The sequence below is a fragment of the Arenibacter troitsensis genome (assembly GCF_900177645.1).
In the GTDB taxonomy this organism is placed as follows: Bacteria; Bacteroidota; Bacteroidia; order Flavobacteriales; family Flavobacteriaceae; genus Arenibacter; species Arenibacter troitsensis.
The window spans coordinates 1-57,671 of sequence record NZ_FXAO01000009.1 but is presented as its reverse complement, the minus strand read 5'-3'; the positions used below and the strand labels follow the sequence as shown (position 1 = coordinate 57,671).

General features: G+C 38.4%; 44 protein-coding genes (1 of these 44 running past the window's edge). 14 read left to right on the top strand and 30 right to left on the bottom strand.

What is annotated here, in order from left to right; all coding sequences use genetic code 11:
* Positions 1-490 carry the 5' portion of an AraC family transcriptional regulator gene (locus B9Y87_RS18205; protein ID WP_085500400.1) on the bottom strand. Its footprint begins 383 nt before the window's first position, so the window shows 490 of its 873 coding nt (coding positions 1-490); it begins with the start codon at positions 488-490; the stop codon falls past the left edge of the window.
* Between the two features lie 195 nt (positions 491-685).
* On the opposite strand from B9Y87_RS18205, the gene B9Y87_RS18200 reads away from it, so the two are divergent.
* Positions 686-940 (top strand): DUF983 domain-containing protein, encoded by a 255-nt coding sequence (locus tag B9Y87_RS18200; RefSeq protein ID WP_245808753.1) that lies wholly within the window; start codon positions 686-688, stop codon positions 938-940.
* A gap of 268 nt (positions 941-1,208) precedes the next feature.
* Here the strand turns inward: B9Y87_RS18200 and B9Y87_RS18195 are convergent, their stop codons facing one another.
* The 6 genes from B9Y87_RS18195 to B9Y87_RS18165 form a co-directional block, all read right to left on the bottom strand.
* Positions 1,209-3,548, bottom strand: coding sequence for a TonB-dependent receptor (locus B9Y87_RS18195; protein WP_085500398.1), 2,340 nt, complete (start codon positions 3,546-3,548; stop codon positions 1,209-1,211).
* Between the two features lie 139 nt (positions 3,549-3,687).
* A complete protein-coding gene (locus B9Y87_RS18190; RefSeq protein ID WP_085500397.1) occupies positions 3,688-4,776 on the bottom strand; it encodes a helix-turn-helix domain-containing protein in 1,089 nt (362 codons plus the stop codon).
* Between the two features lie 197 nt (positions 4,777-4,973).
* Positions 4,974-5,468: a VOC family protein gene (locus B9Y87_RS18185; RefSeq protein ID WP_085500396.1), complete on the bottom strand. Its 495-nt coding sequence runs from the start codon at positions 5,466-5,468 to the stop codon at positions 4,974-4,976.
* A gap of 75 nt (positions 5,469-5,543) precedes the next feature.
* Positions 5,544-6,359 carry an AraC family transcriptional regulator gene (locus tag B9Y87_RS18180; protein ID WP_085500395.1) on the bottom strand — a complete coding sequence of 272 codons (816 nt, stop codon included), beginning with the start codon at positions 6,357-6,359 and terminating at the stop codon, positions 5,544-5,546.
* Positions 6,360-6,505: 146 nt separating this feature from the next.
* On the bottom strand, positions 6,506-7,060 hold the full coding sequence (locus tag B9Y87_RS18175) for a class I SAM-dependent methyltransferase (protein WP_317045138.1): 555 nt from the start codon (positions 7,058-7,060) through the stop codon (positions 6,506-6,508).
* Positions 7,061-7,383: 323 nt separating this feature from the next.
* Positions 7,384-8,385: an NAD(P)/FAD-dependent oxidoreductase gene (locus B9Y87_RS18165; protein WP_085500392.1), complete on the bottom strand. Its 1,002-nt coding sequence runs from the start codon at positions 8,383-8,385 to the stop codon at positions 7,384-7,386.
* A 91-nt stretch (positions 8,386-8,476) separates the two neighbouring features.
* Between B9Y87_RS18165 and B9Y87_RS18160 the strand changes: the two genes are divergently transcribed.
* A complete protein-coding gene (locus tag B9Y87_RS18160) occupies positions 8,477-8,866 on the top strand; it encodes a Fur family transcriptional regulator (RefSeq protein ID WP_085500391.1) in 390 nt (129 codons plus the stop codon).
* 37 nt (positions 8,867-8,903) lie between these two features.
* Here the strand turns inward: B9Y87_RS18160 and B9Y87_RS18155 are convergent, their stop codons facing one another.
* From B9Y87_RS18155 to B9Y87_RS18120, 7 genes are all read right to left on the bottom strand, one after another.
* Positions 8,904-9,644: an SDR family NAD(P)-dependent oxidoreductase gene (locus B9Y87_RS18155; RefSeq protein ID WP_085500390.1), complete on the bottom strand. Its 741-nt coding sequence runs from the start codon at positions 9,642-9,644 to the stop codon at positions 8,904-8,906.
* 76 nt (positions 9,645-9,720) lie between these two features.
* A complete protein-coding gene (locus tag B9Y87_RS18150) occupies positions 9,721-10,287 on the bottom strand; it encodes a Crp/Fnr family transcriptional regulator (RefSeq protein WP_085500389.1) in 567 nt (188 codons plus the stop codon).
* Positions 10,288-10,422: 135 nt separating this feature from the next.
* Positions 10,423-11,346, bottom strand: a complete 924-nt coding sequence (locus B9Y87_RS18145) for an MBL fold metallo-hydrolase (protein WP_085500388.1) — start codon at positions 11,344-11,346, stop codon at positions 10,423-10,425.
* A gap of 100 nt (positions 11,347-11,446) precedes the next feature.
* Positions 11,447-12,304: an alpha/beta fold hydrolase gene (locus tag B9Y87_RS18140; protein ID WP_085500387.1), complete on the bottom strand. Its 858-nt coding sequence runs from the start codon at positions 12,302-12,304 to the stop codon at positions 11,447-11,449.
* 174 nt (positions 12,305-12,478) lie between these two features.
* Positions 12,479-13,042 carry a TetR/AcrR family transcriptional regulator gene (locus tag B9Y87_RS18135; RefSeq protein ID WP_085500386.1) on the bottom strand — a complete coding sequence of 188 codons (564 nt, stop codon included), beginning with the start codon at positions 13,040-13,042 and terminating at the stop codon, positions 12,479-12,481.
* Between the two features lie 442 nt (positions 13,043-13,484).
* Entirely contained in the window at positions 13,485-13,979 is a 495-nt protein-coding gene (locus tag B9Y87_RS18125) for an SRPBCC family protein (RefSeq protein ID WP_085500385.1), read from the bottom strand.
* A gap of 83 nt (positions 13,980-14,062) precedes the next feature.
* Positions 14,063-14,494, bottom strand: coding sequence for an SRPBCC domain-containing protein (locus B9Y87_RS18120; protein WP_085500384.1), 432 nt, complete (start codon positions 14,492-14,494; stop codon positions 14,063-14,065).
* A gap of 127 nt (positions 14,495-14,621) precedes the next feature.
* On the opposite strand from B9Y87_RS18120, the gene B9Y87_RS18115 reads away from it, so the two are divergent.
* Positions 14,622-15,611, top strand: a complete 990-nt coding sequence (locus tag B9Y87_RS18115) for a GlxA family transcriptional regulator (protein ID WP_085500383.1) — start codon at positions 14,622-14,624, stop codon at positions 15,609-15,611.
* Between the two features lie 232 nt (positions 15,612-15,843).
* Here B9Y87_RS18115 and B9Y87_RS18110 read toward each other — a convergent pair whose 3' ends face one another.
* Positions 15,844-16,461 carry a YceI family protein gene (locus tag B9Y87_RS18110; RefSeq protein ID WP_085500486.1) on the bottom strand — a complete coding sequence of 206 codons (618 nt, stop codon included), beginning with the start codon at positions 16,459-16,461 and terminating at the stop codon, positions 15,844-15,846.
* 373 nt (positions 16,462-16,834) lie between these two features.
* Here B9Y87_RS18110 and B9Y87_RS18105 point away from each other — a divergent pair, with 373 nt between their 5' ends.
* Positions 16,835-17,527: a LytR/AlgR family response regulator transcription factor gene (locus B9Y87_RS18105; RefSeq protein WP_085500382.1), complete on the top strand. Its 693-nt coding sequence runs from the start codon at positions 16,835-16,837 to the stop codon at positions 17,525-17,527.
* A gap of 250 nt (positions 17,528-17,777) precedes the next feature.
* Here the strand turns inward: B9Y87_RS18105 and B9Y87_RS18100 are convergent, their stop codons facing one another.
* From B9Y87_RS18100 to B9Y87_RS18090, 3 genes are read right to left on the bottom strand one after another with little or no spacing between them, the layout of a single operon-like run.
* A complete protein-coding gene (locus B9Y87_RS18100; protein WP_085500381.1) occupies positions 17,778-18,161 on the bottom strand; it encodes a DoxX family protein in 384 nt (127 codons plus the stop codon).
* 5 nt (positions 18,162-18,166) lie between these two features.
* Entirely contained in the window at positions 18,167-19,132 is a 966-nt protein-coding gene (locus B9Y87_RS22395) for an SRPBCC domain-containing protein (protein ID WP_085500380.1), read from the bottom strand.
* Positions 19,122-19,454, bottom strand: coding sequence for a metalloregulator ArsR/SmtB family transcription factor (locus tag B9Y87_RS18090; RefSeq protein ID WP_085500379.1), 333 nt, complete (start codon positions 19,452-19,454; stop codon positions 19,122-19,124). The genes B9Y87_RS22395 and B9Y87_RS18090 overlap by 11 nt, the downstream gene beginning before the upstream one ends.
* 396 nt (positions 19,455-19,850) lie before the next feature.
* Between B9Y87_RS18090 and ppsA the strand changes: the two genes are divergently transcribed.
* Both ppsA and B9Y87_RS22015 read left to right on the top strand, forming a co-directional pair.
* Positions 19,851-22,280 (top strand): phosphoenolpyruvate synthase, encoded by a 2,430-nt coding sequence (gene ppsA, locus B9Y87_RS18085; protein WP_085500485.1) that lies wholly within the window; start codon positions 19,851-19,853, stop codon positions 22,278-22,280.
* Between the two features lie 3 nt (positions 22,281-22,283).
* Entirely contained in the window at positions 22,284-22,439 is a 156-nt protein-coding gene (locus B9Y87_RS22015) for a hypothetical protein (RefSeq protein WP_176225669.1), read from the top strand.
* 126 nt (positions 22,440-22,565) lie between these two features.
* Here B9Y87_RS22015 and B9Y87_RS18080 read toward each other — a convergent pair whose 3' ends face one another.
* On the bottom strand, positions 22,566-23,522 hold the full coding sequence (locus B9Y87_RS18080; RefSeq protein WP_085500378.1) for a helix-turn-helix transcriptional regulator: 957 nt from the start codon (positions 23,520-23,522) through the stop codon (positions 22,566-22,568).
* A gap of 323 nt (positions 23,523-23,845) precedes the next feature.
* Between B9Y87_RS18080 and B9Y87_RS18075 the strand changes: the two genes are divergently transcribed.
* A complete protein-coding gene (locus tag B9Y87_RS18075; RefSeq protein ID WP_085500377.1) occupies positions 23,846-24,334 on the top strand; it encodes a DinB family protein in 489 nt (162 codons plus the stop codon).
* A 12-nt stretch (positions 24,335-24,346) separates the two neighbouring features.
* Complete coding sequence (locus tag B9Y87_RS18070; protein ID WP_085500376.1) at positions 24,347-24,565, top strand: hypothetical protein; 219 nt, start codon at positions 24,347-24,349, stop codon at positions 24,563-24,565.
* Positions 24,566-24,698: 133 nt separating this feature from the next.
* Here the strand turns inward: B9Y87_RS18070 and B9Y87_RS18065 are convergent, their stop codons facing one another.
* From B9Y87_RS18065 to B9Y87_RS18055, 3 genes are all read right to left on the bottom strand, one after another.
* On the bottom strand, positions 24,699-26,378 hold the full coding sequence (locus tag B9Y87_RS18065) for a sulfatase family protein (protein ID WP_085500375.1): 1,680 nt from the start codon (positions 26,376-26,378) through the stop codon (positions 24,699-24,701).
* Positions 26,379-26,664: 286 nt separating this feature from the next.
* On the bottom strand, positions 26,665-27,663 hold the full coding sequence (locus B9Y87_RS18060) for a PorP/SprF family type IX secretion system membrane protein (protein WP_085500374.1): 999 nt from the start codon (positions 27,661-27,663) through the stop codon (positions 26,665-26,667).
* 2 nt (positions 27,664-27,665) lie between these two features.
* A complete protein-coding gene (locus B9Y87_RS18055; RefSeq protein ID WP_085500373.1) occupies positions 27,666-35,198 on the bottom strand; it encodes a T9SS type B sorting domain-containing protein in 7,533 nt (2,510 codons plus the stop codon).
* A gap of 489 nt (positions 35,199-35,687) precedes the next feature.
* Here B9Y87_RS18055 and B9Y87_RS18050 point away from each other — a divergent pair, with 489 nt between their 5' ends.
* Positions 35,688-37,340 carry an ArnT family glycosyltransferase gene (locus B9Y87_RS18050; protein ID WP_085500372.1) on the top strand — a complete coding sequence of 551 codons (1,653 nt, stop codon included), beginning with the start codon at positions 35,688-35,690 and terminating at the stop codon, positions 37,338-37,340.
* Between the two features lie 56 nt (positions 37,341-37,396).
* Here B9Y87_RS18050 and B9Y87_RS18045 read toward each other — a convergent pair whose 3' ends face one another.
* The 6 genes from B9Y87_RS18045 to cobA all read right to left on the bottom strand — a co-directional run bounded on the left by B9Y87_RS18045 (position 37,397) and on the right by cobA (position 47,432).
* Entirely contained in the window at positions 37,397-38,833 is a 1,437-nt protein-coding gene (locus tag B9Y87_RS18045) for a rubredoxin (protein ID WP_085500371.1), read from the bottom strand.
* 11 nt (positions 38,834-38,844) lie between these two features.
* A complete protein-coding gene (locus B9Y87_RS18040; protein ID WP_085500370.1) occupies positions 38,845-42,378 on the bottom strand; it encodes a nitrate reductase in 3,534 nt (1,177 codons plus the stop codon).
* A 208-nt stretch (positions 42,379-42,586) separates the two neighbouring features.
* A complete protein-coding gene (locus B9Y87_RS18035) occupies positions 42,587-43,258 on the bottom strand; it encodes a response regulator transcription factor (RefSeq protein WP_085500369.1) in 672 nt (223 codons plus the stop codon).
* Positions 43,259-43,531: 273 nt separating this feature from the next.
* Positions 43,532-44,815 carry an alginate export family protein gene (locus tag B9Y87_RS18030; RefSeq protein ID WP_085500368.1) on the bottom strand — a complete coding sequence of 428 codons (1,284 nt, stop codon included), beginning with the start codon at positions 44,813-44,815 and terminating at the stop codon, positions 43,532-43,534.
* Between the two features lie 224 nt (positions 44,816-45,039).
* Positions 45,040-46,458 carry an MFS transporter gene (locus B9Y87_RS18025; protein WP_085500484.1) on the bottom strand — a complete coding sequence of 473 codons (1,419 nt, stop codon included), beginning with the start codon at positions 46,456-46,458 and terminating at the stop codon, positions 45,040-45,042.
* 206 nt (positions 46,459-46,664) lie between these two features.
* The gene (cobA, locus tag B9Y87_RS18020) at positions 46,665-47,432 is read right to left on the bottom strand and encodes a uroporphyrinogen-III C-methyltransferase (protein WP_085500367.1); all 768 of its coding nucleotides are present in this window, start codon (positions 47,430-47,432) and stop codon (positions 46,665-46,667) included.
* 126 nt (positions 47,433-47,558) lie between these two features.
* Here cobA and nirB point away from each other — a divergent pair, with 126 nt between their 5' ends.
* From nirB to B9Y87_RS17995, 5 genes are all read left to right on the top strand, one after another.
* Entirely contained in the window at positions 47,559-50,075 is a 2,517-nt protein-coding gene (nirB, locus tag B9Y87_RS18015) for a nitrite reductase large subunit NirB (protein ID WP_085500366.1), read from the top strand.
* Between the two features lie 91 nt (positions 50,076-50,166).
* Entirely contained in the window at positions 50,167-50,544 is a 378-nt protein-coding gene (gene nirD, locus B9Y87_RS18010; RefSeq protein ID WP_085500365.1) for a nitrite reductase small subunit NirD, read from the top strand.
* A gap of 24 nt (positions 50,545-50,568) precedes the next feature.
* Complete coding sequence (locus B9Y87_RS18005) at positions 50,569-51,156, top strand: DUF4202 domain-containing protein (protein WP_085500364.1); 588 nt, start codon at positions 50,569-50,571, stop codon at positions 51,154-51,156.
* Positions 51,157-51,186: 30 nt separating this feature from the next.
* Positions 51,187-53,034: a sensor histidine kinase gene (locus B9Y87_RS18000; RefSeq protein ID WP_085500363.1), complete on the top strand. Its 1,848-nt coding sequence runs from the start codon at positions 51,187-51,189 to the stop codon at positions 53,032-53,034.
* A gap of 103 nt (positions 53,035-53,137) precedes the next feature.
* The gene (locus B9Y87_RS17995) at positions 53,138-53,512 is read left to right on the top strand and encodes a DUF7009 family protein (protein ID WP_085500362.1); all 375 of its coding nucleotides are present in this window, start codon (positions 53,138-53,140) and stop codon (positions 53,510-53,512) included.
* A gap of 140 nt (positions 53,513-53,652) precedes the next feature.
* Here the strand turns inward: B9Y87_RS17995 and B9Y87_RS17990 are convergent, their stop codons facing one another.
* Positions 53,653-55,116 carry a potassium/proton antiporter gene (locus B9Y87_RS17990; protein ID WP_085500361.1) on the bottom strand — a complete coding sequence of 488 codons (1,464 nt, stop codon included), beginning with the start codon at positions 55,114-55,116 and terminating at the stop codon, positions 53,653-53,655.
* A gap of 175 nt (positions 55,117-55,291) precedes the next feature.
* The coding region (locus B9Y87_RS17985) for a DUF7133 domain-containing protein (protein WP_176225668.1) at positions 55,292-57,671 on the bottom strand (2,380 nt) is incomplete at its 5' end.

Below are 57,671 nucleotides of genomic sequence, written 5' to 3'. Positions count from 1 at the left end.
AAATATTGTTTAGCGAATTTAATATTTTCAACTCTCTAAATAGGTTAGTTTGGTGATATTCGGTATATGCTTCCTTAAAATTAAGATGTAGTGTTTTCAATTTTTTGGATTTTAGTTCCAGTACAGGAGGGTTCTGATAGGAATAATAAAAAGGGAACATATGTAGCTTATATTCCAAAAACTTTAGTTCATAAAATTCTTGGGAATGAAAAATGATGAATCCTTGAGGTTGTGTCTCAAATTTCCAATAATGTGTTTGCCCTGGTTTTAAAAAGAAAACTTTGCCAGGATTTATTTTATAAGTGTTAAAGTCAATTTCATGTGTACCTGTGCCTTCCGTAAAGAGTACACATAGATAGAAATTGTGGCTATGGGGTTTGTTGATTAAATTTTTGTTGCGCCGTAAGTGATCAGAAAAGGAATTAATGTACACCCCATTAAGGGGTGCGGATTCTTTAAACTGACTAATATCCAGAACAGGTATTTTCATAGTTTATGTCCTAAAAGTACAAATTTAGGCGAATATAATGTATGAATAAAAGACATTTAACGTGTTAATTTTGAAGTCTAAAATCAATATATTTTGGGTAAGGTTATTAATGCTTTGAATTGTAAATGTCCGAATTGTAAAGAAGGAAAGATCTTCAGAGACGGGGGGAATATTATATTATTGCATATTCCTGAAATGAACCACAGATGTCCAGTATGTTCTTATAAATTTGAAAGGGAAACCGGATTCTTTTTTGGTGCTATGTTTGTGAGTTATGCACTTGCTGCCGCGGAAATGATAACCAGCCTTGTAGTGTTTTGGTATTTTATTGATTTTTCACCGTTAAGTGTTTTTGCCATAATTGTTGTTATAGCATTTCTGTTAAGTACTATTAATTTTAAATTGTCTAGGTCTTTCTGGATTTACTTGTTTTACAAAAATAAGGTATGAAAATCGCTGATTATGTCATAGGGTTTTGACCTTTTTTAATTCTTTCCAATATTGGATATTTGTTTTGTGCAGAGGGATTTTTTTCCAGAATATTCTCGATACAAAGAAGGTATAGGTCAGGTGTAACCCATAATAAATCATTGTACTAAGATTTGTTTTGCGGGTTAATATTTATCTTGGAATTAAAATTGCATACGGTGGGAAGATTTTTGAATATAGCCGAGAACTAGCTATTAATTTTATTCTGAGTTGTACGCTACCTTTATATTTAGAATGATATTTTGTAGCTAATATTCGGTATCATTAATGCTTCCCTGAATTCCTCCACTTTATTGGTCTTAATATTGTATCTATGACCTTGAAAGTCTTTGTAGTTTGTTGCATTAAGTATTTTTAAAGATAATTTTTGTGTGGATTTCTTTTTATACCATTCATAATTGATCGTAAAATGGGATATGATAGATGTCTTTGATTGCTCGGTAAAAGGGGTAGTTTCATTGTAAATAACATCTTGCTCCATAAATGAAGCAGTTGGATCAATTTTTGAATATCTGTCACCGCCTTGAAGGCTTAATTTTAAATTTATTCCAAGTAAACTTTGTTTTTTCTTACCAATTCTAAATTCTTTTCCAACTAGCGTATTAAGGAGGTAATTTTTATTAAATCTGGTATTGTACCAAACATTAGTGTCTGTTTTATATTCTGAATTGAATATAGAACCGGAGAACAAATAATAAAATCCATTATCTACATATTGCTCTAAAGTTAGATCGAGCCCATAATTTTTACCTTTTCCATTATTTTCATAGGTATCATTGATAAACCAATCATTTTGTAAATTAATAAGTGATTCAGTACTGTTTTCTATTACAGGAATATTAAATAGATATTGAAAATAGGGTTCTATTTTTAAATGCAATTTTTCATTAATATTCCAATCATAAGCCATTACGAAATGATGTGCTTTTGAAAAATCTAAATTTCTGTTGGCTTGGTTGGACCTGGAATTGCCAGTATTTGCAAGGTAAATGTTTAACGGTTCCATTCTACTGTGTAATCCATATCCAAAACTTATTTCATTATTATCGTTCAGTTGATAATTCAGTCCTAAACGTGGTTCAAGAGCAAAGCTGTTATTCAATGTAAACAGTTGAGAATTTAGGCCAATATTTAGTTGCCATTTTTTTAATGAAATAGAGGAACTTGAAAATGCCGATACTAAAGAGCTAAAGCCATCTTCGTCGACTAATGAATTTAGACCAATTTCAGGTTCTCCTTGATTTTCTTTCAGATTTAGGTCATATCCTAAACTCCTTACCATGATCCCTGTTTTATTAGTGTGTGTTGAGTTGAATTTTTTATTTATGAAAGACTTGAAAGTAATATTGTAGTTTTTATTGTTTATTTCATTCTCAGGTTGTAATTGTGAGGTATCGTCTAACCTATCTGTTTTTAAATCGATTCCATTGGCAGATATTGATAATGTAGAGTTCAAGTATGCTGAATTTTCAAAAACAAGCCTGTGATTTAGACCAACAGCTCCCATATACTGTTTTACATCTTGCTTTTCAATATCCTGATAATAAATTTGTTTGTCAGTTTCAGTTTCCGGTTTTGACCCGGACTTGTCTATTAATCCAATTCCCCAAACAGAGAATATTCCAGCTTTTGTAGTAGGTAGCGTTAATTTAAAAGATAAATCTTGATAATTTGTGCCATCAGCATCATCTGGCAACAATGATGAAACAAGACCTAATGTTGAATATCTATAATTTACGAGATAAGAAGCGTTGTTTTTTTTGCTTAAAGGTCCTTCCGATGCAAAGTCCATTCCAATGGCTCCAATTTCAAAACTATGTTCAAATTCTGTGCTATTACCATTTCGCATTCTTATATCGAAAACCCCGGACAATGCGTTATTGTATTCAGCAGGAAAAGCTCCTGTGAAAAAATCGGAATTGGCTAGCAAATTGCTGCTCAAAGCCGTTAATCCGCCACCACCAAAAGATCCTAAATCAGCAAAATGATTTGGGTTGGAAACTTCCACCCCTTCAATTTTCCATTGTAAATATTTTGGGGCATTCCCTCTAATTACAATGGCATTGTTGCCAACACTACTAGCTACCCCAGGAAAGGAAGAAGCTAAACGTGCAGGGTCATCAAATCCTCCTGCATACCTATTGGCTTCTTCTACACTCAGCATACGTGTACTCACTGAAGCCATTTCATTAAGAGGTTTAGCTTTAACAAGCTTTGGTTTAAGAACAACTTCACTTAGAGCGAATGCGCTTTCAGTTAGGGCTATGGTTAAAACAACTTCTTTAGCAGAAGTAACTATAACTTCAGGCACTATAATAGGTTCATAACCTAAGTAAGAAATCTGTAAATCATATCTGCCAATAGGAACATTATTAAGAATAAAATTACCATCCATATCAGAGGTGGTACCTATAATCGGATCAGTACCGATTATTGTTATTGTAGCAAAAGGTATAGTTTCTTTGGATGAATTATCGATTACTGAACCTTTAATATTTTGTGTTATATCTTGTGCGTTTATAATTGATAATGAAAGCGAAAATACTAGTAGTAAGATATTTCTAGTCATAATTAAATTGTAGTTAAAGTTAGCTACAAAATTAGATTAGAATGTTCGTGCCTATGTTCGAAGTTATATAACTGAACTTGTTTTTAAAACTTTGTAAGTACTTGAAAATAAAGGTATAAAAAAATGTTGGAGTTCGATTTTATAAAGCTGCACCATTTTTTTTAAACTCTGAAGGAGTTTGTCCGCTAATCTTTTTGAAGGTGGTATTAAACGAAGTTTTTGAATTAAAGCCCGATTCAAATGCAATGCCAAGTATGGTCAAATGTTCATTTTCCTTATCCAAAAGCAATTCTTTTACTCTTTGAACTCTATACCTATTAACAAACCAAAAAAAACTTTCTTCGAACGCAGCATTAATTAAATAGGAAAGCTGATGCGGTGTAAAATTCATTAATTCAGCTAATTGTGCAAGAGATAATTCAGAATCTAAATAAGGTTTCTGATCATCCATTAGTTTTATAAGATGCTCTTTTTGAGATTTTAATTCGTCATCAGTAATTAATTTTCTCTTATTTGTTTCTGTTTGTTCTTCAGATGAAATAATAAGGTTACGTTCATTTTCATCCAATAAGAAAATCTCTTTTTGTTTAAGTGAATTGTATGCAATAAAGTATACAATTGATAACGATACAATATTTGCAAATAAGTTTAAATCTGCTTCAACGAATAATAAATTATAGATGCCAATAAAAGCAACTAGGGTGAAAATTGCAAGAATGATTAACTCCAACCATTTGAGATCGATTTGAAACGTATTTGATGAAAACAATCGAATTCTTTGTTTGTGCTTTTGGATTTTGATATAAGACAAGACTATAAAATAAAAAGCCTGAATAATTACCAAGGCAATTAAGACTAATGATAGGTTAGCGTTGTCGCTATAAAATTGGTTAACCATTAAAACAATAAGTAGTATTATTGGGAAAAGAAAATGAATAAAATCCTTTCTTCCATATCTGAAATTTGGGTTAGCGTAATACGCTATACTATAATAAAATACAACGGGAGTTAAAAATTGAAAAAAACGAATAGGTAGCCAAAATAGGTTACTCTGAATATCTAAACGTATCAAAACAAGAATCTCTTCGAGCCAAAAAGAAGACCAAAAAAATAGAACTAGTCCAAACCAAAAATTCGCCTTCTTATTGACATTTACTGGGTTCGCTATTAATAAAAATGAGAGTAATAAAAGAGAACCGAATAATAAAATTACGACAAGAGTATTCATTAAATTGTGTTAGGTGGTTTTTTATTTTTAAGTTGATTCCAATTCCCCTATTTGGTTTAGGTTTTACACAACGGTACCGTATAAAGTAGTAGCGGCTTAAACGTGTAGCAATATACCTAATTAAACACAAAAACGGATCGAGTTTGCACCCGAACCGCTATTGCTTTTATTTATTGTAGGGGTTCCCTTTTCTTCTCCTAATTTGGAGAATTTAGTCCAAGTTTATTTCCTTCTGTATCCGTGAACAAAGCAAAAAATCCATTTCCATCTGCGTGAGAGGTTTTTGGAATGATGATTTTTCCACCATTTTCATCAACCTTGTCAAGAATATGTTGAAGATTGTCACCGCCATTTAGATAAATGGTTACTCCATCTGCCGAAGGTCTGTACCCTTCGCTGTTCACTATAACTCCTGTAACCATTTGTCCATCATAAGGGAATATTCCCATATCCATTCCTGGCATTTCCATTTTTTCAATTTTAATGTCCAAAATTGTTTGATAAAAATTGATTGCTCGGGAAATATCCGTTGCAGGAATTTCAAAAAGTGAAATAAAACTTTTCATATTCTTGTCTTTATCGATTGTTGTATATTTATTTACGTTTGGTTCGGTAGCAGAAGTCCCTTTATTTTTACAGGATACACCTCCAAAAGTCAAAGCAATAATTGAGATAAGTATAAGGTCTTTCATTTTCCGTTTGTTGTTGACGGAACAAAAATAGCAGTAGAAAATCCTTTGAAATTGTAAAAATGCGACACCCTTATGCTATTTGTAAAAAAGGGCGGAAAGAGCTAAATTTTCGTGCCTGATAAACTCTTTAGGGTTTATTCCAGTAAATTCCTTAAAGTCCTTTATGAAGTGTGCTTGGTCAAAATATTCACTTTCATAGGCAATATCGGTAAGGTTTTCTGATTTTTGGTCAAGCAACATTTTTAAAGCGGTTTGTAATCGAATTACCTTTCCCAATTGTTTAGGGCTTATCCCAATTTGCCTTTTGAAGTTTCTTTCGAGTTGTCTTCGCTTGGACAAGTCGTCTTTAAGGATTGAATTTATCGAAGCACTTCCGTTTGATAATAGAAGGGAATCAACGGTGTTTATTACAATTTTATTAATCGTTTTTTCGTCATTAAGCTTATCCAAAAGAAATTTTTCAATAATACTTATTCGTTCTTCCGTATTATTCGCATTGATTATTTTTTGCTCCAAATCATCTGCGTTTTCTAGTGCAAAAAGTTGGTTTATGGGTGTTTCCTTATTTGCCAAATTGCTAATTGGTTCAGAAACAAAGTTTGCAAATCCATAAGGATAAAATCGGACAGCGAATGTTTTAACAAACCCTGTTGGCTCAATGTAAAAAGGTTCAATGGTTTGTCCGAGTACCATAGCACGAGGCTGAAGTATAAATTCATTTTCGGAAGTGTATCTTTTTATGTCATCTCCGAGAATAAACGCCATTTCAATACAGCCATCAGGTACTATTCGTTGTTTTTGTGAATCAGACTGTTTAGGCACTTCCAAAGTCCAATAACAACTAACAAGTGATTTTAAGTCAATCTGTGGTTCGTATGTTTGGTAGTCCATTATATTTGTCTAGGTCGTTTTTTTTATAGTGAAGTACAAAGGTCTTGTATATGATTAGTTGCAGACATTTCCAACGGAAATTGTCCGCCTTTACCGAAGATAGTTAATTGCGAGGATTTCCACATGGGAAATCGGCCAGCAATTCATTATACCTCCTGTTGAGGGTGGTAATTTTTTTTCTTTTTGCATTTGATCAGATACATTGGTTGGTTTTCATTTACTTCTGTAATTTCAAAAAGCCCATACTTGTTAAATTCCGTATGAACTGATGCTTGGTCGTAGTAAAATATTTTTGCTCCTTTATGAATTTCGTAACGGTCTTTACTTATCAATTCACCCTTTCCAAATTGAGGAGTTTTTTTGGTTATGGCGGTAAAAACCATAAATCCATTTTCTGTCAATTGGTTGTAGCAGTCTTGTATCAGTTTTTCTCTTTCTTGGCAGTCCAATAAATGAATGAGGGCATAACAAAAAATTCCGTCATATTTTTTGTGCTCAAACGGCATTTTCTTTACAGAGCCGTGAAAAATGTTCATTTCATTTCCATAATGTTTTTTTGCTAACGCGATGGCTGTTTTTGAAATTTCAATTCCGCTTACTTTTATTCCATTTTCGATGAATGGTCGGGCATTTCGCCCATATCCAATTCCCGGGATGAGAATATTTTTTATGGCATTTTCTACAAAAAAATCTTTTGTCAATTGGGCAGATTTTGCAGGTTCCATTCCCCACATTTCTTGTTTGTCGGTAAATGCTGTTTCCCAAAACTCTGCCATACTACCTACAAATTTTATCTGCTAATAATTCACATTCAATTCCTTTACTTTTAAGTTGTTGGATTATTGAATATGTATCGATCGTTTTTCCTTCAATTCTTAAAATGGAATGACCGCAAGGATATGGTTTGTTGAAATCTTCCAAGTTAAAATTGAATTTTAGCTGTGGATATCCATTTTCCAAAAATTGTAGAATTTCAGTTGATAGAATTTCTGATTTTACGTTGGTCATAAACACTTCTACCATATCAAAAATTTTCTTGTGACAATTCGTGATTTACCATTACACCTGTGATAGTACCACTGCTAACTGCCATTGATACAGAGCGCATCATTGTGCTGTTGTCTCCACAAGCAAATATGCCATCTTCACTGGTTTTCTGCATAAAATTCACTTCAATGTGTCCGTTTTCCGTGATTTTACAACCTAATTCTTGGGGTATATTTGAATTTTGCTCAAATGGAATAGAGGCATAAGCTGATTCAAAATGCTCCGAACTACCGTCTTTGAATACAATTTTTTCCATTTGTCCATTATGATGTTCTATTGCAGAAATTTCTTTTTCAATGATTTGAATATCGTGTTGTTTTAACTTTTCGAGTTGCTTTACTTCAAAGTCTTTTGATCCCGAAGTAATAATCGTAATTTCTTGAGTTAAATTGTTTACTAAAGATGCAAGGTGAAACGCTCTTTCTCCTGTGGCAATTATGGCAGTTTTCTTGTTTCTTATTTCGTAACCGTGACAATATGGGCAATGCACAACTGTGATTCCCCAACATTCAGAAAAACCTTTTATATCTGGCATTAGGTCTTTAACTCCTGTTGCCAAAACCAATTTCTTTGCTGTAAAAACATCGCCTTTTGAAGTAGTGACTTCAAATCCTATATTGTTTCTTTTACCGCTAACAGCAAGTCCGTCATAGAATTCAATGCTGTCGTATTTTGCTACTTGACTTTTGGCAATTTCAGAAATTTCCTTTGGTGTACTTCCGTCTTGAGTTAAAAAATTATGTGAATGTGGTGTTTGCCGATTACATGGTTTACCTGCGTCAATGACCAAGGTCCTGCGAAGTGAACGTCCTAATGCCATTGCTGCTGAAAGTCCTGCATAACTTCCACCTATTATGATGACTTCAAATTCTTTTTTATCCATATTGTTATTGTTTTGAGCAAAGAGTGTTATTGGTTGTGGTATTGTAAGTACAAAACCTGATACGCCTAATAGTTTAATTATTTGTCTTTTGTCCATTAAACAAACAATTTAATGCGAAGTGGTCGCAATAGTGTTTTTGGCAAATATACCATCTTTTTATATTATTGCAACTTATTCGCAATAAAATATGAATCGAAGAAATACACCTACAAAAGAGGCCGTTCTAAACTTATTAATGAATTCGAGAAATGCGTTGAGTCAAGACGCTATTGAAAGGCAGTTGGATATTGAAATCAATAGGGCTACAATTTATAGAGTATTGAACAGGTTTTGTGAGGACGGGATAGTCCACAAAATAGTTGCAGAAGACGGAAAACAGTATTTTGCCATTTGTAAAAAATGTGAGAATCCACAAGAAGTTATTCAACCTCATTTTCATTTTCGTTGTTTGTCGTGTGATACGATTGAATGTCTGCAAGTTCCTGTTGAGTGTTCAGTTCCTAATGGTTACGAAGTTCAAAATGCAAATTGTGTTCTGACTGGTACTTGTAATAATTGTTCTTTATTAAGCACATAAGCTCTACGGTTATACAAAATCTTATGTTTAATTTTAATTACCAAGCTATTTCCTCGGTTTCAGGATTTGTTTCTTCACTAAAGAATTTTCCCGTTGGACCATATTGATCAATTGTTGCATATTTGACAACTCTTTTAGCTGCTGTTTCCACATCTCCACCATTTCCAAAAGTAAAATCTGTAGCAGTTAATCCTGGACAAACGGCATTTATTTTAAAATTTGTATCGCGAAGTTCGTAAGCTAAATGAATTGTGTACATATTCAAAGCAGCTTTAGAAATTGCATACACCGCATATTTTGCATAATGGTATGCGGGCCAGTTTGGATCGCTTTGCAAAGTAAGAGAACCAACACTTGTGCTTAAATTTACAATTCGGGGTTCTTCTGATTTTTTGAGTAAATTGATAAATACTTTGTTAACTCTTGATGTTCCGATAACATTGACATCAAATGCAGTTTGAAATTCTTCTGACTTGGCCTCTAAAGCACTGTATGGTTCATTCCCACCATTGATGCCGGCATTGTTAATCAAAAGATCTAAAACTTCTGTTTTATTAGCGATTTCTTCGAAAGCTGTATGGACTGAATGGTCATCTGTTACATCTAGTTGTATATGCTCAACATTGGTTAAATTTTCTGTTTTCAATTTTTCAATAGCTGCAGTTCCATTTAGGATATTTCTACTTCCTAGATAAACGTAATACCCTTTTTGTAATAATAATTTTGCTGTAGCAAAGCCAATACCTTTGTTGGCCCCTGTAATTAATGCTCTCTTCATTTTATTTCTTTTTTAATGATGAAACAAAATTAGAGTGATTAAAAAAAGATTGTTTAACAAATGGTAAAAAGCATTTTTAACTTAGACTTTTCCGAATACGGCTCAACGATTGTTGTGTTACACCTAAATAAGACGAAATGTATGCTAAAGGAATACGATTAACAAGTGAGGGGTGATTTTCTATGAAGTCCAAATAACGTGTTGTAGCATCTTGGGAAATTACCGGATTTTTTCTGGACTTTTGATACATACATCTTTGAACCATTTTATTTTTAATAGTGTTCCATCCGACAATAATTTGTGAAAGTTCTTCCCAATTTTCCTTTGAAAAAACAATAAGCAAACTATTGGTGCAAGCCTGGAGGTAATCCAAAGAAACAGCATTGGCCTCAAAATTCACATAATCACACATTATACTGTTTTCTTGGATAAAACAGCGGGTTATTTCTTCTCCTTTATTGTTATAATAACATCCTCTGAAAACACCTTTAATCACGAATGCGACTTGTCTTGGTATTTTACCTGCTTCTGAAAAATAGGCTCCTTTCCCAAGTGTTATTTCGTGAGCGTTGTGTTTTATTAATTCAATTTGTTGTGTGTTTAACTGCCCAAACTCCAAGATATAGTTTATTAGTTTATTCATAGTTGCAAGATTTTTACTTATTATTTATTAGAGATTGTTAAATGGTGAAAAATTATAAGCAGGAATTATGGATAGTGTTAACTGTATTAAAGTAATATATAATGACTACGTCAAAAAAACTGCATATCAAATAAATTACTTGATAGGTATCCATTCATATTTATGTTCACTTTTATTAAGTTTACCAATTCCTGGAAACTTAATGTGAGCTCCTGCAACAGTTATTTTTTTATGGGTTAGGGTTTTGTATACTTTTAGTCGTTGTCTCTTTCCTTTTTCAATATCTATATCATAGATATCTTCAAGATTTGGAAATACAAATTGTATTTCTTTGATGTGTACCATATCTCCCCAAAACAATATTTTATTATGTCTGCTTTTAAGTAAGTAAGCCGTATGACCAGGGGTATGACCTACTAGGGGAACAGTTTTAATTTCGGGAAATATACTTTTAGCACCTTTAAAAGTTTTTATTCTATCTTTATACAAATCTAGGATAACTTGTTCTTTGAGAAAAAAAGATCGTTCCATCCCTTTCATTCCATCAAGATTATTAATATCCGTATAATAGTTATATTCAAGTTCGTTTAAATGAATGATAGCATTTGGAAATACAATGTTATTATCAATCGCTAATCCTCCAGAGTGATCCGCATGAACATGAGTTAGTAGTATATCTGTAATATCTTTTGGTTCGTATCCCACCATTTTTAAACTCTCTATTAGTTTTCCTGCCGAGTCAATATTTAAAAAATCTCCCGCTCCGACATCAATCAGTATTTTTTTATTATCCAACAGGATTAGAAAGGCATTGACTTGAATATTAACCGGGTTTTCAACCTGGAATTTATTGAGTAGACTGTCGATTTGACCTGAATGTTCCTCTTTTAATAATTTATAAGCATCTGTCGGCACAACGCCGTCAGATAGTGATATAACTTCTACCTCTCCGATTCTGGTTACAAATGGGTTTTGTTTTTCTTGTGCTAAAGATTGTAAACTTATTAATTGAACTATACTTAATATGAGTAATAATGTTCTATTTAAAACCGCTGTCATTTTATTTTTATTTTAAGCTTGTAGTCTGTAATGGGTTAGGGTCTGTTACTGATAGAATTTTAGGCTGTCAACAGTAATTTATTTGAGGCCATTGGGAATACTAAATAGCATTCATAAAATCTCGTATTTTTGATATGATCTCATCTCCATTTTCTTCAAGAGCAAAATGTCCAGTATTATAAATATTATAATCTATTCTCTTGACATCTTTCTTAAATGCTTTTGCACCACTTTCGGGAAAGTATTCATCATTTTTACCCCAGACCACTAGAGTTGGTGGTTGGTGCTCTCTTAAATACTGTTGCCATTTAGGATATAATTTTAAATTACTTTGATAATCGTACCATAAATCTAAATTTACTTTGTGTGCATTGGGACGTGACATCCTTAAATAATCTAAATGCCACGTATCAGGATTGATGTTTTCAGGATTTCTAGTACCGTGGGTATATTGCCATTTTAAACCTTCTAGCGTAAAGGCTGGTAACAAGGCTTTTTCGGTACGTTCATTGCGGTCTTTCCAAAATTCTTTAATACCGGCCCAAGCTTCACCAATACCTTCTTCATAAGCGTTCCCATTTTGAGTAATAATTGCGGTTACTTTTTCTGGGTCTGCAGTTGCAATTCGGAAACCGATAGGAGCCCCATAATCCTGCATCATTATTGCATAAGAGTCTAAACCTTTAAATCTAATAAATGACTGCATGGTTAGAGCTATATGATCAAAGGTGTATTCATATATTTCAGGAGAAGGAAAATCACTATTACCAAAACCTGGATAATCTGGAGCTATTAGGTGAAATTCATCCCCAAGTTGATTAAGCACTTTCCTGTATTGATGTGATGATGATGGGTAACCGTGTAACAATAAAATTGTTGGTTTATCTACATTCCCTACTTCTCGATAAGCAATCGAAACTCCATCAACTACTGTATTTCTGTATTTAATTTGATTCATTTTATTTTCAGTTTTTATTATTTATTTTGTTTCTATTGTATTATTTGTACAGCTAATAAATAATGCCAAATAGATTAGGTGAATCCATTTCCTCTTTTTTATATTATTTGAATTCATGGTTTTATAATAAGTGTTAATAACCGAACGTTCGGTAAATATATAAGCTAAATTTTTTTATTTTTTGGTGTATATATCTTCAATTTTATTTAAGGTGTCAATAAAAATATTTGGATTATTACAACCTCTTGATACGATAAGGCTACCTTGAATATCAATAAGCACTTGAGTTGCTTTTTCTTTTGCTACTGATTGACTTAAATCAAATGCTAGTCCAATATTCGTAAAAGCATCCACCCAATATGACATAGAATCATTAATAAGTTGATTAAAAATGTTTATTCCAGATTGCATTGAGAAGGCTTGTAAAAGACAAGGAGTGTTACCATTGTCGTACAGTTTCTTTATGTATTGTAATCCATTTTTAAGTCGCTCTTCTGGAGTTAGTAATTCATTGGTTAGTGTATTGAAAACATGTTCTTCTACCCAATTATTAACATTTAGCAATACAGCTTTTGCCATTTCTTCCTTTCCTTTAGGAAACCGATGATATAAGCTTGCTTTTTTTAATCCAGTAGCTTCTGCTAATTCAGCCAAACTTGTCCCTTCATATCCTTTTTCTCTAAATAGTTTTGCAAAGCCATTAAGCATTTCTGGTTCTTCTATTTTTTGTGGTCTCATATTGCAAATATACAAAATGAAATAAATTTACCAAACGTTCGGTAACAAGTTTATTGATTTTATACTATAAATAATTTCGCTCAATAAAAAATGATATACTGTTTATATATGAACGGGCAATCCAAAAGTTCTTGCTAGAAGAAAATGGCTGGGATATGGGATATTCGAAAGGTCTCTCTTATTTATCAATAACTACAATTTGAATATTGTTGTTTCTACTATAATTAAGAATTCCTAACATGTCTATTGAGATATTACCCTCAATTCTTAACACTCTATCGCAATCTTCCAAATCGAAGTTGATACGGTAATTTGGATATAATTGATTAAGGTCGGTAACTATTTTGCTTGCCAATTTACGGCTGTCAACATTAGTTTTGAAAATTTCAACAATATTTCTATTAACCGAGATTTTTTTCACATTCATAATTATATACAACCCTTATTTCTCAGGCAGCCCCCATTTCTTGATCAATTCTGCATTTAAACCACCTTCTTTGCCATTTGGCATACCACTTCCTTTCTCTATTAAACTTTTTAAGCTTCCTTGTATATAACTAGTCCAGGCATCATTACAAACTTCATAACATTCATATTCAGGCGTTAATCCTTCATGGGTGAAAATCACTTTTGTTTTATTGCCCTCTTCCGCTATTTCAAATATGAGTTTGGTGTTTATCCACTCTGTTTTGTCTTCCACAAAACTAAACTCGTTGTCTGTTACTAGATAGACCAACTTCTTGTTTGGTAGTCCTTCAAGTAATTTCACTTTGCATAAGTGCACATCTTTGTAATGGTAGAAAAAAGTTTCACCTGGGGTACCGGTTTCTCCAATAATTTCTTCGGACCACCAAGCTCTAAGGTTTTTGATAGCATTAAATGCTGTTTGAGCATCTTTGTTTACAATAATAGTTGAAGAGTAATTTTGATTTTCCATTTGCTTCTGAATAATAGTTTTAGTTTTGACCTTTGTATTATGTGCTAGTATTGTTATGATTAAAAGGATAGGTATTGGTCTTATTATTTTTTATTTAGATTGGTTTCGAGTTGTTTTAAATATCGTGACCATGAACTTGAACATTGATCAAAACATGCTATCTCAGGAGTTAAACCTTCATGCATAAATTGCACCTTTGTCTCACCATCAGAATATTGTTGTAAATCAAAAATCAGTTTGGTATCCTTCCATTCTTCAACGTCTTCAAGAAAAGACAGTTTACTTTCTGTTACTAGCCAAACAATTTTTTTATGGGGTATTAATTCTACTAATTTTTGCTTTGTAATGTGCATGCCTCCACCTGCATGAAATGAAAACTCATCTCCTAACTTTTGAGTACTTCCAGTGATAGTTTCGTTATGAAATCCTACCCACCAATTATTAATTTCGAGTAAAAAATTAAAAATTTCATAGTCGGGTTTATGGGTTGAAAAGTAGTAGGTATAATGTGCCATTTCAATGTGTTTATTTTTGTTACAAGTTTAAAAACAGTAATACACTTTCAGAGTGTGGTATTTAGACATTGTAAAGGGTTGATTTGGACATTGATAAAATTTATCTTTGTTTCATGTGCGATGCCTTATGAAACATGTAAGTATTCTTATTCCAGATGATCAAACCAATATGAGTACTATTGCTTGTATTGTTGGAAGTTTGCAGGTGTTTGAAGCAGCTAATGCCTATTTTGAAAGAATTGGTAAAAATCCTGTGTTTAAAATCAGCCTAGTAAGCGTGAGCCATGATAAATTTCTGAATAACGGATTTTTCACCATAAAATCTGATATAACTATTTCTGAATGCAAGGAAAATGACCTGATTATACTTCCCGCAACATTGATTCGTAGTTATAAAATGGCAACACCTAACAATCAAATCCTTATCGATTGGGTAAAAAAACAGTATATAAAAGGTACTGAAATAGCTAGCATGTGTGTAGGTAGTTTTATGTTGGCATCAACCGGTTTACTATCGGGAAAGGTATGTTCTACCCATTGGGCAAAAGAGGAAGAATTTAAAAATATATTTCCTGATGTCAATATTCAAACTGATAAATTGATTACGGATGAAAATGGAATTTATACTAATGGTGGGGCGTATTCATTTTTACATTTACTAATGTATTTGGTGCAAAAATTTTACGATAGACAAACGGCAATTCACTGTGCCAAATACTTTCAGGTAGATATAAACCGAAGCCAACAATCTGAATTCTTGATTTTTAATGGTCATAAAAGTCACAATGATGAAATTATCCTTAAAGCTCAATTATTTATGGAGAACAATTATCAAGTCAAAATTTCCATTGAGGATTTGTCTATAAAATTTGGACTCAGCAGAAGAAATTTTGACCGCAGATTTATTAAAGCAACCAATTTACGTCCATTCGATTATTTACAAAGGCTTAAAGTAGAGGCAGCTAAAAAGGCATTTGAAAATTCCCGAAAATCGGTTAGCGAGGTTATGTATGATGTAGGTTATAATGATACCAAGGCTTTTAGGGAGGTGTTTGTACGTATTACAGGTATTACCCCCATAGCCTATAAAGAGAAATACAATATTGATTTACAATAATTCAGTTTTACCCAATGACCAATTAATTGGGAATTTAGCTGTGGTCCGTGCAATAGAGGGGCTCTCTATTTGAAAGAGCAAAAATCTACTAGGTATTGAATTTTTATCGGTGAAACTCAATTTTGAGAAGTCAGTAAGACGCACTTAAAATTGCAAGTTGAACCAATCCCGCCTTTTTCGGCGGGATCTAGGTTCAATACCTCCACCCTAGTGTCGATTCCTATTATTGGGTTCAGGGCTTGCCCTGTGGTTTAATGCCTTTTGTTTTTAGAACTGCATCCACACTTAAGTCATGTTTGTCATCAACTTGTATAAAGACAATACTTGGGCGCTTTAAACCATAGTCGGTAATTAACAATGACCAAGAAGCTTTTAATTGAATTTCACCTTCCGAAACAACTACTAAATCTAAAGGAACGGTTATTTTTCTAGTAGTTCTGGCCAGGGTAAAATCGCCCCTGACCTTGACCGTCTGATTGCCCTTTTTATCAAAGTTAAATTCATCGATTAGTTTCCCATCAAAAAGTACATTGGGATTTTTTTCTGCCTCCAGCAGCTCGTACATGTGTTCATCCCGTTTGTCCTTATCGGTCTTAATGGATTTTACCGGTACTTTAAAAGCTACTTTTCCGGTTTCGAAATTGATGCTCCCCTGTAATTGATCCGACTTGCCCATGTAGGTGTTAAGTGGCATTTTTGCCTGGAAATTAGCGAGACCATCGGTGGTGGAGTATACCTGTGCATTAAAGGTATTGCTACTCAGGAAAAGGAACAGGATAGATATTTGAAAAATCAGGTTTTTGTATGGATATAAAATCCCTTCACTTTTAACTTTAATAAATTTTTTCATAAAATCAAGTTTTACTTTCAACTGTTTTTTAATCCCAAACTATGGCCAATACATATAATTGTACCAATTGTACTACTACATTGATATTATGAGCTCCCTTCTACCCTACTGTGACTGTTTAAGGGCGATGTAAACCTATGTTATCGAGTGCATGAATCGTTTTTATACGAATATAGTTTACTAGCCCGTAGGTTTTTACCTATTTTCACCTAAAACTGAATTGGTTGGTTCAGAGGTGGGAAAATAGCATCATAAGCCAAACCACAAATATCACCATTTACACAACAGCTAAGGCGGTGTTCACATCATTTTTGAGGGTTTGGAAGGCTATTTAAGTAATTTCAACTCGATTTAAACCCACGAGAGACACGTTATGAAATTAAGAAGTATAATCGTAGATGACTCGTCCATGCAGCGCATGGCCGTAGCCCAATTAGTGAACAAGCATCCTAACCTCACTTTGGTAGCCCAATACAGTAATGCCATTGAAGCCAATAATGGGATCAAAAATAATGAAATCGACCTTATTTTTCTCGATGTTGAAATGCCCATCATTAATGGCTTCGATCTTTTGGAATCCTTGGAAAATCCACCACAGGTAATTCTGATTACCGGTAAACCTGATTATGCCCTAAAGGCATTTGATTACGACGTTACCGACTATTTGTACAAACCAATATCCAACTCCCGTTTTGAATCATCCATAAAAAGAGCAGTAGCCAGGCATGAACAGACTCGGAATGTAAGCGCGGATGAAGAATATATCTTCGTAAAAAGCAATCTAAAGAAGCGCAAAGTTGTTCTGAATGATATAAAATGGGTAGAAGCTCTTGGCGACTATATTAAAGTGGTGACCAATGAAGGCAATATCGTTATTCTTTCTACCATGAAATCTTTTGAAAAACAGTTGCCACAAGATAAATTCTTAAGGATTCACAAATCCTATATCGTTAATCTGGAAAAAGTTGAAAAGTTCAATAGTAAAAATATTGAAGTGGAAGGACGACAGGTGCCATTGAGCAGAAACAAAAAGACTGAATTGATGGAGGCACTGTACAACGTATAAATATTGCCCTCGGCGCTAAATTTCCTAACATTGGCAAAGGTGGCTCCCATTTACTTGGTTTTTCCTTAGAACGTGGCAGCGTGTCCGTGCCCGGTTTAAAACCTTGTTTTAGGCAATTGGTTAGTTAGGTTGCTTTTACTACTAATTCTCCGTTTGTAGCAAATCCTTTTTGTGCTGCAAGAATCTGAAAGTCTTGAGCCGTTTTATCTGTTTTTTCTTCAATGCTTGTGATAATGTTTGGAATGAAATATTAGATATTTTTAGATTTTAATGTGATTTTTTGTGAGTAGATATAGGAAATTCCTAGTACAACTCCCACTACAAAGGGCATTAGGATATATGATATAATCTGGTCTACTGCTAAATGGCTAATGACGGCAAAAATTAAATTGAATGTTAAACCGGCATATGCCCATTCCCGAAGCTTAGCAGGAAGTTTAGGAAACATTATTATTGTTGCCCCTAATATCTTACAGACTATTAGGGCATAGGCAAAATAATCTGGATACCCCAAGGGTTTGGTTCCTGCATTAAAATATTCGTGTGCAAATAAGAGCGTTGCCAATGGCATAAGGGCTTCCATAATAAAAATGATGGAAGTCGCTATCCAGAATATAATTTTAGTTCTTTTCATAGTTGTTATTTGTTTTGATAATTAATCATCCAATTAATTCCATATCTATCGGAAAATTCACCAAAATAGGCTCCAAAAAACATATCTGCCATTGGCATTGTAATAATACCCCCAGCAGAGAGCTGGTTAAATAGCCGATCTGCTTCTGCTCTTGTTTCCGGTTCAAGGCAGATATGCATGTTGTTTCCCTTTGTTAATGTAAATCCCATTTCTTTTGGTGCGTCCGTTCCCATTAAAATGTGTCCACCAAGAATTGGAAGCTCCACGTGCAATACCATTTTTTTAATCGCGTCGGCAACCGGTGGATGTCCGGCCTCTGAAGGAATGTCACCAAAACGTTCAATGCCTTTTCCTAAAAAATCTGTTTTGAATACTTTTTGGTAAAACAAAAATGCTTCCTCAGTTTTTCCATCAAAATTCAAATAGCTTGATACCCTTGCTTTGTTACTTGTTTTATTTTGCTTACGAAGTTTGAATTGTGCTTCAATATATTGATCAAGATTTTCCAGTGCCATTGTGAACCCATCTCTAAAGCCCATTTCAATTATTTTTTCCAAATCGCTTAGGCTATCAAATGTAAGAGTAACGTTTACCAAGGTTTGATTATCTTTTGAAACAAATTGATTGTACCAGTGGTTCTGTGGTAATTCTCGGTTCATCGCACCGTTTTCATCACAAAAGCCATCTTTCGCTTTAAAAGACTCTTTATCCACTATTGAGATATAAAGAACCTTTCCCCAATGTTTTTCACCCTCTGGACTTACCATGGCATAGTGCCAATGACCCCCCTCTGCAAAATCCATTGATTTGGTCTCTGCTTTCCAAGGTTTTGGTGCCCACCACTGATCCAGTATTTCTGGTGTGGTCCAGGCGTGCCAGACTAATTCCAGTTCTGCATTAAATTCTCTTTGAATGTTGATCGTTTTGTTTTCCCTGTTCACGGAAAAATTGAATAACAAATTATTTTTCATGCTTTTTGTTTTTAAGTGTTTCCAATAAATTGTCGAGTTGGTTAAATCTATTTTCCCAAATGACCCTAAATTGCTCAAGCCATTTGTCGATTTCTTTCATCTTTTCAATTTTAAGTTCGTAGTATATCTCTCTACCTTGTTGTTTGGCTATTACCAAGTCGCATTCATTTAGGATTTGAATATGTTTTGAAATGGTGGGTCTTGCTGCATCAAAGTTTTCGGCTATAGCACCAGCCGTCATGGTCTGTGTAGTAAGTAATACGAGTATGGCCCTTCTTGTTGGGTCGGAAATTGCCTGAAAAATATCCCTTCTTAATTTCACTATGAAGTCATTTGGCTACAAATATAATATGAAGCTATTTAACTACATAATAATTTTATATTTATTTGACTTCGATCTTAAGTTTTTGGAAAATGTAACAGAATTGAATATAAAATCAATCCTATACCAATCTTATCCATTTTACCTAATTCCAAAACCTAGTTATGTTTGTAGGTGTCCATTTTGACTAGGGTCAAAAAACGCGTACATAAGAAACTCTAATCAGTACTAAAATTTCCATATAGGTAAATATATTTATTTATGAGCATAAAAAATATTGATAATTGATTGAATATTGGTTGTGAAGGTCCCATAATTGATGAAATTTTGTACTGTAATAATTTTTTTGTCAATCTACGAAAACGATTGCGTAAAAACATCAACCAGACCAGTGCCATGAAAAATAAAAAAGCGTACATCCAAAAATTAAGCGAAGTTGGAATGGAAGATCTGCCAAGAGTTGGTGGCAAGAACGCTTCCCTTGGTGAAATGCTCCAAAACCTCACCTCCCAAAATATTAAAGTGCCCAATGGTTTCGCCGTTACCGTTGACGCCTATGATGCGTTTATAGAGGAAAACCATTTAAAGGAAAAAATTAGTGCGGCCCTGGAGGGATTGGATACGACGGACATTATTCAACTTCGTAAAACCGGTTCCAATATTCGGAAATTGATTTCCAACGGAAAATTTCCCGTATCCGTAGAAAAGGCCATACTTGAATACTATTATGTCCTATCCGAAGAATACAGTCAGGACGCCACCGATGTTGCCGTACGTTCTTCCGCAACGGCCGAGGACCTACCAGACGCTTCTTTTGCAGGGCAACAATCTACCTATTTGAATATCCGTGGAGGGGAAATGTTGCTAACCGCTATTAGGAGCTGCTTTGCCTCCCTGTATACGGACAGGGCCATTTCTTATCGTTCTTCCAGGAACTTTGATCATTTTACTATTAAACTATCGGTCTGTGTACAAAAAATGGTACGTTCAGATCTTGGTTCTTCAGGAGTAGCTTTTTCCTTGGATACGGAAAGTGGGTTCAAGGATGTGGTCCTGATCAACGGTGCCTATGGATTGGGGGAACTTGTTGTGGGCGGGGAAATTTCTCCTGACGAATTTATAGTATTCAAACCTACCTTGGAGCAAGGGTTTAATGCTATTATAGATAAAAAACTAGGCAAGAAAACACATAAAATGGTGTATGGCAATAAACCGTTTGAAACTGTAAAACAGGTACCTGTAGATCAAAGGATACAAGATTCCTTTTGTTTAAAGGATCCACAAATAATCCAACTTGCCCAATGGGTACAGAAAATTGAAAATTACTACAGTTCCGTAAGGGGCTCCTGGTGCCCAATGGACATAGAATGGGCCATAGACGGACTCTCCAACGAACTGTATATTGTTCAGGCCCGTCCGGAGACGATCCATTCCCAGGAACAGACAGAAAGTATAAAGGAATATGAAATTGAAGATGAGGATCAATTGGCGGACAAACTTATTCTGGAAGGGGTCGCTGTGGGAGACAAGATCGGAAACGGGAAGGTATATCGCATTTTTACCTTGGATGGTAGGGATGGCAGTGCCGATGAAATAGATTTCAAGGAGGGTGATGTGCTGGTTACAGAAATGACAGATCCGGATTGGGAACCACTAATGAAAAAGGCATCGGCCATCATTACCGAAAAAGGGGGTAGAACCTGCCATGCCGCTATTGTAGCCCGTGAAATTGGAGTCCCTGCCATTGTAGGTGCTGCACATGCCACTACCCTACTAGAGAACGGTCAGTATATTACCGTATCCTGTGCAGAAGGTAATGTAGGAAAGGTGTACCAAGGAAAAATAAAATACAAGCTCCACGAAACCGCATACACGGAATTTCCGAAGACCAAAACCCCTGTCCTAATGAATATTGGTTCGCCGGAACTGGCCTTTCAGTATAGGAAAATTCCAAATGCTGGGGTTGGCCTGGCCAGGGAAGAGTTTATCATCAACAATTATATAAAAGTGCACCCTTTGGCTTTGCTGAAGCACAAGACCTTGAACGATTCGGCCCTATCGGCGGCCATTGCCGAATTGATCAAAGGATATGAATCCGAGGAGGCCTTTTTTATCAATAAACTGGCACAGGGCATCGGTAAGATCGGGGCTGCGTTTTATCCTAATCGGGTTATTACCAGATTGTCCGACTTCAAGACCAACGAATATTTCAATCTTTTGGGCGGGAATCACTTTGAGCCCCGGGAAGAAAATCCAATGATTGGTTGGAGAGGAGCTTCGCGTTATTATTCGGAAGTTTTTAGGGAGGCCTTTGTACTGGAATGTAAGGCCCTGAAAAAAGTTAGGGACGAATTTGGCCTCGAAAACATTACCATCATGATCCCATTTTGTAGGACTCCGCAAGAACTCACCAAAGTATTGAGGATTATGGAAGACCATGGACTTAAGAGGGGCGAAAGAGGGCTGGAAATTTATTTGATGGCAGAATTGCCTTCCAATGTAATTTTGGCCGATGAGTTTGCACCCATGATTGACGGTTTTTCCATAGGGTCCAATGATCTAACCCAATTGGTCCTTGGCTTGGATAGGGATTCCAGCTTGGTGGCCCATTTGTACGATGAACGCAATCCCGCGGTCAAGAATATGATCAAAACGTTGATCTCCTCGGCCAAAAAACATAAGACCAAGGTGGGAATATGTGGTCAGGGACCTTCGGATTTTCCGGATTTCTCCAAATTCCTAATTGAGGAAGGTATAGATACCATTTCTGTAACCCCCGATTCCATGCTAAAAACATTAAAAGTAATTCAAGAAATAGAAAACTAGATTATGAGCAGTACAATAGAGGATATCCTTTTCGATGCCCACAAACAAAACAAAAGAGAAGAATTATTGACCTTTTTGGAAAAAATTCGTCAGAGGAATCCGGATAAGGAATTAGCAGATCTGTACCAAATGGCGTATGAAAAGGTAATTAATTCTTAAAACTGATATGGTAATTGGCGGAAGGGTCTCCTTATCTGCTATAACCATATTATGTTAATTTGATTGATGGCATACGAGGTAGGTACCACATAAGCCAACAGGTGTAACCATTCAATTCAAATTTATTCAAAGATTGGAAACCGTTTTTTCCAAGATGGCCCTAACACGATGCTTAAGAATTTCGGGCTCTATAATCTGGGCATAATCCCCGAACATGAGATACCACCTAGGGAATCCATGTTCTACATTGGAAGTCATAAATGTCATTTCCACTTGGTTGCCCCTCACCTTTTCGGAAATAAAGCCGTAGTGTTTCCTATCACCATTAATAAACCTGGCAATATTTTTATCTACCAATATTCTTACCTTGGTTTTTTGAACATTGACATCTTTACTTAAATGTTCATCCAAACTTCCATGATCTTTAATGAAGGAAAGAGGGGTTCTTGCAATACCCAACATTCTGTCCGTTCTAAATTGTCGATAATCATTTCTATAATGACAATACCCCAGAACATACCAAAAATTATTTTCATGAAATAGCCCCACAGGTTCTATATGACGATCGGAAGGGTGCTCGCTCTGCATGGAGTGATACTTTAAGTGTACCTGTTTTTTTTCGGCAATACTTTCAAAAAGTATTTCAAGTGCATTGGGCAGGTCTTCATTGAACAACTGTTGTGATGGATCTACGGATATTTTGGACTCCAGGGCAGAAATCCAGTCTTTTTCGCTTCCCCTTAAAATCGACTTTAGCTTGAACATTGCGGATTGATGATAGCTGCCAAGCGACTTGTCCACAAACTTCTGCATTAGTTTTTCGGCAGCCACAAAGCTGCCTACTTCCTCACGGGTAAACATGACCGGAGGAAGGCGATAGCCTTCCATAATGGAATAGCCAACACCTGCTTCGCTCAAAATGGGGACACCAGAGGCTTCCAAGGTTCTAATATCCCTATAAATAGTTCGTAAACTAACCTCAAATCGGTCTGCCAACTCTTGCGCCTTTACAATACGCTTGGATTGTAATTGCACCAAGATCGCCACTATACGATCAAATCGATTTACCGTATCTCTACCCATAATTGACTGACATATATCCCAAAGATAGGATTTCAAATAAAAGCATAATTCAAAAATTGACTTTGTTTTGTCCATATGGTGACAGGATTAACGATGCTAAACTTTCACGTACCGATATTTTCAAAATCAGTTTACAAATTAAAGGAGGCCAAGTGACAACCTTATGTCAACATAGGTCTTCTGATTTGTATGATTCATTGTAATTATTTGATAATAAGATTATTAAATAATTTTTTTAAAATAGTTTTTACTACTGACACAGGGCTGTCACTACCCATATTTAATTTTGATATTGAAATATTAACCCATAAAAATTTATAACTATGCACACTACATTGAACAAGACCCCACAAGTTATTTCATCACAAGAATTGCTGGATCATTGGCAAGGACATAGGGCGCTGACACGTAGGACTATTGAAGTTTTTCCCGAAGAGGCCTTTTTTAGCCATACTATTGGGGGTATGCGCACATTTGCCGAAATGGTTATGGAACTGTTGGGAATTGCCGGACCTGGTATTAAGGAAATTGCCACTGGTAAGTCTGCTCCCCTAAACGAGCATTTGGATCACGGGAATAAAAAGGACAGACTGCTGGAACTTTGGGATGAGGCTACCATAGAAATCAATACTTATTGGGCCCAGATCAAGGAGGAGCAATTTCAGCGGAACATCAAAATCTTTGGTCAATATGAAGGTACGGTATGGTCTTCCATCTTTTACTTTATAGACAATGAAATTCACCACCGAGGACAGGCTTACGTTTATCTAAGGTCTTTGGGAATAGAACCACCTGCATTTTACGAACGTTAACAGAATTGAAATATGAAAGAAGTTTTGGTATTTAAGACATCAATTAACAGTAAACGGCAAGTGAAAGTCTTGAAACCTGATTTGAACAAATTAATAGCCAATAATGGCTACTGGAATTTTGACCTGGAGGATTGCGACAATATCCTCCGGGTCGAAACCCAAAGGGTCACGGCAACCACTATAACAAGCTTGTTGAAAAATCATGGTTTTTTCTGTGAGGAATTGAATTAATATTCTGTACTGCCAACGTTAATAATTGGTAGGAATGAACAGTGAATACAACGTATAAACGGATGCACTCTACAAGAGAATTCTTAAGAATTATTCAGGATCCCTATACTACTATTCTAAAAAAGGCAAATTTTCAATCGTTCCAATGAGCGTCAATTACCTTTTGGATGTGCGGATAGTTTGCATCGGTCTCGTTGTGGTCTTCCCTCAATTTGATAAGTTGTTCCTTTAAACCTGCGATTATATCTTTATATTTTGGGTCACCATAGGCATTGTTCATTTCCTTAGGATCATGTTTAAGATCATAAAATTCCCAGGCTGGTGGAGTGTGGTTGCTGAAGTCATTTCCCCAGCTCTCTTTGTTCCATGTGGCATTGGGATCATCGGTATCCACCCAATATTTTCCGTAGTAAAATATTAATTTATGGTTCTTGGTTCTAATGCCAAAGTGGGCGGGATTTTGATGGCGGTGGGCCATATGCATCCAATAACGGTAGTAGGTGGCCTGTTGCCAACCTTCAGGCTCCTGCCCAGTTTCCAATATGGTTTTAAAACTGTGGCCCTGCATGTAATCTGGAGTCTTCCCCCCTGCCATTTCAATCAAGGTGGGAGCAAAATCTGTGTTGTTGATAATGGCATCGGTACGCGTTCCTGCCTTAATTGATTTAGGATACCTCACAAAAAATGGCATCCGCATGGATTCCTCATACATCCATCTTTTATCTATATAATCGTGTTCGCCCAACATAAATCCTTGGTCCCCGGTATAGACAATAATGGTATTGTCCAAAAGATTTTCCGCTTCCAAATAGTCCAACAAACGCCTTACATTATCATCCACACCCTTTACACATCTCAGGTACTTCTTTAAATAATCCTGGTAGACTTTACTGGTATAATCCCTTTCTTCCGGTGTCATTTCCCATTTTACATATTCCGAAGGGGCTATGTCTTCTACATTTCTATATTTTTTATAAATGGTGGTATCGTTCCAATAGATATTGTTGGCCTGATGGCGAATTAGGTTACGGTGCGAGACCGAGGATCCTATTATTCTAGTGAGGGAATCGTTTTTGCCCCTAGTAGCTATGGAACCGTTATTTCCATTATGGTAGAGGCTTTCCGGCTCGGGAATAAAAGTATCGGCCAAATAGTCCTCATATCTCGGAGCATATTCAAAATCGTCATGCGGAGCCTTAAAATGGTGCATTAAGAAAAAAGGCTTGTTGGGATCCCTTTTATTTTTTAGATAATCCAAGGTAATATCCATGATGTTATCTGAGGAATGGCCCTTGGTCTTTACCTTATTATTGGGCCATGATTTTTCGCCCCTTACCAGAAATTCCGGATCAAAATAGTCACCTTGTCCGGGCAATACCTTATAGTAATCAAAAGCTGCGGGCTCGTGGTGTAAGTGCCACTTACCAACAATGGCCGTTTGGTATCCCAATTTTTTCATCTCTGTTGGCAGATACTGCCTTTCAACCCCAATAACACCTTCCAGGTCCAATATTCCGTTGGTCTGTGGGTATTGTCCAGAAATAATAGAGGCCCTACTGGGCGTACAGATGGAATTGTTTACAAAACAATTGTCAAAAATAATTCCTTCATTGGCAATCTTGTCCAATGTAGGGGTAGGATTTAATCCGGCCAATCGACTCCCATATATACCAAAGCCTTGGGTAGTATGGTCATCGGACATGATGTAGATAATATTGGGTTTTTGGGTTGTTTGAATTTGTTTTTCACTACAGGACGAAATTGTTAGCGCTATTAGCAACAGATAAAGCAAACTGTTTTTGAATTGGTACATTTACAAAATGGCTTATGGTGGTTGAATTATTAACTAAAGGAAAATTACATATATCTTTTGTATTAATGGTCAAAAGAGAGATGAATTGACCATTATACCTCATTATAACGACTACTTATAATATGTATTTAACTTCTAAGGATATATAATGTATGGAATTTCTTAAAAAATCAATAACTAAGAAGCAGTATCAAGAACCAATTTCGCAATTGTTGGCAAATCTATTTTTCGTAAAAACAACCCCCCCAACATTTGTTGGGGGGTTAACTATATTATTGGGCCAGTGTTAATAAAACCTGCTGTAGTCAGATCTTCTTCTTTCTTTAAACCTAGAAATGTCGAATACTAAAAATAATTCAAGTGAATTGGGAATGTATTGCTTGGCCTCACCACCGAATGGTAATCTATAGTTGAGTCCAAATTCGAAAGTTTCCAAGGTAAGACTGGTGGCAAAACCTATTTCGGAAAATGAGGCATTTTCCAAATAGCTGAGATGTTCGTTTATACCAATACTAAAGTTGCCCAGGGTAACATCCTGATAAAAATCCAATCTGGTATTTGGTCCTTGAATAGACACCGCATTAAATAAATATAAATAGGAATGCTCCGGTAATTTGGCCTGTCCATATTTATTGATGTCCATTTCATATCCAAATTGTCCGGAAATAAGCATGTTTAAATTCACGTTATTTTCACTTTGTTTGGAGGAGATTCTAGGCTGATTCAAATGTTTTAGGGACAGACCAAAAAGCGTATTGATATCGTTATGGATCAAAACTGATGCCCCCATATCCAAATAGCCCACATTTTCAGAGGCTGTAATGGGATCTATAGTATTGGCACTAATTTGGCCAGTAAAGATATTTATCTGATCTTGAAAGGTAAGATTGTTAAAATCGTACCTGTAATTGCTATAGGCCGCGGTAATTCCGGGATATAGGATCCAATCGTTCTTTAAAACCAATTTATACATATAACTCAATGCCGCAGAAGTATAATTAAACCCTGAATTGTTCAGGTTATTGTTGAACAGATCTACGCCCAGTTGAAAATTGTATTCTTCAAAGGCCGTTGAGCCAAAGGTATATTTATGTTGGGATTGGTTTCCTTGGCTTTGACTGGCAAATTCGGCCAAGACCCCTATCCTGGTTTTATCCTTAAAAGCGTGAAAACTGGGGTTTAAGGAAGCCGGTACCTTGCTTAGGTTGTTCACAAATTTTTCCTGAGCGTTGGCCCCCAACGTAATAAGAATAATTAGTAGGGTTATTAGATTAAGTTTCTTCATCTCTATCTTAATATTGAGGCTTCGCCAGTTTTGGTTATTTGGTTATTATCTCTTGTGGTTCCTACAAACAGATATCTGAAGGAAGTGTTTTTGTATGGTTTTCCCGAACTGTAGTTTCCGTTCCAACCCCAATTTGTGGGCATGCTATCATAGTCATAGGCAACGCTGTACACCAAGGAGCCCCACATATCATAAATTTGAAATGTAAACGAGGCGATACCCGTAAATTCACCTTGGAAGTAATCGTTTATTCCGTCGGCATTGGCGGAGAATACATTGGGGAACATTACGTCATAACCGTTACCCACCTGTACATCCTGTTGAACTGTTTTACTACAACCTTCTGCGTTATATAAAGTTAGAGTGGTAGTAAAAATGCCAGGGTAACTATATTTATGAGTGGTCATGATACCATCTATCTCCGGATCCACATTTACTATTGGACTTCCATCCCCAAAATCCCATGAAGCGTTGCCATATCCAGGATCACTGGTTATGCTGAAACGAATATCTTCCTTGGCCATTAAAAGGCCCGTAATTTCATATTCGTCCGAGCTATAGGTAAACGAAGGATCTGTTACCCCAGAACTTATTGGCATCGTAATTCCACATCCTTGATCATTTACTACATTAAGGGTGGCGTTGTCCAACGGATTCCCAATTTGAACGGAATAGGTATTGGTGCCCGTTTTTACGGAAGGCACTAGGGCACCTTCATAGTAAAAACTCAAATCTCCAGGTTGACTATTGAAAACCGATACGGAAATACTACCAGGATTGCCCAAACAAAGTGATTGATCCAAATAAGGTCCGTCTATTAGTTGAAGCGATTCCGCCTTATTAATAGTAATGATCTCCTGGTAATAATAGGCTGGATCGGAATTGGTACAACCATTGATATTGCTTGTAATGGTAAGTCTTAACCTTCCTTCTTCCAATCCGCTCAATTGGGTTATATTCTGACCGAAAGGAGTAAACACTGGATCTGGATTGTTTGCTGTACCCGCCGTTTCTTTTTCCCATCTAATACTGTATGGTCTAAGGCCTCCACTTATTGTAATGGAAATGGCTCCGTCATTGGTAGCACCACAACTTACCGGAGTAATGGTTTTGTTAACTACAATTGGTTGATATGTGGTACTAAAGGTAAATTCAATTTCCTCTGAAGAACAGTCATTACTATCGGTTATGGTCAACCAATACGAGCCTGGAACCGCATCAAAACTAGTAATGTCCTGGGCCACAAAATTATTGGGACCTCTCCAATCATAAAAGTAGTATGGGTTGTTACTTCCGTCTACAAAAGGTTTCCCGCCAGTAACTAAATTGGTATTCAGGCTAAATGCGAAATTGGATTCACATGGTGGAATGGTGTAAGCTTTCGCGCCAGTATAATCCATGGCCTCGTAACTTTCCATAGTAAACGTTTGTACAACACATTGGTTGGCATCGGTTACCTCTATAACATGACTGTCATTGGAAAGCGAGCTTATTGTGGTCTGGGTATTGGTGAATATTACAGGAGTACCTCCATCCAAAGAATACTGGAAAGGCGACGTACCTCCTTGTACCCTAAAGGTAAAATCCCTTCCGGTATTGGCATCCACACAACTCGTATTTCCATTGGTTACCTCGGTAGCGCTAAATACGGTTGGAGCAGTAATGACAAATGTCTGTCTAACGGTACATGGAGTATTGGCATCACTGTTGGTGTCAATGATCACTACCTCATAGCTACCTCCTCCCAAATTGGTAAGACTAGTGTTGTTGGTAGAATAACTGGTTCCATTTTTATACCAGTTTATTTGTAACTGACTGCTAGGATCAGAACTTATCTGTATGCTAATTTCTGCATTGGCATCACCTGCACATTGCAATTGCTGGTTGATAACCTGTACACTACTGATTTCCAATTGCGCTTTTGAAGCTACATTGGCAGTATATGTTGCTGAACAACCAAGTTGATCCGTTACGGATAGTACATACACCCCAGGTACCAAGTTGCTGATATTTTCTGTGGTAAAGTTGGCATTATTGGGGCCAGTCCAACTGAAGCTATAAGGTGCCTTTCCACCGGTTACTGTTGTAGCTCCAATGTTTAAACTAATGCTGCCATCATTTTGACCATAACAAGTGGCGTTTTCAACCACCACGGAAGCTTGATCAAATTGTAGTCCCATAGGCAAGGTTACGGATTGCGATTCCTGTATTCCACAAGAGGCATCCTGTACACTTATGTTGTAGGTAGCTCCACCGGTTAAATTGGTATAGGTAATATTTGGATTATTGGATGTCTGTACCAAAGTGGTACCGTTAGGCCTTGTAAGCGTAAAGGTAAAAGGCGCTATTCCTCCTGTACTATAGGCGGTAATGGCCGTATTACAGGTATCCCCGATATTTAGGGTCAATACTTCGGGTTCCGATACTATAAACGGAGTCGATGTGGTTCCACAGAATTCGTTGTAAACCGTTAACTGGTAGGCTCCGGCAGTAAGATTGCTTATGCTTAAGGTAGAAGCCGTAAAGCTATTATCCCCTATTTTGGACCATACATAAGTATTTGCCACCGAATTTGGTTGTGTAATTACGTTGGATGAGCTAACATTGGGGTCGGATCCAGTACTAACATATGCCGTAAATCCAATACCTGCAACTTTGGCGGTCAAGGTAATTTCATTGAAATTTCTTGTGGCCACTACAGAGCTCAAATTGGGTCCTGTTGCCGTATTGATTTTCTGAACTAGATCGGCGGCCACCTCATTATTATCCTGTGGCTGATTAATGCCGTTCAGGGTAACTTGGTGATCATAGACCTTCCCATCAATTAGTATACTATAGGTATTGCCTAAAGTTGGAGTGCCGAAAAGGGAAATGGTATTGATTTGCTTCTGGGCCGTATTACCTCCGGTGATTCTGGAGTTGGGGATTACAATACTACCATCATTTCCTGCATTACAGCTGACATTAGTAATGTCATTGGCAATAATAGCATCATTATTTATGATGGCGTATGGAATTACGGTTACAATTTTTGGCGAGGTTTCATCCGCACAGGCTACGCCGTTCACCGTACTGGTAACCACTCTTTTAAAGTAGGTAGAAGCAGTGAGGGTACTTGGAGGGGTATAATTTGGCTGCGTGGCACCGGCAACGGCAGTATAAGTCTGATTGTCCGGGGATGACCACCACTGATAGGTGAGTACACCTGCGCCAGTTGCGGATTCCTGTTCCACAATGGCCAAAGGTTGACTTCCCTCACAAACCGATTGATTGTCCGTTATTTTACCGGCATAAACATGGTTAAGGGTAACTTTTATTGGGTTGGTCTCTACAACACAGGTTTGGTCCACCAAACTGGTTCTGGTAATAGTCCTCTTGTAATACATGGTAGCGGTTGGGACTGGCGGTGTATAAGAAGCAGAATGCACGGCCAGATCTGTCCATACGCTACCGTCAGTGGATGCATACCAGTCATAAGTCTGATCTACATAGGTACTGCCACCAGTTACCGTCAAGGCGGCAGGTACAACCCCTTCACAGATGGTTTGGTCGTTGGTCAATGTTCCTGGCAATAGTTGTTCCGTAACCTGAACTACTATAGTATTGCTATCTTCCGTACAAACAACACCGTTAAGTGTGGAAGAAGCAGTCCTTTTAAAATAGGTTGTGGGATAGCTGCCGGCAATAGGGTCATAGGTACTATTTACAGCCCCGTTGATTATTCCCCAATTTGTGTTATCCGTTGAGGAATACCATTGATACTTCAATACACCTTCGGCAGTTCCAGCTACGGTGTTCCCTAAAACGGAAGGATCATCTCCGAAGCAAATTTTATCATCACCTGAAATAGTGCCTCCGTCCACATCATTGACAAAAATCCTAATCACATTGCTTGGAGTATAGGAAGGTTCACAGGCTATACCTTCCACTGTAGCCAAGTAATCCCTACGGTAATATCTATCGGCCGTCAATGGGGTTGCAGGTGTATAGGTTTCACTAGTTGCTCCATTAATTTTATTAAAGGTACTTCCATCTGTGGATTCATACCATTCAAAAGTCAAATAAGGAAGTCCTTCTATGGCGCTAGGGTTGCCCAATGTTGGGGCCATGGTATTATAACAGATGGTGATATTGTTTCCAAGATTGTCAGCTTGGGGTACCAAAACCGTTACAGGGTTGCTATCCACTACACATTCCACCCCGGAAATATCCGTGCTGGTGGTGGTTCGAATATAAGTGGTGGTACTGTTTACTATATTGGTTGGAGTATAGTTTATTCCGGTGGCATTAAGTATAGGAGTTCCATTGGCATACCATTGATAGGTTAAAGTTTCCCCGGTTGAGGCAGTTAATTGCACAATTTCACTTGGAATGTCGCCCTTACAAATTACTTCTCCATTGGTACTGGGAGATACACCATTGGGATTGGTAGTGCCGATAGTACCACCAGTGGCATTTCCTCCATTTATGATGGTCAGTACATTACTGGTTACACTGCAGGAGAGACCATTTAAGGTAGAAGTAGTAATTCTTCTATAGTAGTTGTCCTGGGTTACGGCAGGGGGATCGTAAGTGGCCGAGGTAGCTCCTCCAATATCTGAATACGATATATTATCGCTGGATATCTGCCATTGGTAGCTTACCGTTCCGGATGCGATCAACGGAAAATTAGTACTGAAAGCCTGTGGGTCTCCTCCATTACACACTTCCGTAGTTCCGGTTGCCCCAGAAGAAAAAGTAATTCTATGGCTGTTAGGGTTATCAAATTTATTTACATAGACTATTACCGGAGTAGTTATGGCTTCGCAAGTGATGCTTTGCAATGTTGAACTAGCCTTTCTTCTATAGTAGGTTTGTAAATCCCCAGTATTTGTAGGGGTGTAGGTAGCTTGATTGGTATTGGCAATATCGGTCCAAGTGCTCCCATCTGGAGAACTCTGCCAAGTATAGCTTATAGCGCCATTGGAACTTGCATCGGCCAAACTGGTAATCGGCGCCACGTTGCTGGATCCGCAAACGGTCTGGGTTTGTGAAATAGTCCCTTCGTTTAAGGTTATTAGGGTGACCAAGGTTGGAAGGCTTAAAGCCTCACAAGTATTGCCATTGTTGGTGTTGGTAACGTTTCTCCTAAAATAGGTCGATGTTGTCAATCCTGTAGAGAAATTTAATTCTTCACCAGTTTCCCCGCTCATTAAAGTGTAATTGACATTATCGGTGGACGAATACCACTGGAAATTAATCCCTGTACCTGCAGGCGTGCCGTTGGAAACTGTAATGGTTGATGGGGTATCACCTTCACAAATGGCTTGGTCCGCAGACCCTTCTCCCCCGGAAATAGCACCAGCTACAACTATGGAGACTTCATTGGTGTATGCAGAACACACCTTTCCATTTAAGGTGGTGGTATCCAGTCTTCTGTATTTGGTAGTTGTTGCAAGTATACCAGGGGTATAGGTAGAACCAGTAGCGGAAGCTATCGGGTTCCAGCTTGCCCCATTATCGGTCGAGGCTTCCCAGGCATAAGTCAGATTGCCGGCAGCGGTCGTATTTCCTATATTGATAATGGTGCTGGGCGCTTGTCCTGCACAAACATTTTGGTTGCTGCCAATTGTTCCCACGTTAAGGCTGTTTACGTAAACAGTGCTTACGGTAGAATTTTGAAAACATACCTTGGCGTTATTGGAAACTATGGTTTGTCTTCTATATCTTGTAGTAACAGCTGGTGCCCCGGCAAAATTATATACGGCATTGGTCTCCCCGCTTATATTGGTAAAGCTACCTGTGGTTGCCGATTGCCATTGGTAGCTAATGTTGGGACCTGCTGCTGTGGCATTGTTTATAGTTATTGCATTGGGTGTTTCCCCTGCACAAATAGTCTGGTCGGCACTGGCCGTTCCTCCGTTAATTTGACCAAGAACAGTGATTTCTATTTCATTGGTGTAATCCGAACATGTATAACTGTTTAGGAGGATACTATCCTGTCTTCTAAAGGTAGTTGTCTGGGTAAGGGCACTTGGCTGATAATCCGCGTTATTGGCTCCGGAAATTGCAGCCCACGAACTACCGTCAAAGCGTTCCCATTGATATGAAATGGTACCCGTTCCCGTGGCATTGGTGTCCGATGTTATGGCAGCTGGAGCTTCATTGTAACAAACAGTTTCCGTACCAGTAATACTTCCTTCTGCAAAATTGGTATAGGTAATGGTGGCCACTGTACTAACTCCTTGACAACTTGCCCCAGAAACCGTGGTAACCCTTCTAAATTGCTCTACTCCGGGATTTAGGTTGGCACTGGCGTTGTAGTTGCTCTGAGTGGCACCACTAATGTTTACCCAGTTACTGCCGTCGTATTTTTGCCATTGATAGGTTCCGTTATTTTCGCCATTATTGATCGTTAACAATTGCAATTCGCTCAAGGAACATATATTTTGATTGGCGGCGGTACCTCCCAATACGGCAGAATTTACAATTATGGAAACCGCAGGGGTTTCCTTATAACAGCTAAACCCGTTTAAAACGTTAGTGACCCTTCTTTTGAAAGAAGTGGTTGTGGATAAAGCGCTTGGTTGATAAAAATTGTCAGTTGCTCCATTGATTAGTTCCCAAGGGCCCGAATCATTTTTGTACCATTGATAAGTTGTGGTTCCTGAAGGCGTTACAGCCACATCGCCCGAAGTACTTAGCTGTTCGGGTATTTGGGTGGCACAAACATTTTGGCCTGTACCTTCGGTAATGGTTCCTGCATATATTTCGTTTACGGTAATGGTGGCAGTGGTACTGATCTGGGTACACGATTCCCCGTTCACCATAAAGGTGGTTAACCGGCGAAACCTACTTATCCCGTTTGGGAAGGTGGGTTTGTCCACTACCAGAATTTCCGTATTGGAATTGGCAATGGCCGTCCATGTTCCGTTAACATCCTTTTCCCATTCAAAAGTTCTGCTTTGGGTTATATTGGAGCCTGTAATACTAATATTCTGGATATCGTTCCTGGCACAGACCTGTTGGTTAACGCCTGTTCCTCCGGTTAGGGCAGTGAAAGAGACGTTGGCAAGGTTCTGATTGTCGGCAAGTCCGTTTATCTTATTGGCGTTACCACCCAATACATATCTTAGTAGACCATTTGTGGTTGCTGAACCGGGTATAAGTTGAATCCTAACATTTTCTATAGTAAATACATCCAAGGAACCTTGGGCGTTGGTCGTTATGGTTACAGCCAATCTTGAGGCATTGCCAGGGTCCTGAACAACGGAAGCACTGCTAATATCGGTTCCTGTTTCAGAGTAGGAAGTGGCCCTAATCTCAAAATTAGAGGGTGCCTGTATGTAGAAAGTAAATGTACCCGAGCCGAAATCCGTGGCCAATGTCTCGGACAGTACCAGGTTTCCAAGGTTTAGTTCAGTCTGCGGTAGGTTGCTGCCACAGGAATTGAAATTGGTATTCTGTACACTGGTAGAAACCTGTGCGATGCTGTACCAAGCATTAAAACTAAACAACAAAAATAAAAGCAGTAGTTTTTTGGTCGATTTTATCATGATTTTGCCCCTTAATATTATAATACAAGTGAATTGATCCACTTTGTAGGAAAGACCCTATAACGAGACCTTGCTTGGATATATTGCGGTTATTTATACCCATTAATACCTATAATAATGGTTTTGTTGTGAAACTACGTTTTATTGTGGTGTACGGTAGGTTTGGACAATGATTGGTGTAGAAATTCAACCCGGTAAAAGGGACTTGAAAATGGGTTCAAAATATAGCTATTGATCATTTAAAAAACAATGTCCGTATAGGTGTTTTTTTGTGATAGATTGTGAATAATAATGGGGTGGAAAATAGATTGGATATATTCCTAAATATTGGTTAAATGTTTTTTTTAGAATGATTTGAAACCTTTCTGAGCACCTCGGTATAGTACTCTATGAATTATGTTTCATAGATCCAATTTATTATTATGTTAATACAGAGAAATGCCTATTTAAGATTTAGGATTCGTATTTTTACTATTCAAAACGGTAATAATGTTATCCAAAGGGGTCACCAATAAACATTATCTGTTATTCTTGGGTGTTGCATTGGCTTTATTGCTCGCAGGTGTTGGTTCATATGGATTTACGGAGACCAGTGAAGCTAGATACGCCGAAATCAGCAAGGAAATGTTAAGCACCCAGGACTTTATCAATCCAAAACTCCTTGGCATTTATCACTTTCATAAGCCACCTATAACCTACTATATCACCACTTTGGGCTACCGTATTTTCGGGATCAATGAGTTTGGTGCCAGGTTTTTTCTACAAATAGCCATTGTGCTTCAAATGGCATTGGTCTATGGTATGGTCCAGTTGCTTTATAATGACAGAAAAATAGCCATTACTTCCAGTCTTGTATATTTTGCTATGCCCTTAGTACTGATTTCTAGTCGTAACTTAACAACGGATGCCTATCTCACTACTTTTATTCTTGGGGCCTTATATTGCTGGCAGTACTATACTACCAAGGGCAAAATAGTTGGTGTTTACTTGTTTTATCTATTGGTGGCATTGGCCTTACTTACCAAGGGACCCGTAGCCCTTTTGTTTATTCTGACCTATATTATCGTTTATAGGATAATATTCAAGCGAAATTTAAAAATCAGCATTCATCATGTCCTGGGATTTGGGCTTTGTCTTATTCTTGCTTCAAGCTGGTATATTTTGGTAATAATCAACAATCCTGGCTTATGGGATTATTTTGTAACAGATCAACTTATATCTCGGATAACATCGCATTCCTTTAATCGTTCCAAACCTTTTTGGTTTTATATTCCTTTAATTATTGGTCTAACGCTTCCGTGGTGGTGGATTATTCTCCGAAATTTTAAAAGAAAGGCCGGTATATTCCTAAATATTGAAAGGGAAGACCGGTTATTATTGATTTCATTTGTTTTATTGTTCTTGATTTTTTCGGTCTTCAAAACTAAAATGGTGCTGTATATTCTTCCTATGTTTTGGATGTTGGCCATTTTGATTGCTGTGCAATTATATAAGGTCAGCGTATCTATTCGCAATAGCTTGAACCTGGCCTATGCAATTCTGATGGCTTGTTTGTTCTTGGGGATTCTTGGATTTTGGTTTTGGAAACCCCAATTTATCCAGATTTCCAATGCAACATTATTAATTGGTATTGCTTTGGTAACTGTCTTTGTATCGCTCCTTTTTTACGTAGATAAAGGTATGCCGGAAAAACCGGCTATTTTGGGAGCAAGTTTTGGTGCCGCCTTAATTTTACTGTCAACTTCGATAATGGCGCACAATGGTGCAACCTTTAACTCTACCAAGGAAATGGTAGGTTTCATCAATAATGTTACCCCAAGTAAAAATAAGACCATTGTAGTTTATGATTACCTTTTGTCTTCCATACCTATGTATTCAGGGGACACTCCAATCACTTTAAAATTAAGGAATAACACCACCGATCGGGAAGTGCAGTTTCAAAAGAATGAAGACTGGAAAGAAAAGCTATGGGATATCAATGATGAGGTAATGGTTTCCCGCTTGGATTCACTCTCCTATAGTCCCAATACGTATCTAATTATTGATAAAAAAAGAGGTTTTAAGGCCGATTTAAAATATTTGGAACCGCATTTCAAAAACCGACGGGAATTTGTTAAATGGATGGTATTGTACAATAAATAGGGGGCTTCAAATTCCTGCCCAATTATCCATTCTTCATCAGGAGAACATTTAATGCATCACAATATTTGCAGTTTCATTTTTTCAAAGCCCGATTTTGGGGCAGAACAAACGGGACAACAGTAATCCTCTGAAAGATCCGTAAATGGGGTTCCGGCGGCTATCTGTGATTTTTCATCACCGTAGGTTTTATCGTAAACGGTAAAACAGGAGCTGCATTGATATACTTCCCTCAAGATATCAACATTGGTATTCTTTGGAGGTTCAGGTTTGGGCAATGCCCTACCCAATTGATCAAAATAATGTTTACTCAATTCCATTAAGAGACCTGGCAATTCTATCTTATCTACATCTTGGGCGTATACTTTGTATTCTTGGGTATTGGGATCAAAATTTTTAAAATGCAAAACGTTGTAGGTTGGCCTAACGGCAAAATCCTTAACTATGGTGGGCGGGGTATTCTTTTCAATTATCACCGAGGAGAAATGGGTGCGTTTCCCGGTTTCATTGCTAATACCAAAGGTTAGGCCATAAGTGCTTATATCGTTCTGGTCAAAACTCAAGACCAAGAATTTTTTTAATTCCAAGGCTTCCGTATCATCCACCGGCAGGTGCCAGTTCATTTCCAATTGTGAATGGCGAATATTGATTCCTTTCTGTCCTAGAAAACGTTCCAGTTCTGGCCTACTGGAGCTTTTTATTCCCTTTATGATGAAGGACTTCCATGGTGTTATACATATTTTTCCAATACTATTGTCTAGACAAAAGCCACACAATTGTTTTAGAAAATCAAGATCGTATCTATTGTTGCGCCAATAAAGTCCCAGCCAATATTGATCCAGGCCCATTCTATTCATTCCTTCGTAATAGGGAAATTTAATGTAGGGAACCTCCAGTTCCTTTTCTATGGTTCTGTTATTGGTGTCCAATTTTTTATTGAGAATAAAAAATAGTTCATCTATATCGGCAATGTCCTGGTATATTTCCTCAATAGCCTTTGCCACAACATGGATGTCCCAGCTATAAATTAAGACGGGGTAGTAAACCGATCTGGTCCAGTGTGGAAATATTATGTTCAAGTACCAATAATCCTCACTTTCCGAAGCAATAAAGTTAAGGTTGCCATTAAAAATGGGGACTAATCGTTGCTTGGGATCGGTGATGTTTATTTTTAGTTTGGGTAGGTAATCAAAACCTTCCAAAATGTAGAGATAGGTGGACCCCTTGAGCCAATTGGTCATATCAAAGATATCGGCGGACACGTAGGACGTTACGATATTTTGGTAACTTCTGTCGCTAACGATATCGGTGTTGAATTTTGAGATTTGTTCCAATTGTTCCTCCTTGGCATTTTGCAAAGGGAACAATAGATCTTGGCGAGATCCAAAAAATACCTCTTTCAAGCCTCCTGACTCCAACATGGCTATGATATCCTTTAATTCCCCGGGAGAGGTTACCCCTCCTTTGATCAATATTCGGTGTAAATCATCATTCATAACCTTCTGTTTTAGGAAGCCACTGTTTGTAATTGTTTGCGCAAAATATCCTGTATTTCAGGTTTGCAACTTCCACAACCAAGCCCCGCTCCAGTTGCTGAGCATAGTTTTGAGAAGTCTTCACATCCGCCATTAATGGTTTCTATTAGATTGCCCTCCCCTACCTGACTGCAGGAGCAAACCAATTTACCTTTTAAAGGTACAGAGTTTGATTGCCCCCTAAGCAGCTCGTTCCGCTTTTCCGATAGTTCAATTTCCTCTTCTATTAGCCTTTTGAATTCGGCAAACTCGTTTTTATCGCCCATTAGGATAGCACCTTTTAGGGTATCATCCTTTACGATACATTTTTTGTAGTATTTCTTGCTGACGTCCATTAGGATAATTTCCTCATAACTATTGTCATCCACGGGGGCATTCACCATACCCAGACTACAGAGGTCCAAGTTTTCGAACTTTAAAATGTTCATGAGGATAGATCCATTGTAGATACTGCTAAAATCGCCCAAAATATATTTTGCCGCCGTATCGGCCTGTTGCTCGGCGGCCGAAGTTATGCCAAACAGGGCATTTCTGAATTCGGCAATTTCACCAAGGGCAAATATATTGGGATCACTGGTCTGCAAATATTCATTAACTACCACTCCCCTGCCAGTTTTTAGTTCGGAATGTTTTGCCAACTCAATATTCGGACGGGTACCAATGGCATAAACAATGGCATTACATTTTACTGTCCTTCCCGTTTTTAAGGTAATTGAAAGGGAGTTTTTGTCATCCCTTTCCTCAAATACGGTACTTACCTCATTATCAAAATAAACTTTAATTCCTCGATCATTGACATCCTCTGCCAAAAGTCGACTCGCAATTCTATCCAACTGCCTTTCCATTAATCTAGGGGCACGTTGAATGATACTGATATGGACATTTCTGTTCTTAAGGGCTGCCGCCAACTCCAGTCCCAAAAGTCCACCTCCAACAATAACTACGTGTTGTTCTTCGGAGGGTAGGCCGGTGTCCTCTAAATATTGACGCAATTTATCGGCATCACCACGTTCTCTCATTGTAAAACGGCCTGGCATGTTAATTTGTACCTCACTTGGTACGAAAGCCCTGCTCCCTGTGGCCATTACAAGTATATCATAGGCATGTTCAAAACCATTGTCGTCCATGATGGTTTTATTTTTCCTGTCTATTTGGGTTACCCCCAGGCCTGAATGTAGGGTGATATCCAATTTTTGGAGCTCCCCTTTTTTTAATTTTTCCAAAGCTTCCCATGAGAGTTCCTCACTCACATATTCCGGGAGTAACACCCTATTGTAGAAGGGGTCCTTTTCTTTGGAGAAAACATGAAGCTGATCAATTTCGTTCTTCTCCCTATAGGTCTGGATAAATCTATAAGCTGCTGCTCCAGCCCCTATAATCACAATTTTCTGTTTCGGTTTTACGTACTTGGTAACCTCTACCGCACAATATTTAAAATCGGGTTCCTTGGATACTGGATCAACCAAGTCGTTCGTCAAGTTATTGGCCCTTCCAAAATCATTATTGAGCACCTTGCCCCAATGCATAGGAAGGAAAACCACTTTTTCCCGTATGTCAAAATTCACCTTCACTTTTACGCGGACCGTTCCTCTTCTACTTTTTACCACCGCAATATCCCCATCCTTTATCTTTCGCAAATAGGCATCCACTTTGTTCATTTCCAAATATGGATCAGGAATATGGGTAAGCAGGCGCTTTACTTTTCCAGTTTTGGTTCGGGTATGCCATTGGTCCCTTACCCTACCTGTATTTAGAATTAAGGGATACTCGGAATTTGTCAATTCCGATTTATTGTAGAGTGTATAGGGCGCATTGAAGTGCGATTTCTTATCGTTGGTAAAGAATTGATAGTCTGTAAACAGTCTTGGAGTGCCTTTATGGGTGGCATGGGGTACAGGCCATTGAAAGCTTCCTTCGTTCTTTAGTCGTTCATAGGACAAACCGGATATATCTATTTCGGTACCTTTTGTTAGTAGACAATGTTCGTCATATACCTCACTGGCATTTTTATAATCAAATCCGTGATAGCCCATTTTTTGCGCAAACCTCCATAAAATTTCAGCGTCCGGTAAAGCCTCTCCCGGCGCATCAATCACTTTGGGAAGATAACTTATCCGCCTTTCTGAATTGGTCATCGTCCCTTCCTTTTCCAACCAGCCTGCAGCAGGTAGTAGAAGGTCAGCATATTTGGTGGTCTCGGAATTATGGGAAATATCCTGAACCACCACAAAATTGGCATTTTTTAATGCCTTTTCCGCCTTGTGAACATTGGGCATGCTCACAATTGGGTTAGTGCAGATAATCCACACCGCCTTCATTTTTCCACTTTCCAAGGCATCGAACATTTCTGTGGCGGTATATCCAGGTTCGGATTTAATTTCTTTCCCTCCCCAAAAATCCGATACTTCCTTGCGGTGTTTGGGATTGCCCAATTCCCTATGGGCAGCCAATAAACTGGCCATCCCACCTACTTCCCTGCCCCCCATAGCGTTGGGCTGTCCGGTAAGTGAAAATGGTCCGGCGCCGGGTTTTCCTATTTGTCCGGTTAGGAGTGAAAGATTCATTAATGCCACATTTTTGGAAACACCAATAACACTTTGGTTTAGCCCCATGGTCCACATGCTAATAAAAGCATTGGCATTGCCTATATACATTGCCGCTTTCTTGATATCCTCTAATGGAATTCCGCAAAGCTCAGCGGCCTTCTTCATGGAAAGTTGAAAGGCGCTCTCTTTAACCGCATCAAAATTTACGGTATGCTTTTTAATGAAGTTTTTGTCTATTTTTTTCTTTTCAATCAACCAGCGGGCCATGGCATTGAATAGAATGACATCGGTCCCCGGTAATATCTGCAAATGAAGATCGGCCGTAGCACAGGTCTGGGTTTTCCTGGGGTCTACTACTATTATTTTTACATTCGGATTGTTTTCCTTGTGATTTTCTATTCTTCTAAAGAGAATGGGGTGGCACCAGGCAGGATTTGCTCCTGCGACAAGAAAACAATCCGATAGCTCAATGTCATCATAGGAAATAGGCACAGAATCCTCCCCCAACATTTTTTTATACCCCACGACGGCAGAACTCATACATAGCCTGGAATTGGTATCAATATTATTGGTGCCTATAAATCCTTTGGTCAATTTATTTACCAAATAATATTCTTCTGTAAGACACTGGCCAGAAACATAAAACCCTACACTATCCGGACCGTGTTTCTCAATAATGCTTTTGAAAACGGCAGCGGCCCTATCCAAGGCCGTATCCCAGGAAACCCTTTGTAAAGGATGGTTTCTGCTCCATCTCATTTCTGGATATAAAATCCGGTCACTGGTATCTTGGGCCACATAGTTCAGGTTCTTTCCTTTGGAACAGAGCATGCCTTTGTTTACGGGATAATCTGGATCTCCTTCAACACTAATATTGCCCTTGGAGTCCTGTTCCACTACAATGCCACATCCAACCCCACAATAGGAGCAAATAGTTTTATGTTCGTTCTTTTTCTGCATAGACTCAGGGAATTAAAAGAAACCAATTAATTATGGTTTAAAATTACCAAATTAAGTATAAATACGTAGTATTTTATTGATAATAGTTAGGCAGAATATTGACGAAAAGACAATAAAATTGCGTTTTCGTTGGCTATTACAGAACGTGTCATGTCTTAAAAACCGATAAACAGCTGTAAATGGACTAAAAAAGAAGTGCTATGGTGGATTAAATCAGCTTATATTCCTGTGCCTTTCGGGCCAGGTCCATAAGATTATTAACGCCCATTTTTCGCATTAGATTGAAGCGATGTGTTTCCACGGTTCGTTTGCTTTTTTGAAGTTTTTCAGAAATTTGTTTGTTGGTAAGCCCTGAAAGGACGAGTTCCAGAATTTGTAGTTCCTTGCTTGTAATGCCAAAAGAGTTACTTCCATTTTTTGTTTTTGGCTTACTTTCCTGCTTTGCTTGTCCTTGACTCAACAGATTGTTTACCAAAACATTGGAAATGTCACCGCTAAAATATTTTCCACCCTGTTCAACCGTGGAAATGGCCTTAAGAAATTCGCTTTTCCCAGTGTCCTTAAGGAGGTATCCACTAGCACCGGCATTTACCGATTTCAGGATGTATTCCTCGGAATCGTGCATGGAGAGTATAATACATTTGGTAGGTGAAGAATGTTTCTTGAGCTCCTCTACGGCCTCAATGCCATTCATTTCTGGCATTCGGATATCAATGATCAACAGATCGGGGTTTTTGTCCAATACCATCTGGACCGCCTCCTTGCCATTGGAGACCTCGCCGATTACCATATAATTATCATCTTCCTCCAATAATGCCCTAATACCATCCCTTACCAGGGAATGGTCATCGGCCAATACAATACGGGTTGTTTTATCCACAATAGTTTATTCTTTCCCAACAAATATAGGATAAAATTAAAACTAAGTATTCATACGGTAAAAATAGATACTGTATTTTTGGTTATTGGCCTTATGTGCAAGGGCGGAATGAATATAGTTTTGGTACGGAACGAGGTTTTAGGCACAAGGTTTTTGAAGATATGTGTGAAGTATGGGCTAAAACCAATTTCCCAGGGGCAAGCGCCTTAGCATTCAAATTTCAATTATTAAGTAAAAAGCCCCGATAAATGCGGGGCTTTAATGATAATTGGATTATTTGGTGGTGTTTAGAAATTTAGGTTTTATGACCAACATGGCCCATGCCCAGTTTTGACTACTGGCCGAAGTATCCTCGGAGATACCTTTTAATTCGTACATGCCATCATTGGCAAACATTTGGGAATAGCCCAGCTGTAGGGAATAGCCATTAAACGCCTGTGTAAATACGAGATCCAATTCTGTACCTAGCGATTTTTCCCCGCTAGGCAATGCCTGTTCCCCACTAAAGTTCAATGCTTTTATAAAGAGGCTGGATTTTTCACCAAGTTTAAAATTGGCACTCACATGAACATCCAATAGGCCTACCGTATTGGCGTGATTGCCTACGTAGAAATAATCCATAAATCCATTGAATTTATGATTGGTACCATACAGGGGGAAAAAGGCCTCTGTTTTATCGCTGGTACTGGCATCATTACCGCTAATGATTTCCACACCGGCACCAAGACTTACTTTGGCTGTAGCATTATAGTTCAAATCCAGTGCCAACAGATAAGCTCCTCCCACATCAAGGGCACCTTGTCTTTCCCCAGTTTGGAGAAAAGCGTTCAAAGCGGCTCCAAAACTTCCTTTTTTATAGTCCAATTGTGTTCCAAAGGTTTGTAGATTGCTTATACCGTCGGGCGTGGTCCCATCGGTTTCAAAGTTTTGGAAACCATTGTTCAAAAGCAAAATACTTCCGTTTAAGTTTTTCCAATTTTCCTTAAAGTAAAGGTATTGCATGGTTTTGTAGGAGAAGAATCCGGTAGTGTTATAAGCATTACCTACCGACTGAAAACCACTTGGATCATCATAATCCTGGTTGTATGCCAATCCAAGATCCACATGGAATTTCTCCCTTGTGTATTTTAAAATGGCGGCGTCATGATTACGTGCCTGTTGTGCCCATCCAACACTGCCCATTATACGTTGGTCGTCGTAATCCAAAGTCTGTCTTCCTAATTTGGCTGAAAAACCACCACCAAGATTTATGTTTGCCCATGCCTCAAAGACAGCAAAGGAATTATTTTCGTCATCAGGTAGAAGCTGTCTGTTTTCTCCCCAAACCATAACGTCTTGAAGGCTTACATAAAATTGATAGGCATCTGTGGTGTATCCTGCATTTAATCGCAAACGGGTGGAAACCCCAAAACCGGCATCAGCATCCTCGGCAATTAGACTGCCAAAACCGTGACGCAGTTCGGTACGGGGTCTAAATTCTCCATCCAATGTAAACTGTGCATGGGCCATAGAACCATAAAGGGCTATTACGGTAAATAAAAGGGATATTCTTTTCATCTTTTGATAGGTATTTATTTTTTAGGAGTCTAACCCCTAAATATAGGAAGTAATTTACCATTAATCCATCTGGTTCATAGGAGGGATTAATATGGCTTACTTCATATTTGGTTTGGAATTACGGAATGAAATAATAGCTATTATCCATTCCGTATTACGTATTGAATTTCAGTGTTTGGGTTTGGGTAAAAGTGCCACAAAGGGCAAATTTGACTAATTCCCATTTATTTATCTACTCCTGAGAGCAAAAGTTCGGCCTTGGTTTCCTCAACTACGGCATTCTCCTCGGCAGTTGCGAACCTAATGGCCAAAGATAGTATGGCAGCACTTACAATAAATCCTCCGATAACAAAAAATCCACTGGAAACCGCAGAAGCTGCAGCGGTAGTCTGGGCGGCCTTTACAGCCTGTTCACCCAATTCGCTGTTGGCCGCAATGGCAGCACTTTCGGCAACGGCCGATTTGGATTTTAATAGCATGGCGGCCAAGAATGCCCCTACGTTTCCTCCGGCCCCAACTATTCCAGAAATAGAACCTATGGCTTTCTTATTAATAAACGGCACCACAGAGAAAGTGGCTCCTTCTGCCATTTGTACGGTAAGGCTAAAAGCGATCAAAAATATCATACCAAATACCAAACTAGTGGTCACTGAAAAGATGGAAAGCATTAGTCCTTCTGTCGCCAGGATCAGGGCGAGAAAAATTACCCTGCCGCGCAAGCCACGAAACTTACCGAACAGGTCTCCGAAATAGCCACCCAATGTCCTTGCAAAAATATTCATAAGGGCAAAAGACAATACCAAATTGCCCGCGGTAGAGCGATCCAGGCCAAATCTATTCTGAAGATAATCGTCCATGGTTCCATAAACCGTTAATTCAATTCCAAAACAAGCTGCATATACCAAGAACAATATCCAGACCCTATAATCCTTTAATGTACTCAAAAAAGAAACTTCATCTTTCTTTAAATTCGGCATTTTGCCTGCTAACTTCAGTTCGTTAAAATTACCTTCTGGGGTATCCTTGGTAAAGAAATAATATATAAGTCCCATAGAGAAGCAAATAACCCCTGCAATTACCATGGAATATCTCCAGGCTACTTCATCGGCAATACCAAAACTAACAACTCCGGCGGCGATCAATGGCATTCCCAAGCGGTTGGCCCCTCCGCCCAAGTTTCCCCAGCCTGCTGATGTAGCGTTGGCTGTACCTACTATATTAGGGGCAAACATTATGGAGGTATGGAATTGGGTTATTACGAACGATGCGCCTATAAAACCAATAAACAATCTACATATCAGAAATTGAAGCGGTGTTTGTACAAAACCTAGAAGTATAACGGGGATGGCCCCTAGAATCAATAAATAAGTATAACATAATCTGGGTCCGTACTTGTCACATAACTTACCAATTAGCAATCTGGCAAATACTGTTCCGGAAACCGCCAAAATGATGGAGTTCCACTTTTGCGTTGGAGTCAATCCCAAGTCCTTGACAACATCGGGCATAAAAGGAACGATACCGAACCATGCAAAGAAACAAATGAAAAAGGCAATGGAGGTAATCCAAAAGGTACGTATTGGTACACTCCTCAAGTTTAAAAGTTCTAATTTCGTAGCTTTAGCAGAGACAAATTCTTTCATAACTGAATTGTTTATAGGATTAGTTATTTCGTTAAACAATTCAAAAATACGTATTTCTACGTATTATTACTTATAATTATTACGTAATACTAAAAATAAGTAGTGTTTTTATGAAGGTGGAAAAATATTAAGCGTGCGATTATGAAATTACCATTATAGGCCTGCTCTTATTGCAATATTGAAAATGTTTGGTTTAGTTAGGTTGTTTAATAGCTAAGTGCCCTTTGGATTTCCTCTTCAAAAAAGGACGGATGCTCTGTTACTACTTCCCCAACCACTATTATTCCTGGTTGTGTAATATCTATTTGGTCTACAAGTAAGCTTGCGTCTTTAAGAAGGCCTGTTATACAAGATTCATTCTCTATAGTTCCATTTTGTATAATTGCAAATGGGGTTAGTCCATTTCTATGTTGAACAATTTTATCCGCTATTTCCAAAAATCTACGTATCCCCATTAATACGACCATTGTGGCAGATGACTTGGCTGCCAGTTCCAGATCTTCGGAAAAGGAACCATCACGTTTCGTGGCCGTCATTACCCAAAAGCTGCTGCTTATTCCCCGTCTGGTTACGGGAATTCCCTGACTGGCCGGGACGGCTATCGCGCTGGTTACCCCTGGTACAACAGTGACCGGTATTCCGAAGGATTCCACGTATTCCAATTCTTCACTGGCTCTACCGAATACAAATGGGTCTCCTCCCTTTAATCGTACTATATGACCATAGTTAAAAGCATTTTCCACTATTAATTTATTAATTTCTTCCTGGGTAAGGGAATGCTCGCCACATCTTTTGCCCACATAGATTTTCGGAATGTTGGGATTTAGATCCTTGAGCAAATCCGTGCTTACCAAAGCATCATATAAAATGATATCGGCATCTTCCAGTGTTCTGTATCCTCTAAGGGTAATAAGGTCGCTACTTCCTGGGCCGGCACCGACTAAACTAACTTTTGGGTCTTTGGATATACTCATGATTTCTACTTTTTAAGGTGTTCAATTAAGAATTTCGCAACAAAACTACGTATTTATTTTCATAAAAATACATATTTATTACGTAATAATACGTAATATTGCTACGTAACATTTAATAGTATACGTATGAAGACCGTAATTGTAGTTGGAAATGGAATGGTTGGATACAAATTCTGTGAGAAATTTGTCGCCAAAGTAGACCAAGGCTCCTTTAAACTAATTGTTTTCGGAGAAGAACCAAGAGTTGCCTATGATAGGGTGCATTTAAGCGAGTATTTTGAAAATGGTGATGCAGAACGTTTATCCATGGCTCCAAGGGAATGGTATCAGGAAAATAACATTGAACTGTATACCAATGAGAGGGTAACGGATATTCATAGAAACTCAAAAACAATAACCACACTTAGTGAAAAGACCTATAATTATGATTATTTGGTATTGGCAACGGGCTCTAGTCCGTTCGTACCACAAATAAATGGAGTAGATAAGGACGGAGTGTTTGTATATAGGACCATAGAGGACTTGGAAGATACTTTGTCCTATGCGGACAAAATAAAGAAAACAGTAAAAAAACCAAAAGCTGCCATATTGGGGGGTGGACTATTGGGTTTGGAAGCGGCCAAGGCCGTTATGGATATGGGAATGGAGCCCCACGTGGTGGAGTTTGCCCCTAAATTAATGCCCAGACAGTTGGACACTAGAAGTAGCAAGGTGCTTCAGGTGAAATTGGAATCTATGGGGATCAATATTCATTTAAGTAAAGCTACAAATCAGATTCTGGGCAATGGCCATGTAATAGGGATGGAATTTGGCGAAGATGACGTTCTAAATGTGGACATGTTGGTTATTTCCGCAGGGATAAGACCAAGGGACGAATTAGGGAAAAGTTGCGGCCTTAAAATGGGCACCAGAGGAGGCATAGTAGTAGATAATAAAATGAGAACTTCAGATCCAAGTATTTTTGCCATTGGAGAAATAGCCCTATACAACCAAATGATCTATGGTCTAGTTGCCCCCGGATATGAGATGGCAGGTGTGGCCGTAGACCAGATTCTAGGTATAGAGGAGACTGTCATGGCAGCGGAGATAGATATGTCTACCAAACTTAAATTGATAGGTGTGGATGTAGCGAGTTTTGGAACTCCGTTTATGCCCGCCGAAAAAGGTCACTCTATTATTTTTGAAAACAAAACGGAGAGTCTATATAAAAGAATTAATGTAAGTCATGACGGTAAAAGGCTACTGGGGGGAATCCTGGTAGGAGATGCCAAAGATTACAATATGCTCTTGCAGATGTATCTCAATGAAATGCCCTTGCCCAAGAATCCTGAAAATCTAATTTTGGGAAGTCGCGGTGGAGAGGATGTGTCATTCGGTAGTGCCATGGACCTACCCGATACCGCTGTAGTATGCTCCTGTGAAGCGGTTACCAAAGGACAAATATGCTGCTCGGTAAAAGATGATGGTAACGAAAGTGTAAAAGCAATTTCCAAAGCCACTAAGGCTACCACTGGTTGTGGCGGGTGCAAACCAATGGTAGACGATTTGGTAAAGGAAACGCTTAAATCCCTTGGAAAAGTGGTTAAGGAGTCCATTTGCGAGCATTTTGAATATTCCAGACAGGAACTTTACGATCTTGTGAAACTTAGGAAAATTGAGGACTACGATTCGCTTTTGGACGAGGTAGGTAAAGGACATGGATGTGAAGTTTGCAAGCCTGCAGTGGCTTCCATTTTCGCTAGTATTTACAACGAAACGGCCAATAGGCAAGCAACCATACAGGACACCAATGATAGATATTTGGCCAATATTCAAAGGAACGGAACCTATTCGGTCGTTCCAAGGGTAGCAGCTGGAGAAATTACCCCAAAGCAGCTCTTGGCCATTGGTAGAATAGCGCAAAAATATGATCTGTACACTAAAATTACAGGTGGTCAACGGATAGACATGTTTGGGGCGCAATTGCACGAATTACCGCTGATATGGGAGGAATTGATCGCAGAAGGATTTGAAACGGGCCAGGCCTATGGCAAATCGCTCCGTACGGTTAAAAGTTGTGTAGGTTCTACATGGTGCAGGTACGGGATGGATGAAAGTGTAACTTTTGCCATCGATATAGAGAACCGCTATAAGGGCATACGTTCCCCACATAAAATTAAGGGAGGTGTTTCTGGATGTATCAGGGAATGTGCCGAGGCCAGAAATAAGGATTTTGGTTTTATAGCCGTTGAAGGTGGATGGAACGTTTATATCTGTGGAAATGGTGGGGCCAACCCGCAGCATGCCCAATTGCTTGCCGAAAAGGTGGACAAGATAACGGCCACCAAATATGTAGACCGATTTTTAATGTACTATATACAAACCGCTCCTCCCCTGACCCGTACAGCTGCTTGGTTGGATAAACTAGAAGGGGGTATAGATTATGTAAAGGATGTTGTTATAAATGATTGTCTAGGTATTGCGGAACAGTTGGACAGCGAAATGCAATATTTGGTAGATACCTACAAATGCGAATGGAAAGAGGCTGTAGAAAATCCGGAAATAAGATCAAGGTACACTCATTTTGTAAATGCCGAAGAAACCGATGACAACATTGAGTTTGTTTCCTTAAGGGAACAAAAAATGCCCAAAGCATGGGTTTAACTATTATGTTGGGACTTTATAATCCTGACCAAGTATAAAATATGTTCAACAAATGGTCAAACAGTATTACGGCCTCTAAAAATATAGACAGATGATTTCAATTCTAAACACTTACGAAGCAGTAGAGCCAGAAAAAGTGAGTCTTTGGTTTAAGGCTGCCCCGGTTGAAAAATTTCCCAAAAATGGTGGTGCCTGTGTTAAATACAAGGGAATGCAAATTGCAGTTTTTAACTTCACAAGGGAGGGCACATGGTATGCCTGCCAGAATTTATGCCCCCATAAAATGGAAATGGTGCTTTCCAGGGGAATGGTAGGGGAAGATCAAGGTGAACCTAAGGTTGCCTGTCCGCTACATAAAAATTCTTTTTCCTTAAAAACGGGAAAGCATCTCAATGGGGATTTGAGCAGCATAGCAACATATCCGGTTAAAATAGAGGACGACTTTGTTTATATTGGTTTTTCTGAATAGCTTTGGAAAAAACCAAAGATAAATATGGCCTCAGATAAATTAAAAAGAGCCTTCCAGTTATTTGACGAAGCAAATGCGAATGATCCCAATAAAGAAGTTTGGCAAGGCAAGGAGTATCCCAAGGAACTGTTGTACGCCATGAGAATGACGGAAAAGTTGAATGCATTTGATCCCGAGGCTCCGGAATCCTTACAGCTTACAGCAAGGTGTCAGCATATTTGCAGGTGGGAAATTCCTAGGGAATCCTATGAAATGAACAGGACAGGCTATTTGAAATGGAGGCAGGATCTTAAAAAATTTCATGCAAAAAAGGCCAGTGCCATTCTAAGGGAAGTGGGTTATGATCAAGAAATGATAGATAGGGTAGCCTTTTTGTTGGAAAAGAAACAACTTAAAAAAAATACCGAGACACAGACATTGGAAGATGTAATTTGCCTCGTATTCCTCGAATTTTATTTTGAACCATTTTCACATAAATATCCTGAAGAAAAATTAATTGATATCCTGCAAAAAACTTGGCGTAAAATGTCCAAGAAAGGTCATGATGCAGCATTAAAACTACCCTTGTCAAAGGATTCCCTAGAGTTGATAGGTAAAGCACTCCAGGCATAGGGTCTTATTTTAAGCAACACTATTTGGGAAATGAACGACAATAAATACCTTCCACCCTTGGATACTACCACCTTTCAAAGGATCCGGAAGTGGTATTTATTTGCATTGGCCACTATAGCTTTAAGTATTATTGTTGCCCAGATATTAATTCAACACCATTTAAATTCCCAATTGGACGACTCAAAGGTGATCAACGTTGCGGGTAGGCAAAGGGCCTATAGTCAAAAATTGACCAAGGAAGTACTGCTGTTAAAGGAAATATCCGATCCTGATCAGAGAAATCAAATATTTGCAGAATTAAGGGAAACCTTGACCGTTTGGAAGGAATCCCATCAAGCACTTCAACAGAGTGAAGTGGCCATGGGTATTTCAAAGGCAGAGAATGAGGAAGTCCAAGTGCTTTTTCAGAATATAAACCCCCATTATAATGCCATGGTAGGTGCCGTGGAAAATATTATATCCGATTTTAAGGATTCAGGGAAATCAAATCCCGACCAATCGTATGTTGATATTCTTTTGGAAAATGAGCGTTCTTTTTTGGAGATGATGGACACCATTGTCAACAAATACGATGTCCTAAGTAAAACACATTTACAACATTTAAAGTACAAGGAATATTTATTGTTGGCCATATCGCTCCTGATATTGATTTTGGAGATATTGTTCATATTTAAACCACTTTCCCTTCAAATTAGAAACACCATCAAGAATTTAATTGTCGCCCAAAGAAAATCGGATGACAGTGCCAAGGAGATTAAAAAACTCTTTCAAGAAAAGGAAAAATCCTTACAGGAATTACAGGAGCTCAATTTTGTGATAGACAACGCAGCTCTTTTCGCCAGTACCAAACAAGATGGAAATGTTGTTTTTATAAGTAAAAAGTTTAATGAACTTTTAGGCCGTAACGACCAAGATATAAACAGGCCGTTATACGAAATATTGACAACGGATGAAGGGCAACAGCAATACTTGGCGGAAGTATTAAAAAGCAATCGGAAAAATATCAGGACCGAAGAGATAAGGATAAAGACGGCCAAAGGGGAGTCGCTCTGGTTGGATATGTCCATTATCCCAATGCACCAGTCCAGTGCCCAGCAGTCTATTTTAATATTGTGCTCGGATATAACCGAACGAAAGCAGAACGAGCAGAAAGTAGCACAGTTGACCCAGGCCAATTACGAAGAGACCATGAGGCAAAAGCAGTTACAGGCCAGCCAGATTGTTGAAGGTCAGGAGGAAGAGCGCAAAAGGATTGCCAAAGATATCCACGATGGCATAGGACAAATGTTAACGGCATTGAAGTTTAACATAGAATCGATAAACCTAACCAATAAGGAAAAAACGGCCGAGAAAATAGAATATATTAAAAGTCTTGCCAGTGATTTGATCAAAGGAGTGCGCACCGCCACCTTTAACCTGACACCTCCCGAACTTAGTGATCATGGTATTTTTCCCGCATTGCACAAAATGACCCATGAACTCTCCAAGCTCACCGGTAAAAATATACTCTTCGAAAATAAGACCGATAAGAACATTCGTTTTAATTCCTTGGCAGAAACCAATATTTATAGGGTAGTACAGGAAGCGGTAAATAATGCCATTAAGTATGCCGAGGCCAATTTTATTTTGGTGACCATTAACTATAATGACAATATTTTAAGTGTTGTCATAGATGATGACGGCAAGGGTTTTGACGATTCTATTTTGGGGAAGGTTCCAAAAAATACAAGCGAAGGTGGTATGGGGCTTTTCTTTATGAAGGAGAGGATGAATTATATCAACGGACGTCTTTTTATCAATTCCATTCCTGGTAAAGGTACTAGGGTTACCATTAATTACAAGACGGATAGCAAGGAATATATTGATAGGGAGGAATAAGCTTTTCCAAATACGGATTTTGTTCTGTATCGAAGTCGCCATACAGTAAAGTCAGGGCAATGGTATCTTCGGAAAGTGGGTAATTATTTAAATTGGATTAAAAATGAAAATAAGGATAAAAGGAAACTCAATTCGCTATAGACTTACCAAGACGGAGGTAGAAACCTTTAGTAAAGTGGGGTTTTATGAGGAGACGACAGAATTTAAGGACCACATCTTTAAATATGTCTTGCAGAGCAAGGAACACATTAGCCACTTGGAAGCCGATTTTAAAAACGATACTATCAGCATGTACCTACCGGAAAAGGATAAATTGGCCTGGGCCAACAGTGATCGTGTTGGGTTTCAAAACACCATTGCCTTGGGGAATGGCAAGGAACTATTCCTGCTTTTGGAAAAGGATTTTGTCTGCTTGGATGAAACCATAGAGGACCAATCCGATAATTACCCCAATCCGTTAATGGATAAAAGGAAATAAAACTAATCAATTAGTGTAAAGTAAATTTAGAAAACAATATCCTGTATTCATACATCTGTATGATAATGAGTATGTTATGATTTTATTTGTAAAGAAACATATCATTAGAAGCTAGTGGGAAATAATTTAATGAATCTTTACTATTCTATCCTTAGCGTTTTATAAACCTCGTCTATGATTTTCTGTTGGTCGGCAAGAACAATTAAGGTATCATCACTTTCAATCTCTGTGGATCCGTTTGGGGTAATGTACTTGTCCCCTCTTTTGATCATGGCAATTATGGCATTTTTGGGAAAACCCAAATCCACAATTTTCTTGTTTGCGGCATAGCAATCAGTACCTACAGCAATTTCCCTCATAATGGTCTTAGGATTCTCCGCAAATAGTAAATCTGTAGTTGTTAATCTTTTTGCCTTTTCCGGTATGGCCACACCCAACCATTTAGCTACAATGGAGAGTGTGGTTCCTTGTATTAAAATAGAGGTTACCGAGATAAAAAATACAATATTGAAAATCATGTTGGCCTTATCAATTCCTGCCAAAAGAGGGTAAGTCGCAAATACAATAGGAACCGCTCCACGCAGACCTACCCACGAAATATAAAATCGTCTTTTCATTCGCATTTTAAAAAAAATCAGACTGACAAATACGCTTATGGGTCTGGCCACTAGAATAAGGAATAATGAAATAAGTAGGCCTATCCCTATGTATGGAATTATTTGCGAAGGAAATACCAATAAGCCCAAAGTTAGGAAAAGTACAATTTGCATTAACCACGCCAAACCATCGAACATTTTTAGGATGGTTTTTTTATGTATCAAATCTTGATTGCCCAGATAAACAGCACAAATATAGATGGCCAAGAATCCATTACCACCTACAAAATCGGTTGCAGAAAATGTTATAAACATTAGCGCTATGGCCAATACGGGATAGAGCCCTTCAAAATCGAGTTTAATGTTGTTGATTATATATTTGCTCAATTTTCCGAAACCAAAACCTGCAGCCCCGCCCAAAATCATTTGTTGTAAAAATAATGGTATGATGGAAAAAACGCTCTGATCCTGATGCACTACCAGAGTCAAAAAAGCGAGTGTCAATACATAGGCCATGGGATCGTTACTACCGCTCTCCAATTCCAAGGTGGGTCTAAGATTGGTTTTTAAGGCCAATCTCTTGGATCGCAAAATGGAAAATACGGCAGCTGCGTCGGTAGAAGAAACAATGGAACCTAGCAACATACTTTCGTATATGGTAAAGTCGGTTATAAACCAGACAAAGGTACCCAAAGACAGGGCGGTCAATAAGACACCTAAAGTAGAAAGGACCAAACCTTCCTTTATAATGGGCTTAACGGCTTCCCAGTTGGTATCGAGACCACCGGAGAACAATATGAAATTTAGGGATACAATACCAATAAACTGTGCAATTTTGGGGTCGTCAAAACGTATTCCACCAATTCCATCGGAACCAGCCAACATTCCAATGGCCAAAAAAAGCAACAAGGTAGGTACTCCAAATTTATAGGAAGTCTTACCAACAACAATACTTATGAAAAGTAGTATTGATCCGACCAGAACAATATTTTCTATGGTTAAATTCATTATGCGGAACTAAATTGTATTACCGTAAAAATAGGGGTTCTTATTCAAGAATTTATTTAAAATCGGAATATCGGGTTAAATAATCAGCATAAAAGTTTTAGCCCAATATATTCTTCCTTGCCCTTGAACCCTACTATAGTCCGTAATGATGTCTAAATTACATTACCGTCCTAATCTAGTCCTCTAACCAATCTGCACTATTTTTTAAAATGGTTTGGTATGCCTTATGCCCATGCGCCCTTTCGTCATGCCCCAGAGTATTCCCTACAATTTTCGCCTTGGGATGTTTAACGACCCAGACCGTTGGGTATTCTTCCCCGGATTTTAAGCCCCTACTTACCGCTAGAACTTCTATCTCCGCTTCAGGGTCCTTTTCCCAACGGTACAATTCGTCCACGATCCTGAATTTGGAGGGAACGCCTTTCATTATGGGGTGATCTGGTTGAATCACCCTTACTTCAAATTCCTGTAGGTCTTCATGGGACCTGGAGCCCCCGCCAACCAAGGTCTTATTGTATTCCGGCCAGTCCTCCCAATTGTACCAGGTACTGGGGTGGAAAATAAGCATATTCATATCTCCTGAATCTACCCGGGACATAATGGTATTTCTGGTGTTTTTGTCCAAAGGTTTGTTGTTGCTCAATACCAGTACATCTGTCGTTGGGAGCAAGGTTCCCAATTCCATCGAATTTTCCGTGTACATAAACGTGTTCTTGCCGCCTTCACTGAGGATCTTTCCATCTGCAATGCCAAAAAACTTTAGGAAGTCATGGGAACCGCCTCCGCCCATTGCAGCTATTTTTAGCGCTTCCTTATTCTCGGAAATATAGGATCCAGGGGCTGTTACTATGATCACCCCCTGCATCATTCGCCAATGCCCGGGAAAAGTACAGACATAGGGATATATGCCGGGTGTATCCGGAAGTTGGAAGGTTACGGACCCTGTTACGCCCGGGGTCAACATATCCGTTGCTCCAAGTACATATCTCGATTTTGGCACATAGCCCATTTTTTCTGCTTCAGGATTCTTCAGGAACCCATCTACCATGGCCCCAAAAGTATCCAAACTGCCAGGTTGGATGACCACCAAATTATGGGACATCTGATCTTTATTGTTCAAGACTATCTCTACGGTCTGACCCGCTGTGGCATGAAGTGTCTTTTTATCAAAGGCCATCTCCTGATTTACGGTATTGAGGACAAAGGTTACATCGGCATTTATCTTGCCTACCTTGCCAATGCCCATGTCTATGTGTTGATTTCCACCGGTATTTACACAGTGGACCGCAATTAGGTTCTTTCCTTGTTTAAACAGATCACCTTTGTCGCTATCGAGCTTTATGTATTTATAGGATTCGCTGGAACCCGCTTCCGATATCAAAAGTTGACCATTTACAAACACTTCATAATCGTCGTCATGGGCTATTTTGATTACGGGTTCCGATATTCCATCAGTAATGATCACTTCCTGTCGCATCCAAATATCGGAGCTGCTCCAAGGGGTGTTCACCTGTTTCATGTTATTGCCTCCAAACTTGGCTGCTCCTTTTTTCCAATCGGAATCATCGAATTCCGATTTCGTCCAGTTATCGGCAGGCTTGTCGGTAGTATATTTCCATATAGATTTTTTTTCTTCGGCCGAGGGTACTATCATGACTACAGTAGAAGGGTCTACCTCTTGGAAATTCAATTCCCTGAAATAGATTTTTAATGCGGCATTGAGCCATTTGTCCGAGGTGATGTTATCGTCTTTGGATAATTTTTCTATTTCGGTGTACAGTGCGTTGGATTCTGGAAGCTCTCCTGCTCGCAATACCGCGGCAAGCTTGATCTGCGGGTCCGGACTACTTAACAGGCCGGATTGCGCCAGGATTTCACTACTTTCTTTGGTAGCAGGCAACAAAGCCAGTGCGGCCCGTTTTACGCCATAGGAACTACTGGTCAATGCTTTCTGTACCACCTCGTTGGCTTCTGCATTGGAACCATTGAGTGCGCCCAGGCCTCTTAAGGTCCATAGGGCGTGCAGGGCACCGGCATTCAACCCACTTTCATCCATATTGCTATTATCACCCGCCAATTTGATCAAATCCGGGATTAAGGCCACTTTTTTGTTCTCTACTATTAAACGTTGGGCCGTAGTTCTCCAGAACATATTATCGCTTTCAAGCGCTTCCAGAAGTGCCTCATCATCCTCGGGGTCCAAGGAGGTGATTTCTGAACCATCGGTATCTTCATGGGTAATTACGTAGATCCTGCCATGGCCATAATCGCGCAGTTTATTTAAATGGGCGTTGCCTTCTCCCTTGTCCGCGTTCCAGATCTGGTTGTCCATTCCCCGTTTGTCAGGGTTGTGCTGGATTACGGGATTGTACCAATCCGCCACCCATAAATTTCCATCGGGTCCCGTTTCGGCAAAGACAGGTGCCGTCCAGGCATCGGTACTGGCAAAAATATTGCCACCATCGACCTCCTTGTACCCTGCCCCATCCTTGACAATTTTGGCAATATGCACCAGATGTCCGGTAGGCTCACAAACATACATTTGATTTCTATAT

Coding starts and splice junctions, on each gene's coding strand:
- B9Y87_RS18140 (WP_085500387.1), bottom strand. CDS start 12,304: ATGAATCAAATTAAATACAGAAATACAGTAGTTGATGGAGTTTCGATT.
- B9Y87_RS18080 (WP_085500378.1), bottom strand. CDS start 23,522: ATGGGTAGAGATACGGTAAATCGATTTGATCGTATAGTGGCGATCTTG.
- B9Y87_RS18145 (WP_085500388.1), bottom strand. CDS start 11,346: ATGACAGCGGTTTTAAATAGAACATTATTACTCATATTAAGTATAGTT.
- B9Y87_RS18160 (WP_085500391.1), top strand. CDS start 8,477: ATGAATCGAAGAAATACACCTACAAAAGAGGCCGTTCTAAACTTATTA.
- B9Y87_RS17995 (WP_085500362.1), top strand. CDS start 53,138: ATGAAAATAAGGATAAAAGGAAACTCAATTCGCTATAGACTTACCAAG.
- B9Y87_RS18065 (WP_085500375.1), bottom strand. CDS start 26,378: ATGTACCAATTCAAAAACAGTTTGCTTTATCTGTTGCTAATAGCGCTA.
- B9Y87_RS18165 (WP_085500392.1), bottom strand. CDS start 8,385: ATGGACAAAAGACAAATAATTAAACTATTAGGCGTATCAGGTTTTGTA.
- B9Y87_RS18150 (WP_085500389.1), bottom strand. CDS start 10,287: ATGAATAAACTAATAAACTATATCTTGGAGTTTGGGCAGTTAAACACA.
- B9Y87_RS18115 (WP_085500383.1), top strand. CDS start 14,622: ATGAAACATGTAAGTATTCTTATTCCAGATGATCAAACCAATATGAGT.
- B9Y87_RS18185 (WP_085500396.1), bottom strand. CDS start 5,468: ATGAAAGACCTTATACTTATCTCAATTATTGCTTTGACTTTTGGAGGT.
- nirD (WP_085500365.1), top strand. CDS start 50,167: ATGATTTCAATTCTAAACACTTACGAAGCAGTAGAGCCAGAAAAAGTG.
- nirB (WP_085500366.1), top strand. CDS start 47,559: ATGAAGACCGTAATTGTAGTTGGAAATGGAATGGTTGGATACAAATTC.
- B9Y87_RS18055 (WP_085500373.1), bottom strand. CDS start 35,198: ATGATAAAATCGACCAAAAAACTACTGCTTTTATTTTTGTTGTTTAGT.
- B9Y87_RS18180 (WP_085500395.1), bottom strand. CDS start 6,359: ATGGACTACCAAACATACGAACCACAGATTGACTTAAAATCACTTGTT.
- B9Y87_RS18045 (WP_085500371.1), bottom strand. CDS start 38,833: ATGAATGATGATTTACACCGAATATTGATCAAAGGAGGGGTAACCTCT.
- B9Y87_RS18125 (WP_085500385.1), bottom strand. CDS start 13,979: ATGGAAAATCAAAATTACTCTTCAACTATTATTGTAAACAAAGATGCT.
- B9Y87_RS22015 (WP_176225669.1), top strand. CDS start 22,284: ATGAGCAGTACAATAGAGGATATCCTTTTCGATGCCCACAAACAAAAC.
- B9Y87_RS22395 (WP_085500380.1), bottom strand. CDS start 19,132: ATGAAAAATAATTTGTTATTCAATTTTTCCGTGAACAGGGAAAACAAA.
- cobA (WP_085500367.1), bottom strand. CDS start 47,432: ATGAGTATATCCAAAGACCCAAAAGTTAGTTTAGTCGGTGCCGGCCCA.
- B9Y87_RS18005 (WP_085500364.1), top strand. CDS start 50,569: ATGGCCTCAGATAAATTAAAAAGAGCCTTCCAGTTATTTGACGAAGCA.
- B9Y87_RS18025 (WP_085500484.1), bottom strand. CDS start 46,458: ATGAAAGAATTTGTCTCTGCTAAAGCTACGAAATTAGAACTTTTAAAC.
- B9Y87_RS18120 (WP_085500384.1), bottom strand. CDS start 14,494: ATGGCACATTATACCTACTACTTTTCAACCCATAAACCCGACTATGAA.
- B9Y87_RS18155 (WP_085500390.1), bottom strand. CDS start 9,644: ATGAAGAGAGCATTAATTACAGGGGCCAACAAAGGTATTGGCTTTGCT.
- ppsA (WP_085500485.1), top strand. CDS start 19,851: ATGAAAAATAAAAAAGCGTACATCCAAAAATTAAGCGAAGTTGGAATG.
- B9Y87_RS18200 (WP_245808753.1), top strand. CDS start 686: ATGAACCACAGATGTCCAGTATGTTCTTATAAATTTGAAAGGGAAACC.
- B9Y87_RS18110 (WP_085500486.1), bottom strand. CDS start 16,461: ATGAAAAAATTTATTAAAGTTAAAAGTGAAGGGATTTTATATCCATAC.
- B9Y87_RS18060 (WP_085500374.1), bottom strand. CDS start 27,663: ATGAAGAAACTTAATCTAATAACCCTACTAATTATTCTTATTACGTTG.
- B9Y87_RS18195 (WP_085500398.1), bottom strand. CDS start 3,548: ATGACTAGAAATATCTTACTACTAGTATTTTCGCTTTCATTATCAATT.
- B9Y87_RS18105 (WP_085500382.1), top strand. CDS start 16,835: ATGAAATTAAGAAGTATAATCGTAGATGACTCGTCCATGCAGCGCATG.
- B9Y87_RS17990 (WP_085500361.1), bottom strand. CDS start 55,116: ATGAATTTAACCATAGAAAATATTGTTCTGGTCGGATCAATACTACTT.
- B9Y87_RS18040 (WP_085500370.1), bottom strand. CDS start 42,378: ATGCAGAAAAAGAACGAACATAAAACTATTTGCTCCTATTGTGGGGTT.
- B9Y87_RS18070 (WP_085500376.1), top strand. CDS start 24,347: ATGAAAGAAGTTTTGGTATTTAAGACATCAATTAACAGTAAACGGCAA.
- B9Y87_RS18135 (WP_085500386.1), bottom strand. CDS start 13,042: ATGAGACCACAAAAAATAGAAGAACCAGAAATGCTTAATGGCTTTGCA.
- B9Y87_RS18000 (WP_085500363.1), top strand. CDS start 51,187: ATGAACGACAATAAATACCTTCCACCCTTGGATACTACCACCTTTCAA.
- B9Y87_RS18190 (WP_085500397.1), bottom strand. CDS start 4,776: ATGAATACTCTTGTCGTAATTTTATTATTCGGTTCTCTTTTATTACTC.
- B9Y87_RS18100 (WP_085500381.1), bottom strand. CDS start 18,161: ATGAAAAGAACTAAAATTATATTCTGGATAGCGACTTCCATCATTTTT.
- B9Y87_RS18030 (WP_085500368.1), bottom strand. CDS start 44,815: ATGAAAAGAATATCCCTTTTATTTACCGTAATAGCCCTTTATGGTTCT.
- B9Y87_RS18050 (WP_085500372.1), top strand. CDS start 35,688: ATGTTATCCAAAGGGGTCACCAATAAACATTATCTGTTATTCTTGGGT.
- B9Y87_RS18075 (WP_085500377.1), top strand. CDS start 23,846: ATGCACACTACATTGAACAAGACCCCACAAGTTATTTCATCACAAGAA.